General features: G+C 72.8%; 53 protein-coding genes, 7 tRNA genes and 1 pseudogene (2 of these 61 running past the window's edge). 45 read left to right on the top strand and 16 right to left on the bottom strand.

Annotation, left to right across the window (positions count from 1 at the left end; genetic code table 11):
• Positions 1–643, bottom strand: partial view of a serine/threonine-protein kinase gene (locus tag ACSUPT_RS04285; RefSeq protein ID WP_436943494.1) — the 5' portion only. It extends 635 nt beyond the left edge of the window; the window shows 643 of its 1278 coding nt (coding positions 1–643); its start codon is at positions 641–643; its stop codon lies beyond the left edge, outside the window.
• 625 nt (positions 644–1268) lie between these two features.
• Between ACSUPT_RS04285 and ACSUPT_RS04280 the strand changes: the two genes are divergently transcribed.
• Complete coding sequence (locus ACSUPT_RS04280) at positions 1269–1475, top strand: hypothetical protein (RefSeq protein ID WP_351963015.1); 207 nt, start codon at positions 1269–1271, stop codon at positions 1473–1475.
• A gap of 209 nt (positions 1476–1684) precedes the next feature.
• On the opposite strand, the gene ACSUPT_RS04275 is transcribed toward ACSUPT_RS04280, so the two are convergent.
• From ACSUPT_RS04275 to ACSUPT_RS04255, 5 genes are all read right to left on the bottom strand, one after another.
• A tRNA-Val gene (locus tag ACSUPT_RS04275) sits at positions 1685–1756 on the bottom strand.
• Positions 1757–1804: 48 nt separating this feature from the next.
• Positions 1805–1876: transfer RNA gene (locus ACSUPT_RS04270), tRNA-Val, on the bottom strand.
• 28 nt (positions 1877–1904) lie between these two features.
• Positions 1905–1976: transfer RNA gene (locus tag ACSUPT_RS04265), tRNA-Val, on the bottom strand.
• Position 1977: 1 nt separating this feature from the next.
• Positions 1978–2051 (bottom strand) — tRNA-Cys (locus tag ACSUPT_RS04260).
• Positions 2052–2090: 39 nt separating this feature from the next.
• Positions 2091–2163, bottom strand: a tRNA-Gly gene (locus ACSUPT_RS04255).
• 762 nt (positions 2164–2925) lie between these two features.
• On the opposite strand from ACSUPT_RS04255, the gene ACSUPT_RS04250 reads away from it, so the two are divergent.
• The 3 genes from ACSUPT_RS04250 to ACSUPT_RS04240 are packed head-to-tail and all read left to right on the top strand — an operon-like array spanning position 2926 to position 5625.
• Positions 2926–3984 (top strand): chorismate-binding protein, encoded by a 1059-nt coding sequence (locus ACSUPT_RS04250; RefSeq protein ID WP_436943493.1) that lies wholly within the window; start codon positions 2926–2928, stop codon positions 3982–3984.
• A 2-nt stretch (positions 3985–3986) separates the two neighbouring features.
• On the top strand, positions 3987–4799 hold the full coding sequence (locus ACSUPT_RS04245; RefSeq protein WP_436943492.1) for an aminotransferase class IV: 813 nt from the start codon (positions 3987–3989) through the stop codon (positions 4797–4799).
• Between the two features lie 43 nt (positions 4800–4842).
• Positions 4843–5625: a GNAT family N-acetyltransferase gene (locus ACSUPT_RS04240; protein ID WP_399219135.1), complete on the top strand. Its 783-nt coding sequence runs from the start codon at positions 4843–4845 to the stop codon at positions 5623–5625.
• Between the two features lie 22 nt (positions 5626–5647).
• Here ACSUPT_RS04240 and ACSUPT_RS04235 read toward each other — a convergent pair whose 3' ends face one another.
• Positions 5648–6172, bottom strand: a complete 525-nt coding sequence (locus ACSUPT_RS04235) for a DsbA family protein (RefSeq protein WP_436943491.1) — start codon at positions 6170–6172, stop codon at positions 5648–5650.
• Between the two features lie 246 nt (positions 6173–6418).
• Here ACSUPT_RS04235 and ACSUPT_RS04230 point away from each other — a divergent pair, with 246 nt between their 5' ends.
• Together ACSUPT_RS04230 and ACSUPT_RS04225 are read left to right on the top strand one after the other, a co-directional pair.
• A complete protein-coding gene (locus tag ACSUPT_RS04230) occupies positions 6419–6886 on the top strand; it encodes a hypothetical protein (RefSeq protein WP_436943490.1) in 468 nt (155 codons plus the stop codon).
• Between the two features lie 152 nt (positions 6887–7038).
• Positions 7039–7221, top strand: a complete 183-nt coding sequence (locus ACSUPT_RS04225) for a hypothetical protein (protein ID WP_351963246.1) — start codon at positions 7039–7041, stop codon at positions 7219–7221.
• A 94-nt stretch (positions 7222–7315) separates the two neighbouring features.
• Here the strand turns inward: ACSUPT_RS04225 and ACSUPT_RS04220 are convergent, their stop codons facing one another.
• Both ACSUPT_RS04220 and ACSUPT_RS04215 read right to left on the bottom strand, forming a co-directional pair.
• A complete protein-coding gene (locus ACSUPT_RS04220) occupies positions 7316–7876 on the bottom strand; it encodes a CGNR zinc finger domain-containing protein (protein ID WP_351963009.1) in 561 nt (186 codons plus the stop codon).
• A gap of 306 nt (positions 7877–8182) precedes the next feature.
• Positions 8183–8596, bottom strand: a complete 414-nt coding sequence (locus ACSUPT_RS04215) for an SsgA family sporulation/cell division regulator (protein ID WP_003959770.1) — start codon at positions 8594–8596, stop codon at positions 8183–8185.
• 198 nt (positions 8597–8794) lie between these two features.
• On the opposite strand from ACSUPT_RS04215, the gene ACSUPT_RS04210 reads away from it, so the two are divergent.
• From ACSUPT_RS04210 to ACSUPT_RS04195, 4 genes are all read left to right on the top strand, one after another.
• Complete coding sequence (locus ACSUPT_RS04210; RefSeq protein ID WP_351963008.1) at positions 8795–9262, top strand: TIGR02611 family protein; 468 nt, start codon at positions 8795–8797, stop codon at positions 9260–9262.
• A 64-nt stretch (positions 9263–9326) separates the two neighbouring features.
• Positions 9327–9401, top strand: a tRNA-Val gene (locus tag ACSUPT_RS04205).
• 83 nt (positions 9402–9484) lie between these two features.
• Positions 9485–9991, top strand: a complete 507-nt coding sequence (locus ACSUPT_RS04200; RefSeq protein WP_436943489.1) for an SRPBCC family protein — start codon at positions 9485–9487, stop codon at positions 9989–9991.
• Positions 9982–10053 (top strand) — tRNA-Val (locus ACSUPT_RS04195). Before ACSUPT_RS04200 ends, ACSUPT_RS04195 begins: the two co-directional genes overlap by 10 nt.
• Before the next feature lie 105 nt (positions 10054–10158).
• Here the strand turns inward: ACSUPT_RS04195 and ACSUPT_RS04190 are convergent.
• On the bottom strand, positions 10159–10887 hold the full coding sequence (locus ACSUPT_RS04190) for a 3'-5' exonuclease (RefSeq protein ID WP_351963006.1): 729 nt from the start codon (positions 10885–10887) through the stop codon (positions 10159–10161).
• 150 nt (positions 10888–11037) lie between these two features.
• Between ACSUPT_RS04190 and ACSUPT_RS04185 the strand changes: the two genes are divergently transcribed.
• From ACSUPT_RS04185 to ACSUPT_RS04170, 4 genes are all read left to right on the top strand, one after another.
• Positions 11038–11625 carry a DUF4365 domain-containing protein gene (locus ACSUPT_RS04185; RefSeq protein ID WP_351963005.1) on the top strand — a complete coding sequence of 196 codons (588 nt, stop codon included), beginning with the start codon at positions 11038–11040 and terminating at the stop codon, positions 11623–11625.
• Positions 11625–12749: a hypothetical protein gene (locus tag ACSUPT_RS04180; RefSeq protein ID WP_436943488.1), complete on the top strand. Its 1125-nt coding sequence runs from the start codon at positions 11625–11627 to the stop codon at positions 12747–12749. Before ACSUPT_RS04185 ends, ACSUPT_RS04180 begins: the two co-directional genes overlap by 1 nt.
• A 101-nt stretch (positions 12750–12850) precedes the next feature.
• Entirely contained in the window at positions 12851–14827 is a 1977-nt protein-coding gene (gene thrS / locus ACSUPT_RS04175; RefSeq protein ID WP_436943487.1) for a threonine--tRNA ligase, read from the top strand.
• Between the two features lie 69 nt (positions 14828–14896).
• The gene (locus tag ACSUPT_RS04170; RefSeq protein ID WP_399219139.1) at positions 14897–15457 is read left to right on the top strand and encodes an HIT family protein; all 561 of its coding nucleotides are present in this window, start codon (positions 14897–14899) and stop codon (positions 15455–15457) included.
• A gap of 75 nt (positions 15458–15532) precedes the next feature.
• Here the strand turns inward: ACSUPT_RS04170 and ACSUPT_RS04165 are convergent, their stop codons facing one another.
• Together ACSUPT_RS04165 and ACSUPT_RS04160 are read right to left on the bottom strand one after the other, a co-directional pair.
• Positions 15533–17155: a hypothetical protein gene (locus tag ACSUPT_RS04165; RefSeq protein WP_436943486.1), complete on the bottom strand. Its 1623-nt coding sequence runs from the start codon at positions 17153–17155 to the stop codon at positions 15533–15535.
• 207 nt (positions 17156–17362) lie between these two features.
• Positions 17363–19576: an elongation factor G-like protein EF-G2 gene (locus tag ACSUPT_RS04160; protein ID WP_436943485.1), complete on the bottom strand. Its 2214-nt coding sequence runs from the start codon at positions 19574–19576 to the stop codon at positions 17363–17365.
• Positions 19577–19799: 223 nt separating this feature from the next.
• On the opposite strand from ACSUPT_RS04160, the gene pgsA reads away from it, so the two are divergent.
• The 17 genes from pgsA to ACSUPT_RS04075 all read left to right on the top strand — a co-directional run bounded on the left by pgsA (position 19800) and on the right by ACSUPT_RS04075 (position 36706).
• Positions 19800–20531, top strand: coding sequence for a phosphatidylinositol phosphate synthase (gene pgsA, locus ACSUPT_RS04155; protein ID WP_399219199.1), 732 nt, complete (start codon positions 19800–19802; stop codon positions 20529–20531).
• Positions 20528–21436, top strand: coding sequence for a phosphatidylinositol mannoside acyltransferase (locus ACSUPT_RS04150; RefSeq protein ID WP_436943484.1), 909 nt, complete (start codon positions 20528–20530; stop codon positions 21434–21436). The genes pgsA and ACSUPT_RS04150 overlap by 4 nt, the downstream gene beginning before the upstream one ends.
• Positions 21433–22596, top strand: a complete 1164-nt coding sequence (locus ACSUPT_RS04145) for a glycosyltransferase family 4 protein (protein WP_351962997.1) — start codon at positions 21433–21435, stop codon at positions 22594–22596. Before ACSUPT_RS04150 ends, ACSUPT_RS04145 begins: the two co-directional genes overlap by 4 nt.
• 76 nt (positions 22597–22672) lie before the next feature.
• The gene (locus tag ACSUPT_RS04140) at positions 22673–23479 is read left to right on the top strand and encodes an MBL fold metallo-hydrolase (RefSeq protein WP_436946167.1); all 807 of its coding nucleotides are present in this window, start codon (positions 22673–22675) and stop codon (positions 23477–23479) included.
• Positions 23480–23490: 11 nt separating this feature from the next.
• Complete coding sequence (locus ACSUPT_RS04135) at positions 23491–24033, top strand: hypothetical protein (RefSeq protein ID WP_351962996.1); 543 nt, start codon at positions 23491–23493, stop codon at positions 24031–24033.
• Between the two features lie 152 nt (positions 24034–24185).
• On the top strand, positions 24186–25100 hold the full coding sequence (gene pdxS / locus ACSUPT_RS04130) for a pyridoxal 5'-phosphate synthase lyase subunit PdxS (RefSeq protein ID WP_315881502.1): 915 nt from the start codon (positions 24186–24188) through the stop codon (positions 25098–25100).
• 5 nt (positions 25101–25105) lie between these two features.
• Positions 25106–25702 (top strand): pyridoxal 5'-phosphate synthase glutaminase subunit PdxT, encoded by a 597-nt coding sequence (pdxT, locus tag ACSUPT_RS04125; RefSeq protein WP_351962995.1) that lies wholly within the window; start codon positions 25106–25108, stop codon positions 25700–25702.
• A 59-nt stretch (positions 25703–25761) separates the two neighbouring features.
• Positions 25762–26514, top strand: a complete 753-nt coding sequence (locus ACSUPT_RS04120) for a YebC/PmpR family DNA-binding transcriptional regulator (RefSeq protein ID WP_436943483.1) — start codon at positions 25762–25764, stop codon at positions 26512–26514.
• Positions 26515–26657: 143 nt separating this feature from the next.
• Positions 26658–27188 carry a crossover junction endodeoxyribonuclease RuvC gene (gene ruvC, locus ACSUPT_RS04115; RefSeq protein WP_351962993.1) on the top strand — a complete coding sequence of 177 codons (531 nt, stop codon included), beginning with the start codon at positions 26658–26660 and terminating at the stop codon, positions 27186–27188.
• Positions 27185–27790, top strand: a complete 606-nt coding sequence (ruvA, locus tag ACSUPT_RS04110) for a Holliday junction branch migration protein RuvA (RefSeq protein ID WP_436943482.1) — start codon at positions 27185–27187, stop codon at positions 27788–27790. Before ruvC ends, ruvA begins: the two co-directional genes overlap by 4 nt.
• Before the next feature lie 70 nt (positions 27791–27860).
• Positions 27861–28955 carry a Holliday junction branch migration DNA helicase RuvB gene (gene ruvB, locus ACSUPT_RS04105; protein ID WP_351962991.1) on the top strand — a complete coding sequence of 365 codons (1095 nt, stop codon included), beginning with the start codon at positions 27861–27863 and terminating at the stop codon, positions 28953–28955.
• A 236-nt stretch (positions 28956–29191) separates the two neighbouring features.
• Positions 29192–29617, top strand: coding sequence for a preprotein translocase subunit YajC (yajC, locus tag ACSUPT_RS04100; protein WP_399219201.1), 426 nt, complete (start codon positions 29192–29194; stop codon positions 29615–29617).
• Positions 29618–29768: 151 nt separating this feature from the next.
• A complete protein-coding gene (gene secD / locus ACSUPT_RS04095; protein ID WP_351962989.1) occupies positions 29769–31553 on the top strand; it encodes a protein translocase subunit SecD in 1785 nt (594 codons plus the stop codon).
• Between the two features lies 1 nt (position 31554).
• Positions 31555–32643 carry a protein translocase subunit SecF gene (gene secF / locus ACSUPT_RS04090; RefSeq protein ID WP_351962988.1) on the top strand — a complete coding sequence of 363 codons (1089 nt, stop codon included), beginning with the start codon at positions 31555–31557 and terminating at the stop codon, positions 32641–32643.
• Positions 32640–33185, top strand: coding sequence for an adenine phosphoribosyltransferase (locus tag ACSUPT_RS04085; protein ID WP_361660127.1), 546 nt, complete (start codon positions 32640–32642; stop codon positions 33183–33185). Before secF ends, ACSUPT_RS04085 begins: the two co-directional genes overlap by 4 nt.
• A 202-nt stretch (positions 33186–33387) precedes the next feature.
• Positions 33388–33837 (top strand): hypothetical protein, encoded by a 450-nt coding sequence (locus tag ACSUPT_RS04080; RefSeq protein WP_436943481.1) that lies wholly within the window; start codon positions 33388–33390, stop codon positions 33835–33837.
• A 367-nt stretch (positions 33838–34204) separates the two neighbouring features.
• Positions 34205–36706, top strand: coding sequence for a RelA/SpoT family protein (locus ACSUPT_RS04075; protein ID WP_351962985.1), 2502 nt, complete (start codon positions 34205–34207; stop codon positions 36704–36706).
• A gap of 157 nt (positions 36707–36863) precedes the next feature.
• Here ACSUPT_RS04075 and ACSUPT_RS04070 read toward each other — a convergent pair whose 3' ends face one another.
• Both ACSUPT_RS04070 and ACSUPT_RS04065 read right to left on the bottom strand, forming a co-directional pair.
• Positions 36864–38093 (bottom strand): DUF349 domain-containing protein, encoded by a 1230-nt coding sequence (locus ACSUPT_RS04070; RefSeq protein WP_351962984.1) that lies wholly within the window; start codon positions 38091–38093, stop codon positions 36864–36866.
• A 177-nt stretch (positions 38094–38270) separates the two neighbouring features.
• On the bottom strand, positions 38271–39059 hold the full coding sequence (locus tag ACSUPT_RS04065; RefSeq protein ID WP_436943480.1) for a peptidylprolyl isomerase: 789 nt from the start codon (positions 39057–39059) through the stop codon (positions 38271–38273).
• A 154-nt stretch (positions 39060–39213) separates the two neighbouring features.
• Here ACSUPT_RS04065 and ACSUPT_RS04060 point away from each other — a divergent pair, with 154 nt between their 5' ends.
• From ACSUPT_RS04060 to ACSUPT_RS04045, 4 genes are all read left to right on the top strand, one after another.
• The gene (locus ACSUPT_RS04060) at positions 39214–39921 is read left to right on the top strand and encodes an MBL fold metallo-hydrolase (RefSeq protein WP_351962982.1); all 708 of its coding nucleotides are present in this window, start codon (positions 39214–39216) and stop codon (positions 39919–39921) included.
• Positions 39922–39934: 13 nt separating this feature from the next.
• Positions 39935–41197, top strand: coding sequence for a histidine--tRNA ligase (gene hisS, locus ACSUPT_RS04055; protein ID WP_436943479.1), 1263 nt, complete (start codon positions 39935–39937; stop codon positions 41195–41197).
• A 174-nt stretch (positions 41198–41371) separates the two neighbouring features.
• The gene (locus ACSUPT_RS04050) at positions 41372–41989 is read left to right on the top strand and encodes a vitamin K epoxide reductase family protein (RefSeq protein WP_351962980.1); all 618 of its coding nucleotides are present in this window, start codon (positions 41372–41374) and stop codon (positions 41987–41989) included.
• Positions 41990–42094: 105 nt separating this feature from the next.
• Positions 42095–43477 carry a replication-associated recombination protein A gene (locus ACSUPT_RS04045; RefSeq protein WP_351962979.1) on the top strand — a complete coding sequence of 461 codons (1383 nt, stop codon included), beginning with the start codon at positions 42095–42097 and terminating at the stop codon, positions 43475–43477.
• A 6-nt stretch (positions 43478–43483) separates the two neighbouring features.
• Here ACSUPT_RS04045 and ACSUPT_RS04040 read toward each other — a convergent pair whose 3' ends face one another.
• Positions 43484–44188 carry a DUF2470 domain-containing protein gene (locus ACSUPT_RS04040; RefSeq protein WP_403498951.1) on the bottom strand — a complete coding sequence of 235 codons (705 nt, stop codon included), beginning with the start codon at positions 44186–44188 and terminating at the stop codon, positions 43484–43486.
• Between the two features lie 191 nt (positions 44189–44379).
• Here ACSUPT_RS04040 and rpsD point away from each other — a divergent pair, with 191 nt between their 5' ends.
• The gene (gene rpsD / locus ACSUPT_RS04035) at positions 44380–44994 is read left to right on the top strand and encodes a 30S ribosomal protein S4 (protein ID WP_023589640.1); all 615 of its coding nucleotides are present in this window, start codon (positions 44380–44382) and stop codon (positions 44992–44994) included.
• Between the two features lie 31 nt (positions 44995–45025).
• Here rpsD and ACSUPT_RS04030 read toward each other — a convergent pair.
• Positions 45026–47241 (bottom strand): annotated as a pseudogene (locus tag ACSUPT_RS04030) (ATP-binding protein).
• Between the two features lie 169 nt (positions 47242–47410).
• Between ACSUPT_RS04030 and ACSUPT_RS04025 the strand changes: the two are divergent.
• The 9 genes from ACSUPT_RS04025 to aroB all read left to right on the top strand — a co-directional run.
• Complete coding sequence (locus ACSUPT_RS04025) at positions 47411–47851, top strand: DUF948 domain-containing protein (RefSeq protein ID WP_351962976.1); 441 nt, start codon at positions 47411–47413, stop codon at positions 47849–47851.
• A gap of 8 nt (positions 47852–47859) precedes the next feature.
• Positions 47860–48216 carry a hypothetical protein gene (locus ACSUPT_RS04020; protein WP_361660144.1) on the top strand — a complete coding sequence of 119 codons (357 nt, stop codon included), beginning with the start codon at positions 47860–47862 and terminating at the stop codon, positions 48214–48216.
• A complete protein-coding gene (gene alaS, locus ACSUPT_RS04015) occupies positions 48216–50885 on the top strand; it encodes an alanine--tRNA ligase (protein WP_351962974.1) in 2670 nt (889 codons plus the stop codon). Before ACSUPT_RS04020 ends, alaS begins: the two co-directional genes overlap by 1 nt.
• Entirely contained in the window at positions 50885–51358 is a 474-nt protein-coding gene (ruvX, locus tag ACSUPT_RS04010) for a Holliday junction resolvase RuvX (RefSeq protein WP_351962973.1), read from the top strand. Before alaS ends, ruvX begins: the two co-directional genes overlap by 1 nt.
• Positions 51359–51460: 102 nt before the next feature.
• Positions 51461–53359 (top strand): endolytic transglycosylase MltG, encoded by a 1899-nt coding sequence (gene mltG / locus ACSUPT_RS04005; protein ID WP_436943478.1) that lies wholly within the window; start codon positions 51461–51463, stop codon positions 53357–53359.
• Positions 53340–54185, top strand: coding sequence for a shikimate dehydrogenase (locus tag ACSUPT_RS04000; protein WP_403498942.1), 846 nt, complete (start codon positions 53340–53342; stop codon positions 54183–54185). The genes mltG and ACSUPT_RS04000 overlap by 20 nt, the downstream gene beginning before the upstream one ends.
• Positions 54186–54411: 226 nt before the next feature.
• Complete coding sequence (gene aroC / locus ACSUPT_RS03995) at positions 54412–55596, top strand: chorismate synthase (RefSeq protein WP_351962970.1); 1185 nt, start codon at positions 54412–54414, stop codon at positions 55594–55596.
• Positions 55593–56111 (top strand): shikimate kinase, encoded by a 519-nt coding sequence (locus ACSUPT_RS03990; protein WP_351962969.1) that lies wholly within the window; start codon positions 55593–55595, stop codon positions 56109–56111. The genes aroC and ACSUPT_RS03990 overlap by 4 nt, the downstream gene beginning before the upstream one ends.
• Positions 56108–56527, top strand: partial view of a 3-dehydroquinate synthase gene (gene aroB, locus ACSUPT_RS03985; protein WP_351962968.1) — the 5' portion only. 669 nt of this gene lie beyond the right edge of the window; the window shows 420 of its 1089 coding nt (coding positions 1–420); the start codon lies at positions 56108–56110; its stop codon lies off the right edge, out of view. The genes ACSUPT_RS03990 and aroB overlap by 4 nt, the downstream gene beginning before the upstream one ends.

Raw genomic sequence — 56527 nt, 5'->3', positions numbered from 1 at the left:
CGAACGGCGAGTCGCCCATCGCCGCGTACGCCAGGGTCGCGCCCAGCGCGAACACGTCCGTCGCCGGGGTGACGGCCGCGCCCCGCACCTGCTCGGGCGCGAGGAAGCCGGGGGAGCCCACCGCCGTACCGACGTGGGTGAGGGTGGACGCGCCGGTCGCCCAGGCGATGCCGAAGTCGATGATCCGGGGGCCCTTGGGGGACAGGAGGATGTTCGACGGCTTCAGGTCGCGGTGGACGACGCCTGCCTCGTGGACGGCGACGAGCCCCTCCGACAGGGCGGCGCCGATTGCGGCGACGTCGGCCGCGGGCAGCGGCCCCTCCTCGGCGATCTTGTCGTGGAGGGACGGGCCCGGTACGTACTGCGTGGCGAACCAGGGGCGCTCGGCCTCCAGGTCGGCCGCGACCAGCCGGGCCGTGCAGCCTCCTCGGATGCGCCGCGCGGCCGACACCTCGCGCGCGAAACGCGAACGGAATTCCTGGTCCTCGGCCAGATCCGGCCGGATCACCTTCAGCGCCACCCGCTGGCCGCGCCGGTCGGAGCCGAGGTAGACGACCCCCATCCCGCCCGCGCCGAGCCGCCGGTGCAGCCTGAACGAGCCGACGACACGCGGGTCCTCGCGCCGGAGCCGCATCATCGCCATGTCCGTCCCCTACCTGCCGTGGGGAGCTCCCCACCCCGCCGTCGCGGTCCTTCTGACGTCGCCCAGCTTACGTACCCGGAACCGGGTGCGCTCATAGGCCGCGCCCTCTCTCCACGATCGATTCTCGGCCGCCCGCCCGGCAACTGACCGCGCCTCAGCGCCACCGCCCGCCCGGTCCGGGGACCCGACGGATGATCAAGCTCCTTGCGCCGCAGGGACTTTGGGAACGATCACCGTCCGGCCCTCCGGGGGTGCGCGGGCGCCGCCCGCAGGGGGTCGGTGGGGGAGTGTGCGGGGCCTCCGGGGGGACCCGTACGGGACGTGAGCGAAGTCACCCGGCCCCCCCGCGTGCCCGCCCCGGCCGGCCTGACGGGAGTCGGCCCGCCCCGGTTCCCGGCCCCGGTCGACGGGCCCTCTCAGGGATGACCCGTAGGGCCTGGGGGGCGTTCTCCAACCAGGGGAGTACGTCACCGGGCGGGCCCTCCTCCTGGAGGAGGCCCGGGAATGGGTACGCGGGCATGACGTCGGGGGCGGACCGTTTCCCTAGGGTTGTTGTCGAGCGGCGGGTGCAGCACTCGTCCCCCGAGGTCCACACCCGCCGCCGCAGACAGACGGGAGAGGAGCCATGGCGGACACGGCACCGCGGACGATGATCCGTACGCGAGGGCGCAAAGCGGTCTTCGCGTCGCTGAGCGGCCGCCCCGGCCGTCGCCACCCCCTGGTGGCCACGGCGATGGTCCTCCCCCTCGCCGCCCTCCTGGTCGTCGCCTTCGGTGGCTGGGAAGCGGTGGTGACACAGGCGTCGTCCGTGGGCGTGATGCTGGGGCGCTGAGCGGGCGCTCCGGGCCCGGGAGAGCGGCCCGGGCCGGGGACATCCGGCCAACCCCGTGGGGACGGGGGTGCGGCGGACGGCAGCGGCGGCCGACCGGCTGGGGAGCCGGTCGGCCGCCACTTCTTTCACCGGTCTCGTCCAGGCGTCCGCCTCGGCGGGCGCAGACGGAGAAGCCCCGTCCGCGGTGAGCGGACGGGGCTTCTCGGCTGTGGACGATACTGGGATTGAACCAGTGACCTCTTCCGTGTCAGGGAAGCGCTCTCCCGCTGAGCTAATCGTCCTCGGGACCACAGGGCCGTGACAGAAAGTACGGAGCTGTGGGCACTGCGTGCGCGATACTGGGATTGAACCAGTGACCTCTTCCGTGTCAGGGAAGCGCTCTCCCGCTGAGCTAATCGCGCGGGAAACCTCTGCTACCAGCGGTTTCAGTGGACGATACTGGGATTGAACCAGTGACCTCTTCCGTGTCAGGGAAGCGCTCTCCCGCTGAGCTAATCGTCCTTGGAGGTGGAGACGGGATTTGAACCCGTGTAGACGGCTTTGCAGGCCGTTGCCTCGCCTCTCGGCCACTCCACCCGGAGTGTGTGGGGGGTCGGGAAGATCCCCCACGTTTCGAGCGGACGACGAGATTCGAACTCGCGACCCTCACCTTGGCAAGGTGATGCTCTACCAACTGAGCCACGTCCGCCTGTCGTTTCCGTTTCGCTTGCGCGTCCCGGCGACGTGTTGAACTCTAGCGGATTCCCGGGCCAGTACAAAAACGCGTTTCCGCAGCGTGCTGCGCCGCCGTCGCCCGCGCCCCGCTTCCCGGCCCCGGCGGCGAGGGCCACCAGCCCGGATGCCCCGCCGCCGACACCGCCCCGCCGTGCCCCGTCCACCAGCTCCTCGAGGCCGCCACGACCGCACCACCCGGGCCTCCTCCGCCCCGAGCCACCCGCAGGCAGGAAGGCCCCGGCGCCCCCAAGTGCGCCCCTCAGGCGGCGGGCCTCCAGCACCGGCGGGGGTGCCGGGGCCCGGGCAGCGGCTCTACCGGCCAGCCCAGCGCCCGCTGGGCCCCACGGCGGCCGACCGGCTCGCCGGCCCCCAGGCGCCCCCAAGCCCTCCGTCCGTCCATGCGCCACCCCCGGCCCTCCCACAGGTCACCCGCGCCGCCGGGGCATGGAAGGGGCGAGGGCTGCCCACCGAAAGATCCGCTCCTCGCAGCAGGGGGGAGCGCCGCGTCCGCGGCCAGCCAGGCGCGCGGGCCGCCTGGCACGTGCGCCGCCCGGCCTGCGGGCGGCGCACGCTCGGCTGACGGCATCCGGTCGGGGTGTGCCCGCCTGGAGGGAGCCCACCTGAGGGAGCCACCTGGAGGGACAGGGCCAGGCGCGTGGAGCCGCAGCGCCCGCCGGCCGCCCGCGCCCGCCCCGCGCAGGCGCCCCGTGTCCCGGACCGCCCTACACTCGCATCCGTGCACGACCTCGCTCCTCTGGCCCGTTTCGGCGGGCTGCTCGCCACCGACCTGCGGGATGTCACCAGCGACCCGGAGGCCCTGGACTCCTCCGGGTTCTGGGCCGTCGCCGCCGACTTCGAGGGCCGCCTCACCTGCGCCCGCTTCGGAGACGTCCGCCCCGACCCGGTGCCGGCCCCCGTTCCCGGGCGCTGGCGCGGCCCCGCCGTCGGCGACTGGACGTCATCGCTCGACCGCGAGGCGTACACCGCCGGCGTACGGCGCATCCGCGAGCACATCGCGGCCGGCGAGGTCTACCAGGCCAACCTCTGCCGCGTCCTGTCCGCGCCCCTCCCGCCCGGCGCCGCCGGCACGGCCGATGTGGACGCCCTCACGGCGCTGCTGGCCCGCGGCAACCCCGCCCCCTATGCAGGAACGATTCGCCTGCCCGCGCACGGCGTGGAGATAGCCACCGCGTCCCCGGAGCTGTTCCTCCGCCGCGACGGCGCGGTCGTCGAGTCCGGCCCCATCAAGGGCACCGGCAGGACCGCCGACGACCTGCTGGAGAAGGACCACGCCGAGAACGTCATGATCGTCGACCTGGTCCGCAACGACCTCGGCCGCGTCTGCGCCACCGGAAGCGTCACCGTGCCGAGCCTCTGCGCCGTCGAGGCGCACCCCGGCCTCGTCCACCTCGTGTCCACCGTGCGGGGCGAGCTCGCCGCCGGGCAGGGCTGGGCCGGCCTGCTGGCGGCGACCTTCCCGCCCGGCTCCGTCACCGGGGCCCCCAAGTCCAGCGCCCTGCGGATCATCGAAGCCCTGGAGACGGCGCCCCGGGGCCCGTACTGCGGGGGCGTCGGCTGGGTCGACGCCGACCGCCGCACCGGCGAACTGGCCGTCGGCATCCGCACCTTCTGGATCGACCGGCGCGAACACCGGGGCGTCCTGCGCTTCGGCACCGGCGCCGGCATCACCTGGGGCTCCGACCCGGAGCGGGAGTGGCAGGAGACCGAACTGAAGGCGGCGCGCCTCCTCGCGGTAGCGTCGGGCGTGTACGAGGCGAGCGGAAGGACCATCTGACGATGAAGCTGTGGGTCAACGGCGGACTGCGGGACGCGGACGCCGCGACGATCTCCGTACTGGACCACGGCCTGACCGTGGGCGACGGCGTCTTCGAGACGCTCAAGACCGTCGACGGCAAGCCCTTCGCGCTCGACCTCCACCTGGACCGGCTCGTCCGCTCCGCGCGCGGCCTCGGCCTGCCCGACCCCGACCTGGACGAGGTGCGCCGCGCCTGCGCCGCCGTCGTGGAGGCCAATCCGGTCCGGCTCGGCCGGCTCCGCGTCACCTACACCGGCGGGCTGTCCCCGCTCGGCTCCGACCGCGGCGACAGCGGCCCCAGCCTCGTCGTCGCCCTCGGCGAGGTCGCGCACCGCCCCGACACCACCGCCGTCGTCACCGTCCCGTGGACCCGCAACGAGCGCGGCGCGCTCACCGGACTGAAGACCACCTCGTACGCGGAGAACGTCGTCGCGCTCGCCTGGGCGCACCGCCAGGGCGCGTCGGAGGCGCTGTTCGCCAACACGGTCGGGCAGCTCTGCGAGGGCACCGGCTCCAATGTCTTCGTCGTCGTCGACGGCGGCCTCCACACCCCGCCGCTCGCCTCCGGCTGCCTCGCGGGCATCACCCGCCACCTGGTGATCGAGTGGACCGGCGCCCAGGAGACCGACCTCCCCCTGGACGTCCTGCGCACCGCCGACGAGATCTTCCTGACCTCCACGCTCCGCGACGTCCAGGCCGTCCACCGCGTCGACGACCGGGAGCTCCCGGCCGCGCCGGGCCCGGTCACCGCCAAGGCCATGCGGGTCTTCGCCGAGCGGGCCGCCCTCCTCTGACCGGGTGATGGCCCGGGGCCCCGGGGTGGGTAGGTAACCGGTGATGACCACCACCCTGCGGCCGTCCGGGCCGCTCCAGCAGGCCGACGACGGCACCCGGTCGCGCACCTACGAGGTGTGCGTCAACAGCCGGCCCGTCGGCACCGTCCGCGTCGGCACGCTCCCCGCCGAGGGCAGCCGGCCCCTCGGCACCATCAGCGGCCTGCGCGTCGCCGAGGCGGACCGCGGGCGGGGCCGGGGCACCGTCGCCGCGCTCGCCGCCGAGGAGGTGCTGCGCGGCTGGCGCTGCGACCGGATACGGGTCTGCGTACCCGCCGACGCGCCCGCCGCCGAGCGCCTGGCCGCCGCGCTCGGCTACACCGCGAGCGGCCACGTCCTCGTGAAGGACCTCACCGCCCCCGCGGAGCCCGCCCCGCCGCTCCCGCCCGGCCTGGAGATCCGGCCCATGACCGGTGCCGAGGCCGCCGAGTGGATCGCCGCCGACCCGCCCCGCGCCGCACGGCTGCCCGACGGGCCCGCGACCGACGGCACCCGCCTCCACGTCGCCCTGCGGGACGGCGTCCGGGCCGGCCACCTGTGGACCGGCCCGCACCGGCTGCCCACGGGGGAGCGGGTGCCGTACGTGTGGGAGCTCGCCGTCCCCGAGGGGCAGCGCCGCAGGGGCCACGGCCGGGCCCTGATGCGCTTCGCCGAGGACCTCGTACGCGCCGCGGGCGGCGACCGCCTCGCCCTGCGCGTGGACCCCGGCAACAGCCCGGCCCGCGCCCTGTACGCCTCCCTCGGCTACCGGCCGCTGCTCACCCACTACGAGAAGACCCTGTACTGAGCGGGCGGCCGGGACGGCCTGTTCAGTCGCTGGCGGCCAGCAGCCGGTCGGCGATCTCCTCGATCCGCGCCCGCAGGCCCTCCTGGCTCTTCCCGCCGTCCAGGCGCTCCCCGCCGATGACGTACGTCGGTGTGCCGGTGACCCCGATGGCCTTGCCCTCCGCCTGGTCGGCGTCGACCACCAGCAGATGCCGTCCGTCGATCAGCGCGGTGTCGAACTCCTCGGCGTCCAGGCCGAGTCCGCGCGCCGCCTCCAGCAGGAACGCCTCGCCCTTCGCGTCCAGCTCCTCCACCCGGCCGAGGACCTCCTCCACGTACGGCCAGCCCTTGCCCTGCACCAGGGCCTCCTCGGCGGCCTGCGCGGCGGCGTACGCGTGCTTGTGCTTCTCCAGCGGGAAGTGGCGCAGCCGTACGTCGAGCCGGTCGCCGTAGCGGTCCCGCAGGGCCCGTACGTCGTCGAGCGCGGTCCGGCAGTCGGGGCACTGGAGCTCGCACCAGACGTCGAGGACGACGGGCCGGGCGGTGGGTTCGGTGGTGGAGTCGTTCATGGGGCCAGTCTTCCAGCCGGTCCGCCGCCGCCCCAAGCGGGACGGCCGCGCCCGGCCTCGCGGGGCCCGCGCGCCGCCGGCTCGTCCCCGGGGCGGTCGGACGGGTCCCTGGTTTCTCCCGGAGATCTCCCCGGGGAGTCCCGGAGATCTCCCGGAGATCGTCCGCCGCGCCGACGAGCCCATGGCCAGGGCACACCCGGCCGATGCAGGATGGAAGGGACGTGACGCCCAGGGCTGGAGGACCCGATGCTTGCCGAGACGATCTGTTCCGCGGTGTCCGCGGCTGGCCTGGGCATCGCGGCGATCACGGCGTACCGCAGGCGGTTCCTCGCCGCGGCCCGCGTCGCCGCCTATGCGCTGGTGCCCCTCGGCCTGGTGCTGACCGGCGCCGTCGAGTGGCTGGCCGGCACGGCGTTCAGCCCCGTGGCGTGGGCCGGCTTCGGACTGCTCGGGGCGTCGTGGCTGCTGTTCACCACCACCAGGGCCGTCGAGCGCCGCAGGGGCGGACGCGGGGAGCGCGTCAGCCGGCGGGAGCGCGCGCAGCGGCGTGCCGCCGAGGCGTCCGGGGCGCAGCGGCCGGAGGCGGCGCCGGGCGCGGTGCCGCGGGGCGCCGAGCGGCCGACGCTGGACCCGGGGCAGCGCCGTGCGGGCGGGGCCGCGCCCGCCGACGACTTCAGCGAGATCGAGGCCATCCTCAAGAAGCACGGCATCTGACGGGCCCCGCCCCGAGAGCCGGCCGCCCCGCCACTCCTGTGGGGGACACCCGGGGTGGCGGGAGGGGTGGCGATGGGAGGCGGGCCTATGGCGCTCGGTCGACGTTTGTAGCGAACTGCCCCTATTTGCCTGGGCTGTTGGGTCACGGGCGCATGAGCGGCTCGGCCATGATCGGCCGCGAGATGCTCGATACCTCGCGGGAGCAGAACCCCGCCCCCACCAAAGAACCGCGCGGCTGCCTGTTCGCGCTCTCCCAGCCACCGCTCATGATCTTCCTGACCGTGATCGGCGTCCTGCTGCTGATGGCGTCCCTGCACGACCTGCTGCTGCTGTGAGGGAGGCCCCGAGCCCTCCGACCGGCCCCCTGCCGTCGGACCACCCGCCGCCGCTCGGGTCGGCCTGCCGCCGGACCGCCCGCCATCGCTCGGGTCAGCCGGCCGCCGCGTCCTTGCGCCGGGCCCGGTACGCCGCCACATGGAGGCGGTTTCCGCAGGTGCGGCTGTCGCAGTAGCGGCGGGAGCGGTTGCGGGACAGGTCCACGAAGGCGCGGCGGCAGTCCGGGGCCTCGCAGCGTCGCAGCCGCTCGCGTTCGCCCGCCACCAGGATGAACGCCAGCGCCATGCCGCAGTCGGCCGCGAGATGGTCGGCGACGGAGGCGCCGGGGGCGAAGTAGTGGACGTGCCAGTCGTACCCGTCGTGGTCCGTCAGTTGCGGCGTCGTCCCGGCGCCCGCGACCAGCTGGTTGATCAGCATGGCGGCCGTACGCGCGTCCGGCGCGGCGAACACCTCGGCGAACCGGCTGCGCACCTCCCGTACGGCCCGCAGATCGCGGGGCCCGAGCTCGCCGACCCCGCTGACCTCGTGGCTCTCGACGAACGCGTACAGCGACGGCACGTCCGCGAGGGTCTCGCCGCGTCCGCCCTCCGGGGCGGTGTTCATCAGGTCGACGACGGTGTCGAGGGCGATCCGGGTGTCGTGGGGGATCAGCACGCTTCCGCTCCCTGGCCTGCCGCGGGCGGGCGCCCGCCGGATTCCGTCGACTCTAGCGGCTCCCCCCGAAGGCCCCTCCGGGGCCGTGGGCGCGCTTCTGTCACCCGTACGGGCCAATCCACGCCCCCGGCAGCTCCGGACCCGTCCGCGCACGCGTACGCCGCCATCGCGACGACGCGCGATGACGGCGTACCCGTCCACCCTGTCCACCGATCCGCCGCCCCGCACAGCAGGCCCGGGCCGCGGAAGGGTGTGCCGGCGCCGTCGCCCCGAGTCGGACGGCGCCGGATGGCTCCTGTAGTGGTCTCAGCTCTCCGCGAGGATGTGGGACAGCTCCGTGTCGAGGTCGAAGTGACGGTGTTCGGTGCCGGGCGGCACCGCCGCGTCGGTCCGCTTCAGGAACGACTCCAGGGCCCGCGCCGGGGCCTCCAGCAGCGCCTCGCCCTCCGGGGAACTGAGAGCGATGCAGACGACGCCCTGACCGTGGCTGCGGGACGGCCAGACCCTGACGTCGCCGGTGCCGGTGGGGCGGTGCAGCCCCTCGGCGAGAAGATCGCGGGCGAAGACCCACTCGACCGTCTCCTCGGCCCCGGTGTGGAAGGTGGCGTGCACGGCATACGGATCGGCCGTGTCATACCGCAGGCCCGCCGGAACAGGCAGTGAGGACTCGCTCGATACAACGAGGCGCAGGTGCAGCTCGCAGCTGACCGTGGTGTTCATAAGCGCCATGGCCTTTCGCTCAGTGTGCGCTCGGGGATTCGCACGTCGGCGAAATCGACATCCCACCTACGGTGCCGTTGTAAACCCCTCTGCCCGTTTTGGGTGGGCTTGGGTACCTCGATCAGCGGCGGGTAACCGCCGGTTATAGGTCATTTTCGGTAAGGGCCAGCCGGCCTGCCTTCCGGTAAGTTTGGCCTTATGAGCGCGGAGAGTGACGAGCGGGGCAGGGCCGCCCAGTCGGCGGCCGGAGCACCCGCGACGGGGGACGTGACCCACCAGACCGACCACGGAGAGCGGCCGCTCGGATCACGGGCGCCCGACTTCGTCAAAGCCCGACGCACCCTGCACCTGAGCTGGCAGGTCGGCGTCTTCCTCATAGGCCTCGCCGTGGTCGTCGTCGGCGTGATCATGCTGCCGCTGCCCGGCCCGGGCTGGTTCGTGATCTTCGCCGGCATGGCCATCTGGGCCACCGAGTTCGTCTGGGCGCAGCTCGTCCTGCGCTGGACCAAGCGCAAGGTCACCGAGGCCGCGCAGCGCGCGCTCGACCCCCGGGTCCGGCGCCGCAACATGATCCTCACCGCCACCGGCCTCGTCATCGCCGGGGCGCTCGCCGCCGTCTACGTGTGGAAGTTCGGCTTCGTCATGCCCTGGAAGATCACACAGTGATCCGGGCAGGCTCCCACCCTGGTCAGGGCACCCGCTGACATGCGGTAATGTTTGCGGTGCGCCCGGGCGATTAGCTCAGCGGGAGAGCGCTTCGTTCACACCGAAGAGGTCACTGGTTCGATCCCAGTATCGCCCACCACCCGGACCGAAGGCCCTGGAGACGATCTCCAGGGCCTTCGGCATACCCGGCCCCCCGCGCGGCAGACGTCCCCCATGGACCCCATGAGCCGCACGGACTGGAACCACTACCGCTTCCACAGCCGCTGGACGCTCCCGGCGCCGCCCGCGGCCGTCTTCGCCGTCCTCGAACACCCCGAGCACTACCCCCGCTGGTGGCCCCAGGTCCGCGAGGCCCGCCGCGTCGACGACCGCACCGTCACCGCCCGCGTCCGCTCCGCCGCCCCGTACACCCTCGCCGTCACCCTCGTCGGACGCCGCCGCGACCCCGCCGCGCGCGTCCTCGAAACCGCCCTCACCGGGGACCTCGAAGGCTGGGCCCGCTGGACCCTGGCACCCCACGGCGACGGCGGCACCCTTGCCGAGTACGAGCAGGACGTACACCTCCGGGCCGCCCTCCCGCGCTGCGTCGCCCTCCTCGCCCGGCCGCTCCTGCGCGCCAACCACGCCCTGATGATGCGCGCCGGCCGGCGGGCCCTGGCCGCACACCTCAAGCGGTTTGAACGAAACCCGCCGGGACCTGTATGGTTCAGTGCGTTCCCGGGCGATTAGCTCAGCGGGAGAGCGCTTCGTTCACACCGAAGAGGTCACTGGTTCGATCCCAGTATCGCCCACAGAAGAAGGCCGGTCCCTCAGCGGACCGGCCTTCGCGCATCCCCGGCACCGCGCCCCGCGCCGCCCCGGCCGGACCCGCAGCGCCGCGCCGGACCGCGTACCGCTCAGGCCGCCGCCACCGACTGGCCCGGCCGCAGCGGCCACGCCGGGTCCACCGCCTCGTCCGACCCGTTCCGCTCGAACCACGCCTGCAACCCCCGCGCCTGCGCCGCGTGCCACACGGCCTGACGCGTGTGCAGCTCCGCCGGCGACAGCTCCTCCAGCCGCGCGGCGAACCGCCGCCCCAGCGCCCGTACGACCTCCAGCGCCGCCGCCGCGTCCGCCGCCGCGTCATGCGCCCCGTCCAGCGCCACCTCGTAGTGCGCGCACAGGTCCGTCAGCGTCCTGCGGCCCTTGCGGTACCGGTCCAGATGCTTGTCCAGCACCCGGGGGTCCAGCACGCACAGCGGCACGTTCCGCAGATATCGCGCCAGCGACGACGCCCTGTGCCGCCGCAACTCCCGGTCCAGCAGCGTCAGATCGAACGGCGCGTTCATCACCACCAGCGGCCGGCCCGCCGCGCACTGGTCCGCCAGGACCCTGCCTATCTCGTCCATCACCGGCGCCGGCCACCGGCCGTACCGCTGAAGGTGATCGTCCGTCAGGCCGTGCACCTCCGTCGCCCCCGGCGGCACCGGCACCCCCGGATTCACCAGCCACCGCGTGACCCGCAGTCGGCCGCCCTCCACGTCCTGCACCACCAGCGCCGCCGAGACGATCCGGTCCCGTTCGACGTCCACACCCGTCGTCTCCGTGTCGAATGCGGCCAGGGGTCCCTCGAACCAGCGCGCCATCCCCGAACTCCTCGCACATCACCGGCAGATGGACCGATCCCCGGCCCGAAACGGTGATACCCGCACCGTTTGCCCCGTACGCCGCCCGGTCACAACACACATGAGCAGCGCGTCAGATGACGCACCGACAGCCCGGAAGGCACCAGGAGCATGGCGCTCGCCGCCCAGCCCGACCCCGGCACCCAGCACGCCCCACCCCACCCCGGCACCCCGCCCGACCCGCCCCGGCGCGGCGCACTCGCCACCACCGCCTGCATGGAGACCCTCCAGGTCGCCTACCTCCACGCCGTCGCGGCCGCCGCCGGATGCACCCTCTCCCAGCCCTTCCCCGACAACGGCATCGACTGGCACATCAGCCACAGCGCCCCCGGCCACACCGTCGACGACGAAGTCACCATCAAGGTCCAGCTCAAGGCCACCTACCAGATCGCCCCGCAACCCCCCGGCCCCGCCTTCCCGTTCACCCTCGACAACGCCCACCTCGTCAAACTCGCCCGCACCCCCGTCGCCGTCCACAAGATCCTCGTCGTCATGCTCGTCCCCCGCTCCCGCGACGACTGGCTCCGCGCCCGCCACGACGGCCTCGACCTGCGCCACTGCTGCTACTGGACCAACCTCGCCGGCCACCCCGTCACCGGCCGCAACCGCACCACCGTCCGCATACCGACCACACGGATCTTCGACGACCGCGCACTCTGCGAGATCATGAACCGGATAGGGGCGGGAGGCACCCCCTGATGCACCGACCGACCAGCGAAGGCGCCCACACCGCCCCACCCGACCCCCGGCGCGTCGACCCGCGCGTCCTCGCCGCCCTCCTCCACCGCCACGGCTGGCACCGCAAGGGCGGCAGCCGCGGCCCCTACACCCGCTGGACCCCACCCGAACCCGGCGCCACCCCCACCAGCCTCCTCATCCCCGCCAGCCGCGCCTTCCCCGACAGCGACGACCTCCTCAGCGAAGCCCTCACCGCCCTGACCCGCACCACCACCCCTTCCGCCCGCGACATCCTCACCGCCCTGGCCACCCCCAGCGACGAGATCCGCTGGCACCGCGCCACCGCACCCTCCCCCCACCTCCACGGCCAGGCCCCCTGGACCGCCCAGGACCAGCTGCGCACCGCGGCCCGCCAGGTCCTCCTCGCGGCCGCCCACACCCTCCACGGCCACCACGCGCTCATCGACCACGTCCTCGTCACCACCCCGCCCGACGCCGCCCGCACCCTCACCGCCCACATCCCCGTCGACCCCGGCCGCCCCGTCACCGAACGCCTCCACCACGCCCTCCACGCCACCCGCGCCGCCGTCGACTACCAGCGCGCCACCGGCCGCCCCGACGCCTTCGACACCGCCGTCGCCACCGGCGCCGGACCCGAACTCACCGAAGCCCTCATCGCCCTCGTCCACGGCACCGAAGGCGCCGCCATCACCCTCGCCTGGGCCCCCGCCACCGGAGCCCCCGCCGGCTGCGCCACCCGCCCCGAACCCGTCGAGTTCACCCCCGGCGACCTCCCCGCCCTCCGCCAGGCGGGCGCCCGCTACCGCCGCGCCCGGCCCTCCGTACCCGCCAGGGTCACCGGCACCGTCGTCCGCCTGCGCCGCCCCGGCCCGCACGGCCCCGGCACCGTCCGCCTGCGCGTCCTCACCGGCGCCGACGCCCCCCATCTGCGCGTCACCCTCGACGAGGACGCCTACCGCACGGCCGTCCGCGCCCATGTCGAAGGGCTGCCCCTGCGCGTATCCGGCCGCCTGGAGAGCCGGGGCGGCCACCGCAGGCTCACCGACACCCACGACGTGGCGGTCGTCCAGGTCGACGACGCCGAGCGCGACCGGCTGCTGAAGACCCTCGACGAGGAGTGCTGACCCGGCCGCAACCGCTTCGCGAGGGGAGGGGGTGGCTCGGTACCATGCCGTATTACGCGCGCGCCCCTCCCGGGCGCACCCCCTTCAGTCAGGAGAGACCGGTGTCAGACGTCCGTGTGATCATCCAACGCGATTCCGAGCGGGAAGAGCGCGTGGTGACGACGGGCACTACGGCCGCCGACCTCTTCCCCGGCGAGCGCACCGTCGTCGCCGCCCGCGTGGACGGCGAGCTGAAGGACCTCGCTTACGAGCTCAAGGACGGCGAGACCGTCGAGGGCGTCGAGATCACCTCCGAGGACGGCCTCAACATCCTGCGCCACTCCACCGCGCACGTCATGGCCCAGGCCGTCCAGGAGCTCTTCCCGGAGGCCAAGCTCGGCATCGGCCCGCCGGTCAAGGACGGCTTCTACTACGACTTCGACGTCGACAAGCCGTTCACGCCCGAGGATCTCAAGGCCATCGAGAAGAAGATGCAGGAGATCCAGAAGCGGGGCCAGAGGTTCGCCCGCCGCGTCGTCACCGACGAGGCCGCCCGCGAGGAGCTGGCGGACGAGCCGTACAAGCTGGAGCTGATCGGCCTCAAGGGCTCCGCCTCGTCCGACGACGGCGCGGACGTCGAGGTCGGCGGCGGCGAGCTGACCATCTACGACAACCTCGACGCCAAGACCGGCGAGCTGTGCTGGAAGGACCTCTGCCGGGGCCCGCACCTGCCCTCGACCCGCGCGATCCCGGCGTTCAAGCTGATGCGCAACGCCGCCGCGTACTGGCGCGGCAGCGAGAAGAACCCGATGCTCCAGCGCATCTACGGCACCGCCTGGCCGTCCAAGGACGAGCTGAAGCAGTACCTGGACTTCCTCGCCGAGGCCGAGAAGCGCGACCACCGCCGCCTCGGCTCCGAGCTGGACCTCTTCTCCATCCCCGAGCAGATCGGCTCCGGCCTCGCCGTCTTCCACCCGCGCGGCGGCATCATCCGCCGGGTCATGGAGGACTACTCGCGCAAGCGGCACCAGGAAGAGGGCTACGAGTTCGTCTACACCCCGCACGCGACGAAGGGGCAGCTCTTCGAGACCTCGGGCCACCTGGACTGGTACGCCGACGGCATGTACCCGCCCATGCAGCTCGACGAGGGCGTGGACTACTACCTCAAGCCCATGAACTGCCCGATGCACAACCTGATCTTCGACGCCCGGGGCCGCTCGTACCGCGAGCTGCCGCTGCGGCTGTTCGAGTTCGGCACGGTGTACCGGTACGAGAAGTCGGGCGTCGTCCACGGCCTGACCCGGGCGCGGGGCTTCACCCAGGACGACGCGCACATCTACTGCACCCGCGAGCAGATGGCGGAGGAGCTGGACAGGACGCTCACCTTCGTCCTGAACCTGCTGCGCGACTACGGCCTGACCGACTTCTACCTGGAGCTGTCCACCAAGGACCCGGAGAAGTTCGTCGGCTCGGACGAGGCGTGGGAGGAGGCCACCTCGGTCCTCCAGCAGGTCGCCGAGAAGCAGGGCCTGCCCCTCACCCCCGACCCGGGCGGCGCGGCCTTCTACGGCCCGAAGATCTCCGTCCAGGCCCGTGACGCCATCGGCCGCACCTGGCAGATGTCCACCATCCAGCTCGACTTCAACCTCCCCGAGCGCTTCGACCTGGAGTACACGGCCGCCGACGGCACCAAGCAGCGCCCGGTCATGATCCACCGCGCGCTGTTCGGCTCGATCGAGCGGTTCTTCGCGGTCCTGCTGGAGCACTACGCGGGCGCCATGCCGCCGTGGCTGGCCCCGGTCCAGGCGGTCGGCATCCCGGTCGGCGACGCCCACGTCGAGTACCTCCAGGCCTTCGCCGCCGACGCGCGGAAGAAGGGCCTGCGGGTCGAGGTGGACGCCTCCTCGGACCGGATGCAGAAGAAGATCCGCAACCACCAGAAGATGAAGGTGCCGTTCATGATCATCGTCGGTGACGACGACATGAACGCGGGTACGGTCTCCTTCCGCTACCGCGACGGCTCGCAGGAGAACGGCATCCCCCGTGACCAGGCCATCGCGAAGCTGGCCGAGGTCGTGGAGTCACGCGTACAGGTGTGATCCGTCGACGCGGGGGCGGTACCCGGCCGGGTACCGCCCCTCGGCGTTTTCGGAGGCCGGCGTGGTCCTATGCTGAGGCGCATGACGAATGAGCCCGAGCAGCAGATCGGAGTCGGGACGCCGGACGCGTTCCAGCGCCTGTGGACGCCCCACCGGATGGCGTACATCCAGGGGGAGAACAAGCCCACCGGCTCGGGGGCCGACGACGGCTGCCCGTTCTGCTCGATCCCTGCCAAGCCCGACGAGGACGGGCTCGTCGTCCGCCGAGGCGAACACGTGTACGCGGTGCTGAACTTGTACCCCTACAACGGCGGCCACCTCATGGTCGTCCCGTTCCGGCACGTCGCCGACTACACCGACCTCACCACCGACGAGACCGTCGAGCTGGCGGAGTTGACCAAGCAGGCGATGACCGCGCTGCGCACCGCGTCCGGCGCGCACGGCTTCAACATCGGCATGAACCAGGGCGAGGCCGCCGGCGCCGGTATCGCCGCCCATCTCCACCAGCACATCGTCCCCCGCTGGGGCGGTGACACGAACTTCATGCCGGTGATCGCCAGGACCAAGGTCCTGCCCCAGCTCCTCGCCGACACCCGCCGCATGCTCGCGGACGCCTGGCCGACCGCCTGACCGGGGCGTTCGGCCGGCCACCTGACCGGGGCGCGCGGCTGACGGGCCGCCCTCCCGGCCGGCCCGCCCCGCCCGTCACGCGTCGTACACGTCGGCCTTCTTCGGGGCCGGGTCGGCGGTGAAGTCGCTGCCGGCGATGCTGGTCGTGTCCACGCCGTGCTCGTCGAGCATCTTGACGATCGCGGCGTGCACGGCGCGCATCACGGGCGTGGACGCGCGGATGACGTCGTCGGCCATGAAGCGGTGCTTCCACGGGGCCTCGGCCCAGGCGTGGCGCAGACCGAACGGCTCGGGCAGGACGAGCTTGCCGCCGAGGAAGTCGAGGACCGGCGGGAACCAGGTGAGCGGGGCGCGGACGGCGAGGCGTACGACCTCGTTGGTCTCCACCAGGGGGAGTTTGATCTCGCGGGTCTCCCAGAAGCGCACGGTCTTGGCGACTTCCCTGGTCTTCGCGGCCGGCTTGGTGGTGAACAGGCCGTGGACCGGGCCGAGGGCGTGTCCCGAGACCTCGATGCGCAGGGTGTGCAGCAGGGCGGTGACGGTGACCAGCATGGTCAGGACGAGCTGGCCGTCCCAGAGGACGAACTGCACGCCCAGGTAGTGGCGGTTGCCCTTGCCGAACTGGTTCTCGTTGCAGATGCGCTGGATCTCGTGCGGCTTCACCTGGAAGTGGACGATGTCCTCGCCCTCGGGGCGGCTGACCTCCTTGGCACCGGCGCCGACGGGGACGACGACCCAGTGGTTGACGGAGGGCGTCGGGAAGCCGCTCTTGAGGGTGCCGCGCTCCAGGAGCTTCAGCTGGTCGTGGATGGGCCGTATGACGTCCCAGGTGCGGAAGGCGTGGATCTCGCGGCCGTCGCGGGGCTTGAGCTCCTGGGCGAGGTGCCAGCCGCCCCAGCGGGTGCCCATGCCGAGTATGCCGCGCGGGCCCGCGTAGAAGACGACGTTGGAGCGCTGCTCGGCGTTGAGCTTCTCCAGTGACTGGCGGAGCTCCTCGGCGGCGGTCTCGCCGGGGTTCTGCGGGACGGCCTCGGGGATCTTGGCGGCCACGCCACCGCCGCTGAGAAGGCCCTCCCAGCGGGCCCGCAGGTCCTGGGCGGTGGTCTCGCAGACGTGCTTGGCGAGGAACCAGCCCACCACCGGCGCGATGATCATGGCGCGGAGGTAGAGGGAGAGGAAGCCGGCGAACGGCAGCTTGACCATGACGAGCGCGGCGAGGATGCCGACGCCGACGAGGAGTGCCGTACCGGCTGCTCCCGCGCGCTTGTTGGCGGCGCCCGCGAGGGTACGGCGGATCTGGAAGACGATCAGCCACAGGAGCAGTCCGGGGAGGAACGCGACGCCGCAGAGCAGGGTGATGAGGGTGAGGCGGAGGTCGCGCTGCTTGCGGATGCGGTTGGCGGCGAGGCAGTGCTCGACGACCGGCTGGGGGTCGGTGCCGAAGGACTGGATGACGGGTTTGCGGCCGCCGCCGAGCATGCGGACGACGACGGCGCGGGAGAACGCCTCGCCGAGGTTGGGCTCGAAGAGGGAGAACTTGCCCTTCTTGACGGTGGATTCGTACCACTCGTTGTTGGCCTTGAGGATGTCCTCGACCGGGCTGTCCCGGTACGCGGCGGAGGCCAGGGCGTTCGTGGCCACCGTCTGCCCGGACGAGCCCTGGAGCGGGACCTGTGCCCCGGGACCGAAACTGTCCATCGTGTCTTCCGCCCCCATCGACGCCTGTGCCGCAGCCGTTGCTCCCGCACTGCGGCCTTCCCAACCGGGCGCGGGCGCACACCTGCTGAGCCTGGCTCACCAGCCTATCGGGGAGCGGGGGCGCGCGTCAGGGCGTCGCGGAAGCCGTGCGGGCCGCCCGCCGGGAGGGGTTCGGCGGACGGCCCTTGCGGGGGGCGGGCCTGGAGGTCAGCGGCCCGCGGCCGGCTGGTTCTCCTTGCGGACCCGCTCCGCGACGGGGGACGGCATGGGCTCGTGCCGTACGTACGTGCGGCTGAAGCGGCCGGTGCCGTGGGTGAGGGAGCGGAGGTCGACGGCGTACCGGTCGATCTCGAGTTCGGGCACGTCGGCGCGGACGAGGGTGCGTCCGGGGCCTGCCTGGTCGGTGCCGACGACGCGGCCGCGGCGTCCGGAGAGGTCGCTCATGACGGGTCCCACGTAGTCGTCGGGGACGAGCACCTGCACCTCGGCGACCGGCTCCAGGAGGTTGACGGGGGCGTTCGCGGCGGCTTCGCGCAGGGCGAGGGCGCCGGCGGTCTGGAAGGCGGCGTCGGAGGAGTCGACGGAGTGGGCCTTGCCGTCGACGAGGGTGACGCGGATGTCGACCAGCGGGTGGCCGGTGGCGACCCCGCGGGCGGCCTGGGTGCGGACGCCCTTCTCGACGGACGCGATGAACTGGCGGGGCACGGCGCCGCCGACGACCTTGTCCAGGAACTCGATGCCGGAGCCGGGCGGCAGCGGCTCGACCTCGATGTCGCAGATGGCGAACTGGCCGTGGCCGCCGGACTGTTTGACGTGCCGGCCGCGGGCGGTGGCGGTGCCGGCGAACGTCTCGCGCAGCGCCACCCTGTGCGGGACGGCGTCGACCTGGACACCGTAGCGGGTGCGGAGGCGTTCGAGGGCGACGTCCCGGTGGGCTTCGCCGAGGCACCACAGGACGACCTGGTGGGTGTCCTGGTTCTGCTCCAGGCGCATGGTCGGGTCCTCGGCGGCGAGCCGGGCCAGGCCCTGGGAGAGCTTGTCCTCGTCGGCCTTGCTGCGGGCCTCGATGGCGAGGGGGAGCAGCGGGTCGGGCATGGCCCAGGGCGCCATGAGGAGCGGGTCGTCCTTGGCGGAGAGGGTGTCGCCGGTCTCGGCACGGGAGAGCTTGGCGACGCAGGCGAGGTCGCCGGCGACGCAGTGGCCCATCGGGAGCTGCTGCTTGCCGAAGGGGGCGAAGAGGGCGCCGACGCGTTCGTCGACGTCGTGGTCCTCGTGGCCGCGGTCGGCGAGGCCGTGCCCGGAGACGTGGACGGTCTCGTCGGGGCGGAGGGTGCCGGAGAAGACGCGTACGAGGGAGATCCTGCCGACGTAGGGGTCGGAGGAGGTCTTGATCACCTCGGCGGCGAGGGGCCCCTCGGGGTCGCAGGTGAGGGCGGGGCGGGGGGCGCCCTGCGGGGTGGTGACCTCGGGGACGGGGCGTTCCAGGGGGGTGGGGAAGCCGCGGGTGATGAGGTCGAGGAGCTCGACGGTGCCCAGGCCCTGGGCGGCGCCGGGGGCGGCGGGGGCCGCGGCGAGCACGGGGTGGAAGGTGCCGCGGGCGACGGCCTTCTCCAGGTCCGCGATGAGGGTCTTGAGGTCGATGTCCTCGCCGCCGAGGTAGCGGTCCATGAGGGTTTCGTCCTCGCTCTCCGCGATGATGCCTTCGATCAGGCGGTTGCGGGCCTCTTCGATGACGGGGAGCTGGGTGTCGTCCGGGGGGTTCTCCTTCCGTTCGCCGGTGGAGTAGTCGAAGATCTTCCGGGTGAGCAGGCCGGTCAGGCCGGTGGCGGGGGCGTGTCCGTCGGGGCTCTCGGGGCCGAGGACGGGCAGGTAGAGCGGGAGGACGGCGTCGGGGTCGTCGCCGCCGAAGATCTCGCCGCAGACGCGCGTGAGCCGCTCGTAGTCGGTGCGCGCGGTGTCGAGGTGGGTGACGACGATGGCGCGGGGCATGCCGACGGCGGCGCACTCCTCCCAGATGAGGCGGGTCGAGCCGGGGACGGCGTCGGCCTCCTGCGCGGCGGAGACGACGAAGAGGGCGGCGTCGGCGGCGCGCAGTCCGGCGCGGAGCTCGCCCGTGAAGTCGGCGTAGCCGGGGGCGTCCAGCAGGTTGATCTTGCAGCCGCCCCAGGTGAGCGGGGTGAGGGAGAGCTGCACGGACCGCTGCCGGCGGTGCTCGATCTCGTCGTGGTCGGAGAGGGTGGTGCCGTCCTCGACGCGTCCGGCGCGGTTGACGGCGCCGGCGGTGAGCGCGAGGGCCTCGACGAGGGTGGTCTTGCCTGATCCGCTGTGGCCGACCAGCACGACGTTCCTGATGGATGAGGGCTGGTCGGCCGCCGCCGCCCTGCCGGCGGCTCCGATGTGGGTGTTCGCCTTGTCGCCCATGGTTCTTCCTCCCGGTCGCTGGTGGACGGTGAGGTGGGGGGCGCGGGCAGGGGGAGCGGGTCGGGTGCGGGGCGGTGGCTCCGGCCCCGCCGGGTGGGCTCCGGCGGTGCCCGCGGTCGTTCTTCGAGCTTTCCACTGTGCGGGGGCGGCGTCCATACGTCGGGCATCCGCCGACGTCGCAGGGGGGTGGTGCGGGGGTGGGGAGGGGCGGTGCGTGGCTACGATGGGCCAGCCGGCGGCCGAAGGGGCCGCCCGGCACCACCGACCCCTCGGGAAGGCCATGCTGAACAAGTACGCGCGTGCATTCTTCACGCGTGTTCTCACACCGTTCGCCGCGTTTCTGCTCCGCCGCGGGGTGAGCCCCGACGCGGTGACGCTCGTGGGGACCGCGGGCGTCGTGGCGGGTGCGCTGGTCTTCTTCCCGCGCGGGGAGTTCTTCTGGGGCACGATCGTGATCACGCTGTTCGTGTTCTCCGACCTGGTCGACGGCAACATGGCACGTCAGGCGGGGGTCTCCAGCCGCTGGGGCGCCTTCCTGGACTCGACGCTCGACCGGGTCGCGGACGGCGCGATCTTCGGCGGGTTCGCGCTGTGGTACGCGGGCGGCGGGAACGACAACGTGCTGTGCGCGGTGTCGATCTTCTGCCTGGCGAGCGGCCAGGTCGTGTCGTACACCAAGGCGCGCGGCGAGTCGATCGGGCTGCCGGTGGCGGTGAACGGGCTGGTGGAGCGGGCCGAGCGGCTGGTCGTGTCGCTGGTCGCCGCGGGCCTGGCCGGGCTGCACGCCTTCGGGGTGCCGGGCGTGCAGGTGCTGCTGCCGGTGGCGCTGTGGGTGGTGGCCGTGGGCAGTGCGGTGACGCTCGGGCAGCGGGTGGTGACGGTGCGGCGTGAGGCCGCGGAGGCCGACGCGGCGCCCGGAGGCGGTACGCCGAGGGGGAGCGAGGCCACGTCGTGAGCGCGGGGGAACGGTTGACGGACGCCCTCTACGGGCTGGGCTGGGCGACGGTGAAGAAGCTGCCCGAGCCGGTCGCCGCGGGGCTGGGCCGGCGGATCGCCGACGCGGCGTGGAAGCGGCGCGGCCAGGGCGTGCTGCGCCTGGAGGCGAATCTGGCGCGGGTGGTGCCGGACGCGTCGCCGCAGCGGCTGGCGGAGCTGTCGCGGGCGGGGATGCGCTCGTACATGCGCTACTGGATGGAGTCGTTCCGGCTGCCGTCGTGGAGCGCGGAGCGCGTGGGCCGGTCCGTGGACATCAAGGACCTGCACCACCTGACGGACGGCCTCGCCTCCGGGAAGGGCGTGGTGCTGGCGCTGCCGCACCTGGCCAACTGGGACCTGGCCGGGGTGTGGGCCACGCGGGTGCTGGGCGTGCCGTTCACGACGGTCGCCGAGCGGCTGAAGCCCGAGTCGCTGTACGACCGGTTCGTGGCGTACCGCGAGTCGCTGGGCATGGAGGTGCTGCCGCACACGGGCGGCGCCGCCTTCGGGGCGCTGGCGCGGAGGCTGCGGGCGGGCGGTCTGGTGTGCCTGGTCGCGGACCGCGACCTGTCGGCCTCCGGGGTGGAGGTGGACTTCTTCGGGGAGCGGGCGCGGATGCCGGCCGGCCCCGCGCTGCTGGCGCAGCAGACCGGGGCGCTGCTGCTGCCGGTGACGCTCTGGTACGAGGACGGCGCGACCATGGGCGGCCGGGTGCACGCGCCGGTCGAGGTGCCCGCGTCAGGTACGCGGGCGGAGAGGACGTCCTCGATGACGCAGGCGCTGGCGGACGCGTTCGCCGGCGGGATCGCCGAGCACCCGGAGGACTGGCACATGTTGCAGCGGCTGTGGCTGAACGACCTCGACCCCGCGAAGGGGCCGAAGTGAGGATCGGCATCGTCTGCCCGTACTCGTGGGACGTGCCGGGCGGCGTCCAGTTCCACATCCGCGATCTGGCGGAGCACCTGATCCGGCTGGGCCACCACGTCTCGGTGCTGGCCCCGGCCGACGAGGGCACGCCGCTGCCGCCCTACGTGGTGTCGGCGGGGCGGGCCGTGCCCGTGCCGTACAACGGGTCGGTGGCGCGGCTGAACTTCGGGTTCCTCTCGGCGGCGCGGGTGCGGCGGTGGCTGCACGACGGCACGTTCGACGTGATCCACATCCACGAGCCGGCGTCCCCCTCGCTGGGGCTGCTGGCCTGCTGGGCCGCGCAGGGCCCGATCGTGGCGACGTTCCACACCTCCAACCCGCGGTCGCGGGCGATGATCGCGGCGTATCCGATCCTCCAGCCGGCGCTGGAGAAGATCAGCGCCCGGATCGCGGTGAGCGAGTACGCGCGCCGCACGCTCGTGGAGCACCTGGGCGGTGACGCGGTGGTCATCCCCAACGGCGTCGACGTCGACTTCTTCGCGCGGGCCGAGCCGAAGGCGTCCTGGCAGGGCCAGACGCTCGGGTTCATCGGGCGGATCGACGAGCCCCGCAAGGGCCTGCCGGTGCTGATGCGGGCCCTGCCGAAGATCCTTCAGGCCCGGCCCGAGACGCGGCTGCTGGTCGCGGGGCGGGGCGACGAGGAGGAGGCGGTCGCGTCGCTGCCCGCGCGGATGCGGCAGCGCGTGGAGTTCCTCGGCATGGTCAGCGACGAGGACAAGGCGCGGCTGCTGCGGAGCGTCGACGTGTACGTGGCGCCCAACACGGGCGGCGAGAGCTTCGGGATCATCCTGGTCGAGGCGCTGTCGGCCGGCGCGCCGGTACTGGCCAGCGACCTGGACGCGTTCGCGCAGGTACTGGACCAGGGCTCGGCGGGCGAGCTGTTCGCCAACGAGGACGCGGACGCCCTCGCCGACGCCGCGATCCGGCTGCTCGGCGACGAGGAGCGGCGGGCCGGGCTGCGCGCGCGGGGCAGCGCCCATGTGCGGCGCTTCGACTGGTCGACGGTGGGCGCGGACATCCTGGCGGTGTACGAGACGGTGACGGACGGCGCGGCGTCGGTCGCGACGGACGAGCGGACGACGGGGCTGCTGGCCCGCTGGGGGCTGGCGCGCGACTGAGGGGGTGGCCGATGGGGCGGACACGGCGGGACCGGTACGGCGCGGGGCGGCGCCGGTGAGGCCGGGGGCGGCGCGGGTGTCGGTGCGGCGGCTGGACCTGGGGTACTTCACCCGGCCCGCCGAGGAGGCCGGGACGCCGTGGCCGCGCGTGGAGCCGGTGCTGGCGTATCTGGTGCGGCACGAGGCGGGGCTGCTGCTGTTCGACACGGGCCTCGGGAGCGGCGACCCCGAGGCGGAGGCCCACTACCGGCCGCGCCGCCGGGACCTGCGGGAGGCGCTCGCGGCGGCCGGGGCCGGGCCGGGCGACATCGACCTGGTGGTCAACTGCCATCTGCACTTCGACCACTGCGGCGGCAACCCGCTGCTGGCCGGCCGGCCCGTCCTCGTACAGCGGCGGGAGCTGGCGGCCGCGCGGGCGGGCGGGTACACCATCGACGCGCTGGTGGACTTCCCCGGCGCGCGGTACGAGGAGCTGGACGGCGAGGCCGAGGTGTGGCCGGGCGTCCACGTCGTGCCCACGCCCGGGCACACGGACGGGCACCAGTCACTGGTCGTGGCCGGGCGGGACGGGGTGACCGTGCTGGCGGGGCAGGCGTACGACTTCGCGTCCGAGTTCGGGTCCGACGAGATGGCCCGGCGGGCGGCGCTCGACGGTGCCGCCCCCGGGCGCGGCCGCGCAGCCGGAGGCGCCCCCGACGCCCCGGGCGGCTCCGGGGGCGGCCCGGCGGGAGGCGCCGGGGACGGTGGGGCGGCCGTCCCGTACCGGCCCTGGCTGGACCGGCTGGCCGGCTTCGGGCCCGGGCGGGTGGTGTTCGCGCACGACCGGTCCGTGTGGGAGGGCGCCATGCCCGCGGGCGGGGGAGCGGCGGGGGCGCCCCGGTAGCCTTTGCGCCCGTGACCGAAACGCTGATCTGGATCGCCGTCGCCCTGTTCGCGATCGGCCTGTACCTGAGCTGGACCGCGGGGCGGCTCGACCGGCTGCACGCCCGTATCGACGCCGCCCGCGCCGCGCTGGACGCCCAGCTGCTGCGGCGCGCCTCGGTCGCCCAGGAACTGGCCACTTCCGGGATCCTCGACCCGGCCGCGTCCATCGTGCTCTACCAGGCCGCGCACGCGGCGCGGCAGGCCGAGGAGGAGCACCGGGAGGTCGCCGAGAGCGAGCTGAGCCAGGCACTGCGGGCCGTGTTCGGCGAGCCGGAGCAGATGGAGGCGGTACGGGAGGCCCCCGGCGGGGAGGAGGCCGTCGGCGAACTGGCCGCGGCGGTGCGCAGGGTGCCGATGGCGCGGCGCTTCCACAACGACGCGGTGCGGGCGGCGCGGGCACTGCGGCGCCACCGGAAGGTGCGGTGGTTCCGGCTGGCGGGCCACGCGCCGTTCCCGATGGCGTTCGAGATGGACGACGAGCCGCCGGTCGCCCTGGCCGACCGGCCGGCCTGAGGCCGCCTGCGGCCGGCGATGCCATTCGGCCACTTCAAAATGAGCCACCGGCTCCTCATTGGCCCTTGCTGTGGACTGGTCGGCGCGTGTTTGCTGCCTGTGTTGTCCCCGGGTCGCCGTACCCGCCCCGTTTTCTCCATGTGAGGTCTGACGTGTCCACCACGCCCACCACCACCCCCCAGGCCCCCGAGACCGGCACCGCGCGTGTGAAGCGCGGCATGGCCGAGCAGCTCAAGGGCGGCGTGATCATGGACGTCGTCACGCCGGAGCAGGCCAAGATCGCCGAGGACGCCGGCGCCGTCGCCGTCATGGCCCTGGAGCGGGTCCCCGCCGACATCCGCAAGGACGGCGGCGTGGCCCGCATGTCCGACCCGGACATGATCGAGGGCATCATCGACGCCGTCTCCATCCCGGTCATGGCCAAGTCCCGCATCGGCCACTTCGTCGAGGCGCAGGTCCTGCAGTCCCTCGGCGTCGACTACATCGACGAGTCCGAGGTCCTCACCCCGGCCGACGAGGTCAACCACTCCGACAAGTGGGCCTTCACCACCCCCTTCGTCTGTGGTGCCACCAACCTGGGCGAGGCCCTGCGCCGTATCGCCGAGGGCGCGGCGATGATCCGCTCCAAGGGCGAGGCCGGCACCGGCAACGTCGTCGAGGCCGTGCGCCACCTGCGCCAGATCAAGAACGAGATCGCCAGGCTGCGCGGCTACGACAACAACGAGCTGTACGCCGCCGCCAAGGAGCTGCGCGCCCCGTACGAGCTGGTCAAGGAGGTCGCCGAGCTCGGCAAGCTGCCGGTCGTGCTGTTCTCCGCCGGTGGCGTCGCCACCCCGGCCGACGCCGCGCTCATGCGCCAGCTGGGCGCCGAGGGCGTCTTCGTCGGCTCCGGCATCTTCAAGTCGGGCGACCCGGCCAAGCGCGCCGCCGCCATCGTGAAGGCCACCACCTTCTACGACGACCCGAAGATCATCGCGGACGCCTCCCGCAACCTGGGCGAGGCGATGGTCGGCATCAACTGCGACACCCTGCCCGAGGCCGAGCGCTACGCGAACCGGGGCTGGTAACGGCCATGAGCACCACCCCCGTCATCGGAGTCCTGGCCCTCCAGGGCGACGTACGGGAGCACCTGATCGCCCTGGCCGCGGCGGACGCCGTGGCCAGGCCGGTCCGGCGCCCCGATGAGCTCGCCGAGGTGGACGGCCTGGTCATCCCGGGCGGCGAGTCCACGACGATCTCCAAGCTGGCGAACCTCTTCGGCATGATGGAGCCGCTGCGCGAGCGCATCGCCGCCGGCCTGCCGGTGTACGGCACCTGCGCCGGGCTGATCATGCTCGCCGACAAGATCCTCGACCCGCGGTCGGGCCAGGAGACCCTGGGCGGCATCGACATGATCGTCCGCCGTAACGCCTTCGGGCGGCAGAACGAGTCCTTCGAAGCCCGCGTCGACATGGCCGGGATCGACGGCGGCCCCGTGGAGGGCGTCTTCATCCGCGCCCCCTGGGTCGAGTCGGTCGGCGCGTCGGCCGAGGTCGTCGCCGAGTACGACGGCCACATCGTCGCCGTACGGCAGGGCAACGCGCTCGCGACGTCCTTCCATCCGGAGCTGACCGGGGACCACCGGGTGCACGCCCTGTTCGTCGACATGGTGCGCGCCGTGGCCGCATGAGATCCCGGTAGGATCTCTGGGGTTCGTTCTGAATTTGGTTACGCGAAGGAGACAGGCAGATGTCCGGCCACTCTAAATGGGCTACGACGAAGCACAAGAAGGCCGTGATCGACGCCAAGCGCGGCAAGCTCTTCGCGAAGCTGATCAAGAACATCGAGGTCGCCGCCCGCACCGGCGGCGGCGACCCCGACGGTAACCCGACGCTCTATGACGCAATTCAGAAGGCCAAGAAGAGCTCGGTTCCGAACAAGAACATCGACTCCGCGGTCAAGCGCGGCTCCGGCCAGGAGGCCGGCGGCGCCGACTACGAGACGATCATGTACGAGGGCTACGGCCCGAACGGTGTCGCGGTCCTCATCGAGTGCCTCACCGACAACCGCAACCGCGCCGCCTCCGACGTGCGCGTCGCCATGACCCGCAACGGCGGCTCCATGGCCGACCCGGGCTCCGTCTCGTACCTCTTCAACCGCAAGGGCGTCGTGATCGTCCCCAAGGGCGACCTGACCGAGGACGACGTGCTCGGCGCGGTCCTCGACGCCGGCGCCGAGGAGGTCAACGACCTCGGCGAGACCTTCGAGGTCATCAGCGAGGCCACCGACCTGGTCGCCGTGCGCACCGCCCTCCAGGAGGCCGGCATCGACTACGAGTCGGCCGAGGCCAGCTTCGTCCCGACCATGCAGGTCGAGCTGGACGAGGAAGGCGCCCGCAAGATCTTCAAGCTGATCGACGCGCTGGAGGACAGCGACGACGTGCAGAACGTCTTCGCCAACTTCGACGTCTCCGACGACGTCATGGCGCAGGTCGACGCCTGAGCCGCGGCGGCACCGCCTGACGGACGCGCCCACGGGCCGACGGGGACACCCCCGTCGGCCCGTCGCGTTGTCAGTCCCAGCCGATAGCCTGCGTGAACAGGGCATCGCCCGGCCGCCGGCCGGGGGAGGACGAAGGAGGCCGCGTGCGCGTGCTAGGGGTGGACCCGGGGCTGACCCGGTGCGGGATCGGCGTCGTCGAGGGGGTCGCGGGACGCCCGCTGGCCATGCTCGGCGTCGGCGTCGTCCGCACCCCGGCCGACGCCGACATCGGCCACCGCCTCGTCGCCGTCGAGCGCGGCATAGAGGAGTGGCTCGACGAGCACCGGCCCGAACTGGTCGCCGTTGAGCGCGTGTTCAGCCAGCACAACGTGCGTACGGTGATGGGCACCGCCCAGGCCAGCGCGGTCGCCATGCTCTGCGCCTCCCGCCGCGGCATCCCCGTCGCCCTGCACACGCCCAGCGAGGTCAAGGCCGCCGTCACCGGCAGCGGCCGCGCCGACAAGGCGCAGGTCGGCGCCATGGTGACCCGCATCCTCCGGCTCGCCGCGCCGCCCAAGCCCGCGGACGCCGCAGACGCCCTCGCCCTCGCCATCTGCCACATCTGGCGCGCCCCCGCGCACAACCGCCTCCAGCAGGCGGTCGCCCAGCACGCGTTGAAAGGCCGAACCGCATGATCGCCTTCGTCACCGGCCCGGTCGCCGCCCTCGCCCCGACCACCGCCGTCATCGAGGTCGGCGGCGTCGGCATGGCCGTCCAGTGCACGCCCGACACGCTCTCCACCCTGAGGATCGGTCAGGAGGCCCGCCTCCACACCTCCTTGGTCGTCCGGGAGGACTCCCTCACGCTGTACGGCTTCGCCGACGACGACGAGCGGCAGGTCTTCGAACTGCTCCAGACCGCCAGCGGCGTCGGCCCCCGCCTCGCCCAGGCCATGCTCGCCGTCCACAGCCCGGACGCCCTGCGCGCCGCCGTCGCCTCCGGCGACGAGAAGGCCCTCACCGCCGTCCCCGGCATCGGCAAGAAGGGCGCGCAGAAACTCCTCCTGGAGCTGAAGGACCGGCTCGGCGCCCCGCTCGGCTCGGCCCGCCCCACCGCCGCGGCCGCCCCCGGCTGGCGCGACCAGCTCCACGCCGCGCTCGTCGGCCTGGGCTACGCCGCCCGCGAGGCCGACGACGCGGTGGCGGCCGTCACCCCGCACGCCGAGGCCGCCGACGGCGAACCGCAGATCGGCGCCCTGCTGAAGGCCGCCCTCCAGACCCTCAACCGCGCCCGCTAGCCCCCGGACCCGCCGCCGGCCCGGCCCGCCAGGCCCCACCCCACCCCCCACCCCCGCGAGGAGACGTGCAGTGAACTGGGACGAGACGACCGACGCGACCGCGCCCGAGCGGCCCGTCGGCCCCGCCGCGGACCGGCTGGTGGGGCCTGCCGCCGACCGCGACGACCAGGCCGTCGAAGCCGCCCTGCGCCCCAAGGACCTGGACGAGTTCATCGGCCAGGAGAAGGTCCGCGAGCAGCTCGACCTGGTCCTCAAGGCCGCCCGCGCCCGCGGCGCCACCGCCGACCACGTCCTGCTCTCCGGCGCGCCCGGCCTCGGCAAGACCACCCTCTCCATGATCATCGCCGCCGAGATGGGCGCCCCCATCCGCATCACCTCGGGCCCCGCCATCCAGCACGCCGGCGACCTCGCCGCGATCCTCTCCTCCCTCCAGGAGGGCGAGGTCCTCTTCCTCGACGAGATCCACCGCATGTCCCGGCCCGCCGAGGAGATGCTGTACATGGCGATGGAGGACTTCCGCGTCGACGTGATCGTCGGCAAGGGCCCCGGCGCCACCGCCATCCCGCTCGAACTGCCGCCGTTCACCCTCGTCGGCGCCACCACCCGCGCGGGCCTCCTCCCCCCGCCGCTGCGCGACCGCTTCGGCTTCACCGCGCACATGGAGTTCTACGCCCCCGCCGAGCTGGAGCGCGTCGTCCACCGGTCCGCCCGCCTCCTCGACGTGGAGATCGACACCGAGGGCGCCGCCGAGATCGCCGGACGCTCCCGCGGCACGCCCCGCATCGCCAACCGGTTGCTGCGCCGCGTCCGCGACTACGCGCAGGTCAGGGCCGACGGCACGATCACCCGCGAGATCGCCGCGACCGCGCTCGCCGTGTACGAGGTCGACGCCCGCGGCCTCGACCGGCTCGACCGCGCCGTGCTGGAGGCCCTGCTGAAGCTGTTCGGCGGCGGCCCCGTCGGCCTGTCCACGCTCGCCGTGGCCGTCGGGGAGGAGCGCGAGACCGTCGAGGAGGTCGCGGAACCGTTTCTCGTACGGGAGGGACTGCTCGCCCGGACACCCCGCGGACGCGTCGCCACCCCGGCCGCGTGGGCGCACCTCGGACTCGTACCCCCGCAGGCGGCGGGCCCGGCGGGCGGGCAGCCGGGACTGTTCGACGCGTGACGGCGCGGACACGTGCCGCCTGACGGCGCGGATACTCGCCCGGTCAGGAACCACGGTGCGATGCTGGGCGTTGTTCCATCGATGCGGACTCGCCTAGACTCCGCCGATGCCGCCCTTTCAGGTCGGCGTACCCACCCCCGTAGATCAGGCCGCCTCACCAGCGCGGTCGTGCGAAGGAATTCCGTCCCGTGGATAACATCGGCGTGCTTCTCCCCTTCATCGTGCTCATCGGGGCCATGTTCCTGATGACCCGCTCTGCGAAGAAAAAGCAGCAGCAGGCCATGGAAATGCGCAACCAGATGCAGCCAGGCACCGGCGTGCGGACGATCGGGGGGATGTACGCCACGGTCAAGGAGGTCGGCGACGACACGGTCCTCCTGGAAGTCGCGCCGGGCGTTCACGCCGTCTACGCGAAGAACGCGATCGGCGCCGTCCTCGAGGACGACGAGTACAACCGGATCGTGCACGGCGACACGGGCACCGAGACCGGGGACGACGTGACGTCCGACGACCTCCCGGTCGTGCCGGACGACGCCTCCTCGCTCGTCGAGCCCGCCGACGACACCGCGGACACCGCGAAGCCCGACCTCACCAAGAAGGCCGACGCGGACGACGCCGCGCCCAAGGACGGCAAGACCGACGGCGAGGCCGACGCGAAGTAGCCGGACACGGGGACCGCCGGGCGCCCACGGGTGTCCGGCGGTCCGTGGATTCGCGTCACATCTGCATCTGCGGGGGCAGGTCCCCACACACACTTCGTGGCCGCCCCACGCACACCCGGCGCGGGGCGGTTGGACAGGGAGATACGACAAGGTGGCAGCACCGAAGAAGGGCAAAAGGCCGTCGGGGGGCCAGGGGAGGCCGGGGCGCGCCCTGGCCTTGATCCTGATCGCCATGGTCGCGCTCACGGGCGGCATGTTCTGGTCCGGGCACACCACGCCGCGCCTCGGCATCGACCTCGCGGGTGGTACGACCATCACCCTCAAGGCGAAGGCCGAGCCCGGCAAGGAAGACGCCGTCAACGAGACCAACATGAACACGGCGATCGGCATCATCGAGCGCCGCGTCAACGGTCTCGGCGTCCAGGAGGCCGAGGTCCAGAAGCAGGGCACCGAGAACATCATCGTCAACATCCCCAAGGGGACCGACGAGGAGCAGGCCCGCCAGCAGGTCGGCACCACCGCCCAGCTGTACTTCCGCCCGGTCATGCAGATCGCGCTCAGCGAGCCCGCGAACCCGCAGCCCTCCGCGTCCGGCAGCCCCTCCGCCGCCCCCTCCGCGGGCGCGTCGCCGAAGCCCTCGGCGTCCGCCCCCGGCGGCCAGGGCGAGAAGGCCACCGCCCCCTCGCCGAGCGCCACCACGCAGGGCCGCGCGCTGACCGACGCGCTGAAGAAGGCCCCGAGCCCCAGCGCCTCCGGCACCCCCTCGGCCGCGCCGAGCCCCAGCGACTCCAAGCTGCCCGCCCCGGCGCTCTCGCCGAGCAGCGACCCGACGGCCGACGCCGGCCTCCAGGCCAAGTTCGCCGCGCTGAACTGCGCCGACCCCAAGCAGCGCGCCTCCATCAAGGGCGCCAAGCCCGCCGACCCGACCGTGGCCTGCGGCCAGAACGGCGGCGTCTGGGAGAAGTACCTGCTCGGCCCCGCCGAGGTGGACGGCAAGGACGTCGACGACGCCGCCGGCGTGCTCGACCCCGAGCGCGGCATCTGGAAGGTGCAGCTCGAGTTCAACGACAAGGGCGCCAAGAAGTTCACCGAGATCACCGGCCGGCTCGCCTCGCAGAGCCCGCCGATGAACCAGTTCGCCATCGTCCTCGACGGCGAGGTCGTCTCGGCCCCCTCCGTCGACAGCCCCATCCCCGGCGGCCGCGCCGAGATCTCCGGCAGCTTCAACCAGAAGTCCGCCCAGGACCTCGGCAACATGCTGTCCTACGGCGCCCTGCCCCTCTCCTTCGAGGAGCAGTCCGTCACCACCGTCACCGCCGCCCTCGGCGGCGAGCAGCTGCGCGCGGGCCTCATCGCCGGCGCCATCGGCCTCGCCCTCGTCGTGATCTACCTGGTGGTGTACTACCGCGGCCTGTCGCTCATCGCGATCCTGTCGCTCGGCGTCTCCGCCGTCCTCACCTACACGATCATGTCGCTGCTCGGCCCGGCCATCGGCTTCGCGCTGAACCTGCCGGCCGTCTGCGGCGCGATCGTCGCGATCGGCATCACCGCGGACTCGTTCATCGTGTACTTCGAGCGCATCCGCGACGAGATCCGCGAGGGCCGCACGCTCCGCCCGGCCGTCGAGCGCGGCTGGCCGCGCGCCCGCCGCACGATCCTGGTCTCCGACTTCGTGTCGTTCCTCGCCGCCGCGGTGCTCTTCATCGTCACCGTCGGCAAGGTCCAGGGCTTCGCGTTCACGCTCGGCCTGACCACCCTCCTCGACGTCGTCGTGGTCTTCTTCTTCACCAAGCCGCTGATGACGATCCTGGCCCGCGGCAAGTTCTTCGGCCGCCAGCACCCCTGGTCCGGGCTCGACCCGAAGCGGCTCGGCGCCCAGCCGCCGCTGCGCCGCACCCGCCGCGTGGCCGTCACGACCGAACCGAAGGAGGCGTGAGATGTCGCGACTCGGAAATCTCGGCGCCCGTCTCTACCGCGGTGAGGTCGGCTACGACTTCGTCGCCAAGCGGATGCTCTGGTACGGCGTCTCGATCCTGATCACCATCACCGCCATCGTCGGCCTCGGCGTGCGCGGGCTCAACATGGGCATCGAGTTCAAGGGCGGCGCCGTCTACACGACGCCCGAGACCACGGTGTCCGCGTCCAAGGCGGAGGAGATCGCCGAGGACGCCGCCGGGCACGACGCGATCGTCCAGGAGCTCGGCACGGGCGGCCTGCGCATCCAGGTCTCCGGCCTGGACACGAAGGCGGCCAACTCCCTCAAGGACGACATCGCCGCCGGCATCGACGTCCCCGCCAAGGACATCACCGCCGAACTGGTCGGCCCGAGCTGGGGCGAGCAAATCGCCAACAAGGCGTGGATGGGCCTCGGCGTCTTCATGGTGCTCGTCGTCCTCTACCTGGCGATCGCCTTCGAGTGGCGGATGGCGCTCGCCGCGCTCATCGCCCTCATCCACGACCTGACCATCACCGTCGGCGTGTACGCGCTCGTCGGCTTCGAGGTCACCCCGGGCACCGTCATCGGTCTGCTGACCATCCTCGGCTACTCCCTCTACGACACCGTCGTCGTCTTCGACGGTCTGAAGGAGAGCTCGAAGGACATCACCAAGCAGACCCGCTACACCTACAGCGAGATCGCCAACCGCAGCCTCAACGGCACCCTGGTCCGGTCGATCAACACCACCGTCGTGGCGCTGCTGCCGGTGGCCGGCCTGCTGTTCATCGGCGGCGGCTTCCTCGGCGCGGGCATGCTCAACGACATCTCGCTGTCGCTGTTCGTGGGTCTCGCCGCCGGCGCCTACTCGTCGATCTTCATCGCCACGCCGCTGGTCGCGGACCTCAAGGAGCGCGACCCGCAGATGAAGGCGCTGCGCAAGCGCGTCCTCGCCAAGCGGGCCGCCGCCGCGTCGAAGGGCGAGGACGCCGCGGGCGACGACGAGGCGGTCACCGGGGTGCCGGAGGGCGCGACCGCCGGTGTCGTCGGCCCGCGCGGCCGCCGGGGCCGCTCCACGGAGCACCGCCGATGACCACGACCGCCACCCGCGAGCTCCTGCTCAGCCGCATCCGGGACGTCCACGACCACCCCAAGCCGGGGATCGTCTTCAAGGACATCACCCCGCTGCTCGCGGACCCCGAGGCGTTCGCCGCGCTCACCGGCACCTTCGCCGAGATGTGCGAGCGGTTCGGCGCGACGAAGATCGTCGGCCTGGAGGCGCGCGGATTCATCCTCGCGGCCCCCGTCGCGGTCTCCGCCGGGGTCGGGTTCATCCCGGTCCGCAAGGCCGGCAAGCTGCCCGGCGCGACGCTGCGGCAGGCGTACGAGCTGGAGTACGGCACGGCCGAGATCGAGGTCCACGCCGAGGACCTGGCCCCGGGCGACCGGGTCCTGGTCATCGACGACGTCCTGGCCACCGGCGGTACGGCCGAGGCGTCGCTGGAGCTCATCCGCCGGGCCGGCGCCGAGGTCGTCGGTGTCGCCGTCCTCATGGAGCTGGGCTTCCTGCGGGGGCGCGCCCGGCTGGAGCCCGCACTGAACGGCGCCCCGCTGGAGGCGATCATCCAGCTGTGAGGTGATCCACCCCACGCGCGCACGAGGGGCGCCCGGCATCCGCCGGGCGCCCCTCGTCCGTCTTCGCGATCTAGCTCTGAACAAGCTCAAATGACTCCCGCCGGCGCGGGCGCCTCTGATTGGATCTTCCCGATGCCGCAGACCACGGCATCGAAACAACGTGACGCCACTGACCATGGCGTCTCGGACCGAAGGAATCCAATTGAAGATCTCGAACAAGATCACCACGGGGATGGTTTCCGTCGTCTCTCTCGCGGCCGTCGCCGTGGGTGCCGCCCCGGCGGGCGCGGCCCCCGGGGCCGGCGCCGCCCAGGCCAAGGCGCAGACCGCGCAGGCGCAGATCGTCATGGCGCCCATGGGCGCCTCCGGCACCTGCACCGGCTGGAAGAAGGCCGGCAGCCTGCCGCTGAAGTGGAGCAAGGTCTCCGACAAGTGCGGCCACTTCGGCAAGCCCGGAATGAAGATGGGCTACGCCTGGAAGGTCTACAAGGGCAGCTCCATCTGCGTCCAGGTCAAGGGCTTCGTCAACGGCAAGGAGAAGTGGTACAAGGCCGGCTGCGGCAAGACCGGCGCCATCAAGGTGCCGTGGGGCAACGTCCTCGCCTCCAAGGAGATGAAGGTCAAGGGCGCCGCCCTGTTCGACTGGAAGTGACAGACGGCTGACCGCCGCAAACCCCTTCCTCGCGACGGTCGGCCGACACCTCCCCGAGGGGCCCGGACACCATCCGGGCCCCTCCGCCGTATCCGGCCCCCGCCCCGCAGCCCGCCGCGGCCTGCTCGGCCGCCCCGCACCCACCCCGCCGCCCGCTCGCCCGGCAGCCCGCGCGGCCCCGCACCCGCCCCGCCACCACCGCGCAAAGGCGCCGAACGGCCGAAAACGTACGGGAGGGGCATCCGGGAACATCGGGTACCCGTTCCGCGTTGTCGCTGTCCCGTCCGGGGCGAGGGGGACGCCCGAGGTGGATACCATGGGATTTCCGGGCCTCACCGGGGGACCCGGACCCGCACGAGGAGCGCCCTTGCCAGACGAGGCCCAGCCACTCTCCGCCGCGACCCCCGATCAGCGGGCCGACCAGGCCGCGGCTTCCTCCGCCACGCCCCCCACCAGGCAGAACGCTCCGGGCAAGGCCACCGAAGCCAAGCCGGCCCCCGAGGTGCCTCCCCGCGCCGCCCACCCCGCCCCCGTCACGGCGCCCAAGCCGGCCCCGCCCGTCCCCGCCCGCGGCGGCGGCTCCTCCAACCGCGTGCGCGCCCGCCTCGCCCGGCTCGGCGTCCAGCGCTCCTCCCCGTACAACCCGGTCCTCGAACCGCTGCTGCGCATAGTGCGGAGCAACGATCCGAAGATCGAAACGGCTACTCTCCGCCAGATCGAGTACGCCTACCAGGTCGCCGAGCGCTGGCACCGCGGCCAGAAGCGCAAGAGCGGCGACCCGTACATCACCCACCCGCTCGCCGTCACCACCATCCTCGCGGAGCTGGGCATGGACCCGGCGACGCTGATGGCCGGCCTCCTCCACGACACGGTCGAGGACACCGACTACGGCCTGGAGGACCTGCGCCGCGACTTCGGCGACCAGGTCGCGCTCCTCGTCGACGGCGTCACCAAGCTCGACAAGGTGAAGTTCGGCGAGGCCGCCCAGGCCGAGACCGTCCGCAAGATGGTCGTCGCCATGGCGAAGGACCCCCGGGTCCTCGTGATCAAGCTCGCGGACCGCCTGCACAACATGCGCACCATGCGCTACCTCAAGCGGGAGAAGCAGGAGAAGAAGGCCCGCGAGACGCTGGAGATCTACGCGCCGCTCGCCCACCGCCTGGGCATGAACACCATCAAGTGGGAGCTGGAGGACCTCGCCTTCGCGATCCTCTACCCCAAGATGTACGACGAGATCGTCCGCCTGGTCGCCGAGCGCGCCCCCAAGCGCGACGAGTACCTCGCCATAGTGACCGACGAGGTCCAGGCCGATCTGCGCGCCGCCCGCATCAAGGCCACCGTCACCGGCCGCCCCAAGCACTACTACAGCGTCTACCAGAAGATGATCGTCCGCGGCCGCGACTTCGCGGAGATCTACGACCTGGTCGGCATCCGCGTCCTGGTCGACACGGTCCGCGACTGCTACGCCGCCCTCGGCACCGTCCACGCGCGATGGAACCCGGTCCCCGGCCGGTTCAAGGACTACATCGCGATGCCGAAGTTCAACATGTACCAGTCGCTGCACACGACGGTCATCGGTCCCAACGGCAAGCCCGTCGAGCTGCAGATCCGCACCTTCGACATGCACCGCCGCGCCGAGTACGGCATCGCCGCGCACTGGAAGTACAAGCAGGACGCCGTCGCCGGCGCCTCCAAGGTGCGCACCGACGTGCCGAAGAAGGCCGGCAAGGACGACCACATCAACGACATGGCGTGGCTGCGCCAGCTCCTCGACTGGCAGAAGGAGACCGAGGACCCCAGCGAGTTCCTGGAGTCGCTCCGCTTCGACCTGTCGCGCAACGAGGTCTTCGTCTTCACCCCCAAGGGCGATGTCATAGCGCTGCCCGCCGGCGCCACCCCCGTCGACTTCGCCTACGCCGTCCACACCGAGGTCGGCCACCGCACCATAGGAGCCCGCGTCAACGGGCGGCTCGTCCCGCTGGAGTCGACCCTCGACAACGGCGACCTGGTGGAGGTCTTCACCTCCAAGGCGGCCGGCGCCGGCCCGTCCCGCGACTGGCTGGGCTTCGTCAAGTCGCCCCGCGCCCGCAACAAGATCCGCGCCTGGTTCTCCAAGGAGCGCCGCGACGAGGCCATCGAGCAGGGCAAGGACGCCATCGCCCGCGCGATGCGCAAGCAGAACCTGCCGATCCAGCGCATCCTGACCGGCGACTCCCTGGTCACCCTCGCCCACGAGATGCGCTACAGCGACATCTCCTCGCTGTACGCGGCGATCGGCGAGGGCCATGTCACCGCCCAGTCGATCGTGCAGAAGCTGGTGCAGGCCCTCGGCGGCGAGGAGGCCGCGACCGAGGACATCGCGGAGACCGCACCGCCCTCCCGGGGCCGCGGCAAGCGCCGCACCAAGGCCGATCCGGGCGTCGTCGTCAAGGGCGTCGAAGACGTGTGGGTGAAGCTGGCCCGCTGCTGCACCCCCGTGCCCGGCGACCCGATCATCGGGTTCGTCACGCGCGGCAGCGGCGTCTCGGTGCACCGCGCGGACTGCGTCAACGTCGACTCGCTCTCCCAGCAGCCCGAGCGCATCCTCGACGTCGAATGGGCGCCCACCCAGTCGTCGGTCTTCCTGGTCGCCATCCAGGTCGAGGCGCTGGACCGCTCGCGGCTCCTGTCGGACGTCACCCGCGTCCTGTCCGACCAGCACGTCAACATCCTGTCGGCGGCCGTCCAGACGTCCCGCGACCGGGTCGCCACCTCCCGCTTCACCTTCGAGATGGGCGACCCCAAGCACCTGGGCCACGTCCTGAAGGCCGTACGCGGGGTGGAGGGCGTGTACGACGTGTACCGCGTCACCTCGGCCCGCCGCCCCTGACGGCGGCCCCGGCCACAGGGGCCCAAGCAGGAGGGCCGGTACGGGATTCCCGTACCGGCCCTCCTCGCGTCCACGGCGCCCCCGGAACCGTCCGGGGCGCCACCGTCCGGGGCCGCGCCGAACCGTCCGCGGCGGCCCCGGAAACAGGTGCCTCGGCTCAGCCGCCGAACTCCTGCAGGCCCTTCAGCGCCTGGTCCAGCAGCGCCTGCCGGCCCTCCAGCTCACGCGTGAGCTTCTCCGCCTTGGCGTCGTTGCCCGCCGCCCGCGCCGCGTCGATCTGCTTGCGCAGCTTGTCCACGGCGTCCTGCAGCTGGCCCGTCAGACCCTCGGCACGCGCCCGCGCCTCCGGGTTCGTACGGCGCCACTCGGCCTCCTCGGCCTCCTGGATGGCGCGCTCGACGGCCTGCATCCGGCCCTCGACCTTCGGCCGGGCGTCGCGCGGCACGTGCCCGATGGCCTCCCAGCGCTCGTTGATCGCCCGGAACGCGGCCCGCGCCGCCTTCAGGTCCGTCACCGGCACCAGCTTCTCGGCCTCGGCGGCGAGCTCCTCCTTCAGCTTGAGGTTCTCCGCCTGCTCCGCGTCGCGCTCCGCGAAGACCGAGCCGCGCGCCGCGAAGAACACGTCCTGCGCCCCGCGGAAACGGTTCCACAGCTCGTCCTCGTGCTCGCGCTGCGCCCGCCCGGCCGCCTTCCACTCCGCCATCAGCTCGCGGTAGCGCGCGGCCGTCGCACCCCAGTCCGTGGAGTTCGACAGCGACTCGGCCTCGGCGACCAGCCGCTCCTTGATCCGGCGGGCCTCCTCGCGCTGCGCGTCCAGCGCCGCGAAGTGGGCCTTGCGCCGCTTCGAGAAGGCCGACCGGGCGTGCGAGAAGCGGTGCCACAGCTCGTCGTCGGACTTCCGGTCGAGCCGGGGCAGGCCCTTCCACGTGTCGACCAGGGCGCGCAGCCGCTCACCGGCGGCCCGCCACTGCTCGCTCTGCGCCAGCTCCTCGGCCTCCGCGACCAGCGCTTCCTTGGCGCGCCGCGCCTCGTCGGCCTGCTTGGCCTTCTGGGCCTTGCGCTCCTCGCGGCGGGACTCCACCGTCTCGACGAGCTTGTCCAGCCGCTTCGACAGCGCGTCGAGGTCACCGACCGCGTGGTGCTCGTCCACCTGCTGGCGCAGATGGTCGATCGCGGTCATCGCGTCCTTCGCGGACAGGTCGGTGGTCTTCACCCGCCGCTCGAGGAGGCCGATCTCGACAACCAGGCCCTCGTACTTGCGCTCGAAGTAGGCCAGTGCCTCCTCGGGAGAGCCGGCCTGCCACGATCCGACGACCTTCTCGCCATCGGCAGTACGCACGTACACGGTGCCCGTCTCGTCGACGCGGCCCCACGGGTCGCTGCTCACAGCGCCTCCTCCACATGATGCCGTCGAAGGGGGGTCGTCCCCCCGGGCATCGTCCACAGTTTCCTGGACGGGCCTCGCCCGTCCTTCACAGCGCGCATCCAGTCCACGCTGCACAACGCCAATCTAGGCGAACCGCTGCCCGGCTGTCCGCTCCAATCGCGACCGAAATCCATCGGTTCACTTCTTGCTGACCGTGGCCTTTTCGATGGTGACGGGCTTCTTCGGCGCCCCGTCCGAGCCGCCGCCCTCGACACCGCCCTTCGCCACCTCCCGGACCGCCTTGAGCCCGGCGGCGTCGAGCGTCCCGAACGGCGTGTACTGCGGGGGGAGTCGGGTGTCCTGGTAGACGAGGAAGAACTGGCTGCCGCCGCTGTCCGGGGCGCCGGTGTTGGCCATCGCCACCGTGCCGGCCTTGAAGGCGACCTTGCCGTCGGGGCCCGCCTTGCCCAGGGACGCCAGGTGCTCGTCCGGGATGTTGTAGCCGGGGCCGCCCGTGCCGTCGCCCTGCGGGTCGCCGCACTGGAGGACGAAGATGCCCTGCGTGGTCAGCCGGTGGCACTTGGTGCCGTCGAAGTACTTCTTGTCCGCCAGGTGCTTGAAGGAGTTGACCGTGCGGGGGGTCTTCGCGGCGTCCATGGTGATCGACAGATCGCCCACGTTCGTCTTCAGGGCCATCGTGTACCCCGCCTTCGCGTCGATGGCCATCGACGGCTCGGGCGACGCCGACGGCGCGCCGGAGGAGGGCACCGCGCTCGGCTCGGCCGCCGGGTCGACGCGGTCGGTCTCGGGGCCGGTCAGCTGGACGGAGGCGTACACGGCGCCGCCGGCCGCCAGGACCACGGCGAGCGAGGCGGCGATGACGGCGTTGCGGCGCTTGGCCTTCTTCCGCATCTCCTCCCGCCGGCGCTGCTGCCGCTCGAACTTCTCCCGGGCGAGCTGCCGCCGCCGCTGATCGCTGCTGACCACCGGTGTTCTCCTTGTCGGTCGTCTGTTCCTGTCGGGGGCTGGTGTGCCCGTACCGTATACGGGTTGGCCGGGGGATGAGCAGCGCCGGTAGGCTCTGATCTGCCGCATTCTTCCGCCGGGCCACCGCCCGGCGACGACGAACCGAAGGACGATCGTGCTCATTGCCGGGTTCCCCGCCGGGGCCTGGGGGACCAACTGCTATGTGGTCGCCCCCGCCGCCGGCGAGGAGTGCGTGATCATCGACCCGGGCCACCAGGCCGCCCAGGGAGTCGAGGAGACGCTCAAGAAGCATCGGCTCAAGCCCGTGGCCGTCGTGCTCACCCACGGCCACATCGACCATGTCGCGTCCGTCGTCCCGGTCTGCGGGGCCCATGACGTGCCCGCCTGGATCCACCCGTCCGACCGGTACATGCTGAGCGACCCGGAGAAGGCCCTCGGCCGCTCCATCGGCATGCCGCTGATGGGAGAGCTGACCGTCGGCGAGCCGGACGACGTCCACGAGCTGAGCGACGGCGCGCGCCTCGAACTCGCGGGCCTGGAGTTCTCCGTCGCGCACGCGCCCGGCCATACCAAGGGGTCGGTGACCTTCCGGATGCCCGAGGCCGCGGACATCCCGCCGGTCTTCTTCTCGGGCGACCTGCTGTTCGCCGGCTCCATCGGACGCACCGACCTGCCCGGCGGTGACATGGACGAGATGCTCGCGTCGCTGGCCCGCGTGTGCCTGCCGCTCGACGACTCGACCGTGGTGCTGTCCGGCCACGGCCCCCAGACCACCATCGGCCGCGAGCGCGCCACCAACCCGTATCTGCGGGAGGTGGCCGCCGGCCTCGGGAGCCCCGCGGCTCCCCGACGAGGAATGTGACGAGAGACCTTCCGTGAGTACCTTCCAGGCCCCCAAGGGCACCTACGACCTGCTCCCGCCCGATTCCGCCACGTATCTGGCGGTCCGCGAGGCCATCGCCGCGCCCCTGCGCAACTCGGGCTACGGCTACGTCGAGACCCCCGGCTTCGAGAACGTCGAGCTCTTCGCCCGCGGTGTCGGCGAGTCCACCGACATCGTCACCAAGGAGATGTACGCCTTCGAGACCAAGGGCGGCGACAAGCTCGCCCTGCGCCCCGAAGGCACCGCGTCCGTGCTGCGCGCGGCCTTGGAGGCGAACCTCCACAAGACCGGGAACCTCCCCGTCAAGCTCTGGTACTCGGGCTCGTACTACCGCTACGAGCGCCCCCAGAAGGGCCGCTACCGCCACTTCTCGCAGGTCGGCGCCGAGGCGATCGGCGCCGAGGACCCCGCGCTGGACGCCGAGCTGATCATCCTGGCCGACCAGGCGTACCGCTCGCTGGGCCTGCGGAACTTCCGCATCCTGCTCAACAGCCTCGGCGACCGCGAGTGCCGCCCCGTCTACCGGGCCGCGCTCCAGGACTTCCTGCGCGGCCTCGACCTGGACGAGGACACCCTGCGGCGCGCCGAGATCAACCCGCTGCGCGTCCTCGACGACAAGCGCGAGTCGGTCCAGAAGCAGCTGACGGGCGCCCCCCTGCTGCGCGACTACCTGTGCGACGCGTGCAAGGCGTACCACCAGGAGGTCCGCGAGCTGATCACCGCCGCCGGGGTCTCCTTCGAGGACGACCCGAAGCTGGTGCGCGGCCTGGACTACTACACCCGCACCACGTTCGAGTTCGTCCACGACGGGCTCGGCTCGCAGTCCGCGGTGGGCGGCGGCGGCCGCTACGACGGCCTGTCCGAGATGATCGGCGGCCCCGCGCTGCCGTCCGTCGGCTGGGCGCTCGGCGTGGACCGCACGGTCCTGGCGCTGGAGGCCGAGGGCGTCACGCTGGACATCCCGGCGAGCACCAGCGTGTACGCCGTGCCGCTCGGCGAGGAGGCGCGCCGCACGCTGTTCGGCGTCGTCACCGAGCTGCGCCGCGCCGGCGTCGCCACGGACTTCTCGTTCGGCGGGAAGGGCCTGAAGGGCGCCATGAAGAACGCCAACCGCTCCGGCGCCCGCTTCGCGCTCGTCGCGGGCGAGCGGGACCTGGCCGAGGGCGTCGTCCAGCTCAAGGACATGGAGTCCGGCGAGCAGGAGCCCGTCGCGCTGGACGCCGTGGTGGCCACCCTCCAGGCCAAGCTGGCCTGAACGGTTCGCCCCTGACGGGAAGGGCGGGGCCCGCGAAGGCGGCCCCGCCCTTTTCCGTGGGCCGATGGTCCTCACTTATGCCGATCGAACGGCGCGCGCCGTACCCGTTCCGGCACAATGACCACGGTCTCACCACCCCACGCCAGCAGACGCACTCACCTTGGAACGGCCGGTATGACGACGACTTCAGCAGTTGACGACGTGTCCTCCGACTCCCGCACCGTCGGCGCGAGCCGGGCGTTCGCGTGGATGCTGGTCGTCACCGGCGCGGCGGGGCTGCTCGCGGCGTGGGTCATCACGCTCGACAAGTTCAAGATCCTCGAGGACCCGAACTACGTTCCGGGCTGCAGCATCAACCCGATCATCGCGTGCGGCAGCATCATGAAGAGCGAGCAGGCGTCGGTGTTCGGTTTCCCGAACCCGATGCTGGGCCTCGTCACCTACGGCATGGTGATCGCCATCGGCGTCGGGCTGCTCGCCGGCGCCCGCTACCGCCGCTGGTACTGGCTGGGTCTCAACGCCGGCACGCTGTTCGGCGTCGGCTTCTGCGTGTGGCTGATGATCCAGTCCCTGTACGAGATCAACGCCCTGTGCCTGTGGTGCTGCCTCGCCTGGGTCGCGACGATCATCATGTTCTGGTACGTGACCTCGCACAACGTCCGCCACGGCGTGCTGCCCGCGCCGGCCGGCCTGCGGCGCTTCTTCGACGACTTCACCTGGGTCCTGCCGGTCGTCCACATCGGGGTCATCCTCATGCTGATCCTGACCCGCTGGTGGGACCAGCTGCTCTGACCCGGCCCGTACGCACCGCTGTTCCCGGCGCCCGTCGCGCGCACCCCTTCAGGGGTTCTGCGGCGGGCGCCGGGGCTGTCAGTGGGCTGGCATAGGCTTCATGGCGTGGAGCCCGACCTCTTTACCGCCGCAGCAGAAGACCGCCAGGAGAAGGACCCGGCGAGCAGTCCGCTCGCCGTACGGATGCGCCCCCGCACGCTGGACGAGGTCGTCGGACAGCGCCATCTGCTCAAGCCGGGCTCACCGCTGCGCCGCCTGGTCGGCGAGGGCGCGGGCGGTCCGGCCGGGGCCTCGTCCGTGATCCTCTGGGGGCCGCCCGGCATCGGCAAGACGACCCTCGCGTACGTGGTGTCCAAGGCCACCAACAAGCGCTTCGTGGAGCTGTCCGCGATCACCGCCGGGGTCAAGGAGGTCCGCGCGGTCATCGACGGCGCCCGCCGCGCGGCCGGCGGCTTCGGCAAGGAGACCGTCCTGTTCCTGGACGAGATCCACCGCTTCAGCAAGGCCCAGCAGGACTCGCTGCTGCCCGCGGTCGAGAACCGCTGGGTGACGCTCATCGCGGCGACGACGGAGAACCCGTACTTCTCCGTGATCTCGCCGCTGCTCTCCCGCTCCCTGCTGCTCACGCTGGAGCCGCTCACCGACGACGACCTGCGCGGTCTGCTGAAGCGGGCGCTCACCGAGGAGCGCGGCCTCGCGGGCGCGGTCACCCTGCCGGAGGACGCCGAGGCGCACCTGCTGCGGATAGCCGGCGGCGACGCGCGGCGCGCGCTGACGGCGCTGGAGGCCGCGGCCGGGGCGGCGATCGCCAAGGGCGAGGAGGAGATCACGCTCGCCACGCTGGAAGAGACCGTGGACCGGGCGGCGGTGAAGTACGACCGGGACGGCGACCAGCACTACGACGTGGCGAGCGCGCTGATCAAGTCCATCCGCGGCTCGGACGTGGACGCGGCGCTGCACTACCTGGCGCGGATGATCGAGGCGGGGGAGGACCCCCGGTTCATCGCCCGGCGGCTGATGATCTCCGCGAGCGAGGACATCGGGCTCGCGGACCCGACGGCGCTGCCCACGGCGGTCGCGGCGGCGCAGGCGGTCGCGATGATCGGCTTCCCGGAGGCGGCGCTCACGCTCAGCCACGCCACGATCGCCCTCGCGCTGGCCCCCAAGTCGAACGCCGCGACCCTCGCCATCCAGGCCGCCCAGGCCGACGTGCGGGCGGGGCTGGCCGGACCGGTGCCGCCGCACCTGCGCGACGGGCACTACAAGGGGGCCGCCAAGCTGGGCCACGCGCAGGGCTACGTGTACCCGCACGACGTGCCCGGCGGGATCGCCGCCCAGCAGTACGCGCCGGACGCCGTGCGGGACCGGCGTTACTACCAGCCGACCCGCTACGGCGCGGAGGCGCGGTACGCCGACGTGGTGGAGAAGGTGCGGGAGCGGCTGCGCGGCGACGGCGCGGGCGCCCCGCCCGGGCAGCAGCAGCCGTAGCCGGTGCTACCGCCGCTCCTCGGCCGCCTCGAACAGGGCGTGCATCGCCCGCCTGAGCCCGTGCACGTCGCGTACGGGCTCGGGGAAGTCGAAGCGGGCGTCGAAGGTGCCGCCCCCGGCGTCCTGGCAGCGCACCCGCAGCCCGAAGCGGTCCAGGGCGAGCGGCGCCACCCGGCGTACGGCGCGGGCACCCGTGCCGGCGCGGTCGCCGAGCAGGGCGGTGAGGGTGAGCATCTGCGTGTCGTGGGCGGCGGCCAGGTGCTGGAGCAGTTCCGTCTCGTACCCGCGCAGCGGATCGGGTTCGGCGCGGGCGAACTCCTCGGGGTCGACGGGCCCGGCGCCCCACAGGTCGTCGACGTACAGGTCCCCGACCTCCAGGCGGAGCAGGACGTGGCCGGGCTCGGTGTGCGCGGGGGAGCAGGTCAGCCAGCCGGAGACCCAGGCGCGGCCGCGGATGCGGTGCGGGACGGCGACGGGCGCCACGTCGGTCAGCTCCAGCACGGCGCGCAGCTCGTCGTCGTGGGCGGGGGCGGCGGCGCGTACGGCGGGCGAGTCGGCCGGGTACAGGAGCAGCAGCTCGCCGTCGGGTCCGACGGCACGGGTCTCGGGGGAGAGGTGCTCGGGGCGGGGCGCGGCAGCTCCGGGAATCAGCAGTGCCGCGGAGCATGTACCCTGTACGAGAGTTCGTGTGCGCTCGGCTGCTGACGGCATCCGCGCGATTTCTGGCCCGCTGGGACGCGGCTGACCATGAGCTGATCGGACCTCCGTCACATCGATGCTCTGTTGAGAGGCATCGTTCTTTGTGCTGCTGTCTGTGATGCGCGTGGTGTTCCCAGGGCGAGACATGCGATCTCCTTGAGTAAGGTGAGCCTAACCTAACCTATTTCGGAGGTCTGGAGAACGTGCCTAACCAGTCGCGTCCCAAGGTCAAGAAGTCCCGTGCGCTCGGCATCGCGCTGACGCCGAAGGCCGTCAAGTACTTCGAGGCCCGCCCCTACCCGCCGGGCGAGCACGGCCGTGGCCGCAAGCAGAACTCGGACTACAAGGTCCGTCTGCTCGAGAAGCAGCGTCTGCGCGCCCAGTACGACATCAGCGAGCGCCAGATGGCGCGCGCCTACGACCGTGCCAAGAAGGCCGAGGGCAAGACGGGTGAGGCGCTGGTCGTCGAGCTCGAGCGCCGCCTCGACGCCCTGGTCCTGCGTTCGGGCATCGCCCGCACCATCTACCAGGCCCGCCAGATGGTCGTCCACGGCCACATCGAGGTCAACGGCCAGAAGGTCGACAAGCCGTCCTTCCGCGTCCGCCCCGACGACGTCGTGATGGTCCGCGAGCGCTCCCGCTCCAAGACGCTGTTCCAGGTCGCCCGCGAGGGTGGCTTCGCCCCCGAGGGTGAGACCCCGCGCTACCTGCAGGTCAACCTGAAGGCCCTGGCCTTCCGCCTGGACCGCGAGCCGAACCGCAAGGAGATCCCGGTCATCTGCGACGAGCAGCTCGTCGTCGAGTACTACGCCCGCTGACCCGGGCGCGGTACCCACACCACCGCGGTTCTCAGCCCGCCGTCTCCCCGCCCTTTCCGGTGGGGGAGCCGGCGGGCTTCCGCGTTCCCGGCACCGGACCCGCCCGCTCCGCCGACCCCTCGGCCCCTTCGCACACCCCCGGCCCGTCCGGCCCCTCAGGCTCCTCCAGCCCCTGAGACCCCTCAGCCCCGCGCCCCGCGCCTCCGGTGCGCCTCTCGCCGCCCGCCAGCGCCCGCGCCACCGCGGCGTCCATCGACAGCCGGGCGCCCTCCGCCACGTACGCCCCGAACCGCTCCGCGCCCAGCGCCTCGCGGGCCCGCCGCTCGCACAGCTTCCTCGGCGCGCTGAAGTACGCCGAACCGAACAGCGGCGGCCCCACCGACTCCCACAGCGCGCCCGCCGCACCCTGGAGCACAGCGGCCTCCGCCGGATCGCCCTCGCTCGCCGTCACCAGCGCGAGCAGCTCGATCGCCAGCACCAGCCCCACCAGATCGTGGAACGCGTGGTTGATCACCACACACTCGTCCAGCAGCTCACGCGCCTCCCCGTGATCCCCGCGCGTCCACGCCGCGTACGCCAGCACATAGAGCGCGTACGCCCGCGTCCAGCGCTCCCCGCGCTCCTCGCACACCTCCCGCGCGCCCTCGCACAACGCCACCGCGCCTCCAGATCGCCCTGGAACACCTTGGCGATCGCCAGCTCCACCTGCGCCATCAGCACCTGGCTGTTCAGCTCGCCCAGCTCCCGGTACGAGGCCAGCGCCCGGCCCAGCAGCTCCTGGGCGCGCGGCATGTCGTCCGACAGCAGCGCCAGACACCCCAGCCGGTGCGTCGTGTACGCCAGCGCCAGCGCGTTCCCGGCCAGCGCGGCCCGGTCCCCGCACTCGTGCAGCGCCCGCATCGCCGCCGTCGCGTCCCCCTGGAGGATCGCCACGTACCCCAGGATCCACAGCGCCTTGAGCCGCGCCTCCTCATGCTCCGACGACAGGGCAAGCGCCCGGTCCAGCCAGAGCCGCCCCTCCGCCAGCCGCCCGCACCCCACCCAGCAGAACCACAGCGTCCCCGCCATGTGCTGCGCCAGATGCGCCTCGCCCGGCACCTCCAGGCACAGCTCCAGCGCCGCCCGCAGATTCGGCAGCGCGGCCGCCGCGCACGCCGCGACCTCCGCCTGGCGGGGGCTGAACCACTCCAGCTCGCACCAGGTCGCGAGCCCCATGTACCAGTCCCGGTGCCGCCGCCGCACCCGCTCCGCGTCCCCCAGCGCCTCCAGCCACTCCGCCCCGTACGCCGCCACCGTGTCCAGCAGCCGGAACCGCGGCCCCGCCGCGTCCGCCTCCCGCAGCACCACCGACTGGGCGATCAGCTCACCGAGCAAGTCCAGCACCCGGTCCGCCGGCAGATCGGGGCCCCCGCACACGTACTCGGCCGCCTCCAGGTCGAACGGCCCCGCGAACACCGACAGCCGCGCCCACAGCAGCCGCTCCCGCGGGGTGCACAGCTCATGGCTCCAGCCGATCGCCGTGCGCAGCGTCTGGTGCCGCGCCGGCGCCCCCCGCGTCCCACCCGTCAGCAGCCGGAACCGGTCGTCCAGCCGGTCCAGCACCTGCTGCACGGTCAGCGCCGGCAGCCGCCCCGCCGCGAGCTCCAGCGCCAGCGGGATCCCGTCCAGCCGCCGGCACAGCTCCCGCACCGGCGCGGCCTCCTCCTCCGCGCGGAAGCCCGGCCACGCCGCCACCGCCCGCTCCGTGAACAGCCGCACGGCGTCCTCGTCCGACATCGGCGGAAGCGGCACCACCGCCTCCCCGTCCAGCCGCAGCGGCCGGCGCCCCGCCGCCAGCACGGTCAGCCCCGGCGCGCCGCACAGCAGCAGCCGCACCAGCTCCGCGCAGGCGTCCACCAGGTGCTCGAACCCGTCGAGGACCAACAGCAGCCGCCGGTCCGCCAGATGGTCCACCAAAACCTCGCGCGGCGGCCTGCTCGTCTGGTCGGCCAGCCCCAGCGCCTCCACCAGCGCGTGCTCCACCAGGTCCGGCTCGCGCAGCCCCGCGAGCTCCGCCAGCCACACCCCGTGGCAGTAGCGTTTCTGCGCCGCCCGCGCCGCCCTCAGGACCAGGCGGGACTTCCCCACGCCTCCCACGCCCACGACCGTGACGAGCCGGAACTCCGCCAGCAGCCCGTCGAGTTCCGCACATTCCGCGTCGCGCCCGACGAACCGGTTCAGTTCGGCCGGGAGATTGCTCCGTCGCATGGGACACGGAGCGTACCGATCGCGCTGCTCTCCGTACAATCCGGCGGGTCGGCGGCCCCGTCCCGGCGGCTAATCCGGTACGGGGAGCCGCGCCGGGCGCGATAGGCTCGGAGGACGACTTTCAGGTGCGACACACCAACAGGCCAAGACGAGCAGAGAGCGGTGCACAGTGACCGGTGGAGAGGTTGCCGGGATCCTGGTGGCCGTCTTCTGGGCGATCCTGGTGTCCTTCCTCGCCGTGGTGCTGGTGAGGCTGGCCCAGACGCTCAAGGCGACCACCCGGCTCGTGGCGGACGTGACCGAGCAGGCGGTGCCCCTGCTGGCCGACGCCTCGGCGACCGTGCGCTCCGCGCAGACCCAGCTCGACCGGGTCGACGCCATCGCCTCGGACGTCCAGGAGGTCACCTCCAACGCGTCCGCGCTCTCCACGACCGTCGCCTCCACCTTCGGCGGTCCCCTCGTCAAGGTCGCGGCGTTCGGCTACGGCGTCCGCCGGGCCCTCACCCGCGACAAGGCCGACCGGCCCGCCGAACGGCAGGGGACCCGGCGCACCGTCATCGTCGGCCGCACGGTGCCCAGGGCGCGCGGCGGCCGGAACCGGAAAGGCTGACGCGACACATGTTCCGCCGGGCATTCTGGTTCACCGCCGGCGCGGCAGCCGGCGTGTGGGCCACCAACAAGGTCAACCGCAAGCTCAGGCAGCTCACCCCCGAGAGCCTCGCCGCCCAGGCCGCCGACAAGGCCGTCGAGGCGGGCCACCGGCTCAAGGACTTCGCCCTCGACGTCCGCGCGGGAATGCTCCAGCGCGAGGCGGAGCTGGAAGAGGCACTGGGACTGGACGCGCCGGTCGACCCGGCCCTCCCCGGCCCCCGCCGCACGGCGCTCGGACCGGGCGGCCCCGCGGCCGCGCCCGTCCGCCGCGCCCACCCGCACCCGCACCCCACCCACCCGTACAACCGGAATGAGGACCACTGATGGAGTCGGCTGAAATCCGCCGCCGCTGGCTGAGCTTCTTCGAGGAGCGCGGGCACACCGTCGTGCCTTCGGCGTCGCTCATCGCGGACGACCCGACTCTCCTCCTGGTCAACGCCGGCATGGTGCCGTTCAAGCCCTTCTTCCTCGGCGAGGAGAAGCCGCCCTACACGCGCGCCTCCAGCGTGCAGAAGTGCGTGCGCACGCCCGACATCGAAGAGGTCGGCAAGACCACCCGCCACGGCACGTTCTTCCAGATGTGCGGCAACTTCTCCTTCGGCGACTACTTCAAGGAAGGCGCCATCAAGCTCGCCTGGGAGCTGCTGACCACCCCGGTCGAGCACGGCGGCTACGGCCTGGAGCCCGAGAAGCTCTGGATCACCGTCTACCAGGACGACGACGAGGCCGAGCAGATCTGGCGCGACGTCGTGGGCGTCCCCGCCGAGCGGATCCAGCGCCTGGGCAAGAAGGACAACTTCTGGTCCATGGGCGTCCCCGGCCCCTGCGGCCCCTGCTCCGAGATCAACTACGACCGCGGCCCCGAGTTCGGCGTCGAGGGCGGCCCCGCCGTCAACGACGAGCGGTACGTGGAGATCTGGAACCTGGTCTTCATGCAGTACGAGCGCGGCGAGGGCACCTCCAAGGAGGACTTCGAGATCCTCGGGGACCTGCCGAGCAAGAACATCGACACGGGCCTCGGTCTGGAGCGCCTGGCGATGATCCTCCAGGGCGTGCAGAACATGTACGAGACCGACACCCTGAAGGTCGTCATCGACAAGGCCACCGAGCTCACCGGTGTCCGCTACGGCCAGGCCCAGGAGAGCGACGTCTCCCTGCGCGTGGTCGCCGACCACATGCGCACCTCCGTCATGCTCATCGGCGACGGCGTCACCCCCGGCAACGAGGGCCGCGGCTACGTCCTGCGCCGCATCATGCGCCGCGCCATCCGCAACATGCGCCTCCTCGGCGCCACCGGCCCCGTCGTCGGGCAGCTCGTCGACACGGTCATCCGCACCATGGGCGAGCAGTACCCGGAGCTGGAGACCGACCGCAAGCGCATCGAGACCGTCGCCCTCGCCGAGGAGGCCGCCTTCCTCAAGACGCTGAAGGCCGGCACCAACATCCTCGACACGGCCGTCACCGAGACCAAGGCCGCCGGCGGCAAGGTCCTCCCCGGCGACAAGGCGTTCCTGCTCCACGACACCTGGGGCTTCCCGATCGACCTCACCCTGGAGATGGCCGCCGAGCAGGGCCTCTCCGTGGACGAGGACGGCTTCCGCCGCCTGATGAAGGAGCAGCGGGAGCGCGCCAAGGCCGACGCCCGCGCCAAGAAGACCGGCCACGCCGACGTCACCGCGTACCGCGAGATCGCCGACACCTCCGGCGCCACCGAATTCACCGGCTACACCAGCACCGAGGGCGAGAGCACCGTCGTCGGCCTCCTCGTCAACGGCGTCCCCTCGCCCGCCGCCTCCGAGGGCGACGAGGTCGAGGTCGTCCTCGACCGCACGCCGTTCTACGCCGAGGGCGGCGGCCAGATCGCCGACACGGGCCGCATCAAGCTGCACAGCGGCGCCGTCATCGAGGTCCGCGACGTACAGCAGCCGGTGCCGGGCGTGTCCGTGCACAAGGGCTCCGTCCAGGTCGGCGAGGTCACCGTCGGCTCCACCGCCTACGCCGCCATCGACGTCAGGCGCCGCCGCGCCATCGCCCGCGCCCACAGCGCCACCCACCTCACGCACCAGGCGCTGCGCGACGCGCTCGGCCCGACGGCCGCCCAGGCCGGTTCGGAGAACCAGCCCGGCCGCTTCCGCTTCGACTTCGGCTCGCCGTCCGCCGTTCCCGGCACGGTCCTCAACGACGTCGAGCAGAAGATCAACGAGGTCCTCGCCCGCGAGCTGGACGTCCACGCCGAGGTCATGCCGATCGACGAGGCCAAGCGCCAGGGCGCCATCGCCGAGTTCGGCGAGAAGTACGGCGAGCGGGTCCGCGTCGTCACCATCGGCGACTTCTCCAAGGAGCTGTGCGGCGGCACCCACGTCCACAACACCGCCCAGCTGGGTCTGGTGAAGCTGCTCGGCGAGTCGTCCATCGGCTCGGGCGTGCGCCGCATCGAGGCCCTCGTCGGTGTGGACGCGTACAACTTCCTCGCCCGTGAGCACACGGTCGTCGCCCAGCTCCAGGAGCTGGTCAAGGGCCGTCCCGAGGAGCTGCCGGAGAAGATCGCCGGGATGCTCGCCAAGCTCAAGGACGCCGAGAAGGAGATCGAGAAGTTCCGCGCGGAGAAGGTCCTCCAGGCCGCCGCCGGACTCGCCGAGTCCGCCAAGGACGTCCGCGGTGTCGCCCTGGTCACCGGCCAGGTCCCGGACGGCACGGGCGCCGACGACCTGCGCAAGCTCGTCCTCGACGTGCGCGGCCGCATTCCCGGCGACCGCCCGGCCGTCGTCGCCCTGTTCGCCACGTCCGGCGGCCGCCCGCTGACCGTGATCGCCACCAACGAGGCCGCCCGCGAGCGCGGCCTGAAGGCCGGCGACCTGGTCCGCACCGCCGCCAAGACCCTCGGCGGCGGCGGTGGCGGCAAGCCGGACGTCGCCCAGGGCGGCGGCCAGAACCCCGAGGCCGTCGGCGCCGCCATCGAGGCCGTCGAGCGCCTGGTCGTCGAGACCGCCTGATGAGCGGGATGCGACGCGGGCGCCGGCTGGCGGTCGACGTCGGGGACGCCCGGATCGGGGTCGCCTCGTGCGACCCCGACGGGGTCCTCGCCACGCCGGTGGAGACCGTGCCGGGACGTGACGTCCCGGCCGCCCACCGGCGGCTGAGGCAGCTGGTGGAGGAGTACGAGCCGATCGAGGTGGTCATCGGGCTGCCCCGCTCCCTGAACGGGCGAGAGGGCCCGGCCGCCACGAAGGTCCGCGCCTTCGCCGGCGAGCTGGCGCGGGGCATCGCCCCGGTGCCGGTCCGGCTGGTCGACGAGCGGATGTCCACGGTCTCCGCGACCCAGGGCCTGCGCGCCTCGGGCGTGAAGGCGAAGAAGGGCAGGTCGGTCATCGACCAGGCGGCCGCTGTGATCATCCTTCAGAACGCTCTTGAGTCCGAACGGGTATCGGGTAATCCGCCCGGAGAGGGCGTCGAAGTGGTCATCTGATCGCGATACGGTAACGTTCCGCGCGATGCGGTGGCATTCGAACAGGCCGCCGTACGACGTAGAGGCGGACGTCCCGGAAGCCTCACGGCTGTTTGGGGATCGATGACTGAGTACGGCCGGAGTCCCGGCTCCCAGCCCTGGCACCCCGAGGACCCCCTGTACGGGGACCAGGGATGGGGAGGCCGGCAGGACACAGGCGCCTACCACCAGCAGCAGCCGCACTACGGCGGCCACCAGGACCCGTACCAGCAGGGCTACGACGGCCGGCAGTACGACACGGGCGGCCAGGAGTACGGCGCCGGAGCCCAGGGCCAGGCGTACGACCAGGGGGCCGCGGGCCAGTCGTACGGCACGGGTGACCCGGGCCAGGGGTACGGCTCCGGGGTGCCCGGCCAGGAGTACGGCGGCTGGGACACCGGGACGGGCCAGCACGCCATGCCCTACGGGACGCCGCCGCCCGCCGACCCGTACGGCGCCGGCCAGGGCACCGACCCGTACAGCACCCCGGAGGCGTACCCGCCCCCGCAGCCCCCCGGCCGCCGCCACCCCGACCCGCAGCACCAGCCGCTGCAGCACCAGCCGCAGCAGCACCAGGCGCGGGAACACGGCCAGGGCGGGCAGTGGCAGGCGGAGGCGCCGGGCGACGACCAGCGGTTCCACGGCGACGAGCGGCACGCCGACGACCGGCAGTACTACGAGGACCACGCCGAGACCCAGGGCCCCGGCGACCGGGACCCGTACCCCGCCGAAGGCCAGGGGCGGGACGAGCGCGCCCCGCGCGGCTCCCGGCGGCGCGGCGGCCACGACGAGGACGCCCTCGACGGGCCCGACGGCCCCGACGACGGGCGGGACGACGACGGCCACGACGACGACCCGGCCGGGTCCCGGCGCGACGGCGGGCGCGGCCGCACCAAGAAACGCAAGAGCCGCAACGGCGTGGCCTGCCTCTTCGTGGCCCTGGTCCTCGCCGGCGGCCTCGGCGGCGTCGGCTACGTCGGCTACCAGTTCTGGCAGGACCGGTTCGGTCCCGCCCCGGACTTCACCGGCTCGGGCACGGGCGAGACCGTGACCGTCGAGGTCCCCAAGGACGCCTCCGGCAGCGAGATCGGCAACATCCTCGTCAAGAGCGGCGTCGTCAAGAGCGTCGACGCCTTCGTCACCGCGCAGGAGAAGAACCCCAAGGGCCTCTCCATCCAGCCCGGCTTCTACACCCTCCAGAAGGGCATGTCCGCCGCCTCCGCGGTCGAGGCCATGCTCAGCCCCAAGAGCCGCAACGTCCTGATCATCCCCGAGGGCAAGCGCAACGCATGGGTGTACGAGCAGATCGACAAGCGCCTCGAACTGGCCGCCGGCACCACCGAGAAGGTCGCCAAGGCCAACGCCGGCAAGCTGGGCCTGCCCGCCTGGGCGACCGGCCACCCGGACGTGAAGGACCCGCTGGAGGGCTTCCTCTTCCCCGCGGACTACCCGGTCGCCAAGGGCAACAAGCCCGAGGACGTCCTGAAGAAGATGGTCGCCCGCGCCAACACCGAGTACGCCAAGCTCGACCTGGAGACGAAGGCGCAGGGCCTGGGGCTGAAGGGCCCGTGGGAGCTGGTCACCGTCGCGAGCCTCGTCCAGGCGGAGGGCAAGACCGAGGACGACTTCCGCAAGATGAGCGAGGTCGTCTACAACCGGCTCAAGCCCACCAACACGGAGACCAACCAGCTGCTCCAGTTCGACTCGGCCTTCAACTACCTCAAGGGCCAGAGCGAGATCGAGATCAGCGAGTCCGAGATCAACAGCAACAAGGACCCGTACAACACGTACACCCGCAGGGGTCTGACCCCCGGCCCGATCGGCAACCCCGGCAAGGAGGCGCTCGCGGCCGCGCTCGCGCCCACGTCGGACGGCTGGATGTACTTCGTGGCGACCGACGGCATGAACAAGACGGAATTCGCCAAGACCCACGACGAGTTCCTCAAGCTGAAGGACAAGTTCAATGACAACCAGGGGGGTTGAGGCCCGCCGCGCGGCGGTCCTGGGATCACCGATCGCCCACTCGCTCTCCCCGGTCCTGCACCGGGCCGCGTACGCCGAACTCGGCCTCACCGGCTGGACGTACGACCGGTTCGAGGTGGACGAGGCGCGGCTGCCCGGCTTCTTCCGCACCCTCGACGCGACCTGGGCCGGGCTGTCCCTGACCATGCCGCTCAAGCGCGCCGTGATCCCCCTGCTGGACGAGATCAGCGACACGGCACGCTCCGTCGAGGCCGTCAACACCGTCGTCCTCACCGCCGACGGCCGCCGCGTCGGCGACAACACCGACATCCCCGGCATGATCGCCGCCCTGCGCGAGCGCGGCGTGGAGAAGGTGGAGGCGGCCGCGGTCCTCGGGGCCGGCGCGACCGCCTCCTCCGCGCTCGCCGCACTCGCCCGCGTCTGCGCGGGCCCCGTCACCGCGTACGTGCGCAGCGAGGCCCGCGCCGAGGAGATGCGCGGCTGGGGCGAGCGGCTCGGTGTCGACGTGCGCACCGCCGACTGGGCGGACGCCGCCCGCGCCTTCGACGCGCCGCTGGTCGTCGCCACCACCCCGGCCGGCGCCACCGACGAGCTCGCCGCGTCCGTACCGGCGAGTCCCGGCACCCTCTTCGACGTGCTGTACGACCCCTGGCCCACCCCCCTGGCGGCCGCCTGGTCCGGACGGGGCGGCGCGGTCCTCGGCGGCCTCGACCTCCTGGTCCACCAGGCGGTCCTCCAGGTCGAGCAGATGACCGGCCGCTCCCCGGCACCCCTCGCCGCGATGCGCGCGGCGGGCGAGGCGGCCCTCGGGTCCGCCGGCGCCTGACCCGCCGCCGCGTGGGCGCCGGCCGGGCCGCATCGGGGGCGGTCCGCCGGACGGAGGCGGGCACGCGCCACCCGGACGCCGATCATCCACATCCTGGACCGCTGTCCGATGGGTGGGACAGCGGCCGGGTGGGCGCCGCGCCATGGGAGGATCGGGGGAGAGGCCGGTCCGGGCCGCGTACCGGGCCGCGCCGTCCGCAGATCCGGCCCCAGGAGAAGGAGCACCGTTGAGCAGGTTGCGCTGGCTTACGGCGGGGGAGTCCCATGGTCCCGCGCTGGTGGCGACGCTGGAGGGGCTTCCCGCCGGCGTCCCGGTCACCACGGAGATGGTGGCGGACCACCTCGCCCGGCGGCGCCTGGGCTATGGGCGCGGTGCGCGGATGAAGTTCGAGCGGGACGAGGTCACCTTCCTCGGCGGCGTACGGCACGGCCTGACGCTCGGCTCCCCGGTCGCGGTCATGGTCGGCAACACCGAGTGGCCCAAGTGGGAGAAGGTCATGGCGGCCGACCCGGTCGACCCGGCCGAGCTCGCCGAACTGGCCCGCAACGCCCCGCTGACCCGGCCCCGCCCCGGCCACGCCGACCTCGCCGGGATGCAGAAGTACGGCTTCGACGAGGCCCGGCCGATCCTGGAGCGGGCCAGCGCCCGCGAGACCGCCGCCCGCGTCGCGCTCGGCGCCATCGCCCGGTCGTACCTGAAGGAGACCGCCGGGATCGAGATCGTCTCGCACGTCGTGGAGCTGGCCTCCGCGAAGGCGCCGTACGGGGTCTACCCGACGCCCGCCGACGTGGAGCGGCTCGACGCCGACCCGGTGCGCTGCCTGGACGCCGACGCGTCGAAGGCGATGGTCGCCGAGATCGACCAGGCCCACAAGGACGGCGACACGCTCGGCGGCGTGGTCGAGGTCCTCGCGTACGGCGTGCCCGTCGGCCTCGGCTCGCACGTCCACTGGGACCGGCGCCTCGACGCCCGGCTCGCCGCCGCCCTCATGGGCATCCAGGCCATCAAGGGCGTCGAGGTCGGCGACGGCTTCGACCTGGCGCGCGTCCCCGGCTCCCAGGCCCATGACGAGATCGTCACCACCGACGACGGCATCCGCCGCACCTCCGGCCGCTCCGGCGGTACGGAGGGCGGGCTCACCACCGGCGAGCTCCTGCGCGTCCGTGCCGCGATGAAGCCGATCGCCACCGTGCCGCGCGCGCTGCGCACCGTCGACGTGGCGACCGGCGAGCCGGCGCAGGCCCACCACCAGCGCTCCGACGTGTGCGCCGTCCCGGCGGCCGGGATCGTCGCCGAGGCGATGACGGCGCTGGTCCTCGCGGACGCCGTCGCGGAGAAGTTCGGCGGCGACAGCGTCGCCGAGACCCGCCGCAACGTGCGCTCCTACCTCGACAACCTGCACATCCGGTGAGCAGCGGACCGCTGGTCGTCCTCGTCGGCCCGATGGGGTCCGGCAAGTCCACGGTGGGCGCGCTCCTCGCCGAGCGCCTGGGCGCGCCCTACCGGGACACGGACGCCGACATCGTCGCCGCCGAGGGCCGGGAGATCTCCGACATCTTCGTGGAGGACGGCGAGCCGCGCTTCCGCGAGCTGGAGCGCGCCGCCGTCCGCGCCGCCCTCGCCGAGCACACCGGCGTCCTCGCCCTCGGCGGCGGCGCCATCCTCGACGCGGGCACGCGCGCGCTGCTCGCCGGGCTGCCCGTCGTCTATCTGTCGATGGACGTCGAGGAGGCCGTGCGCCGCGTCGGCCTGGGCGCCGCCCGGCCGCTGCTGGCCGTCAACCCGCGCCGCCAGTGGCGCGAGCTGATGGACGCCCGCCGCCACCTGTACACCGAAGTCGCCCGAGTGGTCGTGGCCACGGACGGCAAGAGCCCTGAAGAGGTCGCGGACGCGATCGTCGACGCTCTGGAGCTGAAGGACCGATGACCGAAACAACCCGTATCCACGTCGGCGGGAGCGCCGGTTCGGAGCCGTACGACGTGCTGGTGGGCCGGCAGCTCCTCGGTGAGCTCGCCGGGCTGATCGGCGACCGGGCCAGGCGCGTCGCCGTCATCCACCCGGAGGCGCTGGCCGAGACCGGCGAGGCGCTGCGCGCGGACCTCGCGGACCAGGGGTACGAGGCCGTCGCCATCCAGGTGCCGAACGCCGAGGAGGCCAAGACCGCCGAGGTCGCCGCGTACTGCTGGAAGGCGCTCGGCCAGACCGGCTTCACCCGCACCGACGTGATCGTCGGCGTGGGCGGCGGGGCCACCACGGACCTCGCCGGGTTCGTGGCGGCGACCTGGCTGCGCGGGGTGCGCTGGATCGCCGTGCCGACGACCGTGCTGGGCATGGTCGACGCG

The sequence above is a fragment of the Streptomyces sp. SudanB25_2051 genome (assembly GCF_964272635.1).
Lineage (GTDB): Bacteria > Actinomycetota > Actinomycetes > Streptomycetales > Streptomycetaceae > Streptomyces.
Note: the sequence above shows the minus strand (reverse complement) of the source record. Positions and strands in the feature narration are given on the sequence as shown.

Coding starts and splice junctions, on each gene's coding strand:
- ACSUPT_RS04280 (WP_351963015.1), top strand. CDS start 1,269: ATGGCGGACACGGCACCGCGGACGATGATCCGTACGCGAGGGCGCAAA.
- ACSUPT_RS04245 (WP_436943492.1), top strand. CDS start 3,987: ATGAAGCTGTGGGTCAACGGCGGACTGCGGGACGCGGACGCCGCGACG.
- ACSUPT_RS04240 (WP_399219135.1), top strand. CDS start 4,843: ATGACCACCACCCTGCGGCCGTCCGGGCCGCTCCAGCAGGCCGACGAC.
- ACSUPT_RS04235 (WP_436943491.1), bottom strand. CDS start 6,172: ATGAACGACTCCACCACCGAACCCACCGCCCGGCCCGTCGTCCTCGAC.
- ACSUPT_RS04230 (WP_436943490.1), top strand. CDS start 6,419: ATGCTTGCCGAGACGATCTGTTCCGCGGTGTCCGCGGCTGGCCTGGGC.
- ACSUPT_RS04225 (WP_351963246.1), top strand. CDS start 7,039: ATGAGCGGCTCGGCCATGATCGGCCGCGAGATGCTCGATACCTCGCGG.
- ACSUPT_RS04215 (WP_003959770.1), bottom strand. CDS start 8,596: ATGAACACCACGGTCAGCTGCGAGCTGCACCTGCGCCTCGTTGTATCG.
- ACSUPT_RS04210 (WP_351963008.1), top strand. CDS start 8,795: ATGAGCGCGGAGAGTGACGAGCGGGGCAGGGCCGCCCAGTCGGCGGCC.
- ACSUPT_RS04200 (WP_436943489.1), top strand. CDS start 9,485: ATGAGCCGCACGGACTGGAACCACTACCGCTTCCACAGCCGCTGGACG.
- ACSUPT_RS04190 (WP_351963006.1), bottom strand. CDS start 10,887: ATGGCGCGCTGGTTCGAGGGACCCCTGGCCGCATTCGACACGGAGACG.
- ACSUPT_RS04185 (WP_351963005.1), top strand. CDS start 11,038: ATGGCGCTCGCCGCCCAGCCCGACCCCGGCACCCAGCACGCCCCACCC.
- ACSUPT_RS04180 (WP_436943488.1), top strand. CDS start 11,625: ATGCACCGACCGACCAGCGAAGGCGCCCACACCGCCCCACCCGACCCC.
- ACSUPT_RS04170 (WP_399219139.1), top strand. CDS start 14,897: ATGCTGAGGCGCATGACGAATGAGCCCGAGCAGCAGATCGGAGTCGGG.
- ACSUPT_RS04165 (WP_436943486.1), bottom strand. CDS start 17,155: ATGGACAGTTTCGGTCCCGGGGCACAGGTCCCGCTCCAGGGCTCGTCC.
- ACSUPT_RS04160 (WP_436943485.1), bottom strand. CDS start 19,576: ATGGGCGACAAGGCGAACACCCACATCGGAGCCGCCGGCAGGGCGGCG.
- pgsA (WP_399219199.1), top strand. CDS start 19,800: ATGGGCCAGCCGGCGGCCGAAGGGGCCGCCCGGCACCACCGACCCCTC.
- pdxT (WP_351962995.1), top strand. CDS start 25,106: ATGAGCACCACCCCCGTCATCGGAGTCCTGGCCCTCCAGGGCGACGTA.
- ACSUPT_RS04120 (WP_436943483.1), top strand. CDS start 25,762: ATGTCCGGCCACTCTAAATGGGCTACGACGAAGCACAAGAAGGCCGTG.
- ruvA (WP_436943482.1), top strand. CDS start 27,185: ATGATCGCCTTCGTCACCGGCCCGGTCGCCGCCCTCGCCCCGACCACC.
- yajC (WP_399219201.1), top strand. CDS start 29,192: ATGTTCCTGATGACCCGCTCTGCGAAGAAAAAGCAGCAGCAGGCCATG.
- secF (WP_351962988.1), top strand. CDS start 31,555: ATGTCGCGACTCGGAAATCTCGGCGCCCGTCTCTACCGCGGTGAGGTC.
- ACSUPT_RS04085 (WP_361660127.1), top strand. CDS start 32,640: ATGACCACGACCGCCACCCGCGAGCTCCTGCTCAGCCGCATCCGGGAC.
- ACSUPT_RS04050 (WP_351962980.1), top strand. CDS start 41,372: ATGACGACGACTTCAGCAGTTGACGACGTGTCCTCCGACTCCCGCACC.
- ACSUPT_RS04040 (WP_403498951.1), bottom strand. CDS start 44,188: ATGCCGTCAGCAGCCGAGCGCACACGAACTCTCGTACAGGGTACATGC.
- ACSUPT_RS04020 (WP_361660144.1), top strand. CDS start 47,860: ATGTTCCGCCGGGCATTCTGGTTCACCGCCGGCGCGGCAGCCGGCGTG.
- alaS (WP_351962974.1), top strand. CDS start 48,216: ATGGAGTCGGCTGAAATCCGCCGCCGCTGGCTGAGCTTCTTCGAGGAG.
- ruvX (WP_351962973.1), top strand. CDS start 50,885: ATGAGCGGGATGCGACGCGGGCGCCGGCTGGCGGTCGACGTCGGGGAC.
- mltG (WP_436943478.1), top strand. CDS start 51,461: ATGACTGAGTACGGCCGGAGTCCCGGCTCCCAGCCCTGGCACCCCGAG.
- ACSUPT_RS04000 (WP_403498942.1), top strand. CDS start 53,340: ATGACAACCAGGGGGGTTGAGGCCCGCCGCGCGGCGGTCCTGGGATCA.